This is a genomic window from Paenibacillus sp. MZ03-122A (assembly GCF_024213325.1).
Taxonomy (GTDB): domain Bacteria; phylum Bacillota; class Bacilli; order Paenibacillales; family Paenibacillaceae; genus Paenibacillus; species Paenibacillus polymyxa_B.
This window is the reverse complement of the sequence record NZ_JANAVI010000008.1, coordinates 57,672-115,342: the sequence shown is the minus strand read 5'-3', so window position 1 is coordinate 115,342 and position 57,671 is coordinate 57,672. Positions and strand designations below refer to the sequence as shown.

The following is a 57,671-nucleotide window of genomic DNA, read 5'->3' as shown; positions in this document are numbered from 1 at the left end:
TGTCAATGTGTATAAAACGGATTACTGAACCGCCGGGCCTAAATATTCGTTATATTTTTGCTTGCGCGGGTTCAGAATGAACAACACCCCCTGCTTGTATCCATCTGCGGCATTAAAATTGCGACGCAGCGTTTCTTTGAGCATCAAGTAGGATAAGGTCCATAAAAGGGCTCCATACTGAATCACTCCAGCCTTTTTCAAGGCAAGAAAATAATAGTGGTTAATCGCTGTAGCCTTGGCTACTTTGCCCGCCTTATCGCGCGAGCTTGGGGATTCATGATGAATGATGGTTAAGTCAGGATTGATAACCAATTTGCCGTAACGGCTCGCCAACTGGCACATGTACAAATCGTCAGCCACGGCATAACTGGTCATCCACGGATACGGCTTCATGTCCCGAAGCGCATCCCTCCGAAATGACATATTGCAGCCATGGAAAAATTCTGTATCGAAAACCTCCGTTGCTTCGCCCCAACGCAGCAAAGAACCTGCCAGACTACTAGGCGAGAGCTTGCCGAGGGATGGAGACATCTGAAATGTCAAAACGCCCAGCAGCTTTCCTGCCCGGCTCGAATGTAATCCCTTTGCAATCCCTCCAACACCCACAATCGTTTCATCCTGATCATAGGTATCGAGCAAGCGCCGGATATAGAGTTTATCGTCCAGTTCTGCATCATCGTCAAAATACAGCACAATATCATACCGCACAAGGGACAAGGCCTCATAGCGGGATAACCAAACGCCGGGACGACTTTTTTTATAATATTTCAAAACGCTTTGAGGCAATCCGGATACCATGTGACGGTACTGCTCGATCTGTTGGTCGGAAATATCGCCGTCATCAACAATTAGCAGTTCTACAGCCGTATGCTCCAATTGCTGCTGTACTGCAATAGATTGTATACAGCGTGTCAGGTCTTCGATCCGGTTGCGGGTACAAATGATGATGGAGACATCGGACATGCCATTACCTCCTGTGTGTGTATCCAGATGCTTTGGAAGAGATATTCAAAGTTTTTCCAATTGCTGGATTATATATGTTTATTGTATCTTTGACAGCGTTTTAGTGTATATACCTCTTTTGTATACTTTTTCAGTCTCCAAAAGGGTAGACAATCCTCTAAAAAGAGCAAAAAAAATAGGATTGGCTTCTAGTGCCAATCCTGATTTACCCTTGGAAGTCCAGAAACAACGTCGCATTCACATACCGACGTGCCATGGACAAAAAATAACTATTTTGTACCGCTACTGCTGCCACCAGCAAAGTATTACGCACCGCTTCACACTGGTTAGGGGTCAAATGCTGTAAACGACTGGTGTATTGATCAGCCGCCTGAACCAGCAACTCCTCTGTCGCACTTTCTTGACGCTGCTGTCCTGTAACGGAAATTCCGTTGTCTTTTGCAAAGCCTGCTACTGCCACATCAAGCAGTTGATCTCCGTTCGCATCCAGCTCCTCAAACAAAGTTGAATAGGCGGCGTACAAATCGACCGGCTGAATCAGATCGTCCGTATCATCTTCGGGTTGTTGGAACAGGATATGAAATAGCTGACGGATGGATTCAAAATCAAGACATGATTTTAAATCTTCTACAATGAGCAATATAGCAGCCTGGTTGACCGAGTACTTTTTGCCGATCTTCGGAGCGCCGAGAAATTCCTTGAAGTCACGTTTGACCCAATTTTGCATAGAGGCCAGTGAGACATGGCTGTATTCGACCAGTTGACCCAGAGAAACGATCTCCTGTAGCGAAAAGGCTGCGCTGTGCTTACCCTTGATAATTTTATCTAGCACAGGTGTCACGTCGGTGTATAAAAATGTCGGCATCGTGCTCCCGGAGCGGGCAAGATGGCTATGAGTGCGCCTCCAGGCGTCCTGAAGAACGGCCAAAGGCTGCAATTCGCGGCGACCTTCCATGGCCAGCAGCAAATGGGCCATATCACGACGAGTAAGGGTAAAAGACTCCATCTGCTTTCCTCCCTTTCTTACATTTCAAGTTCATTCGAACTCATCATACGCCCTCAAACTAGGCTTGTAAAGCGAAGCAATGAGCCGTGCGGGTTCTATTAAGCCTTATTTTCCGTGTAAATTGGAGGTAGGTGACCTGCTACGATTCCATATGAACCTTGTATATTTTCTTTTAAGTTCTTAAAATAAGTTCAAGTGAACTTAAAATGGAGTTCCTTAAAAAAATTGAACGAAAAAGGGATGAGTGAAAATTATATGGGTATAGGTGTCAGTCTATTTTTGTTTGCGGTGTTGATTTTATTTAGTGCTTTTTTCGTGGCTACCGAGTTTGCGATTATTAAAATCCGTTCCAGCCGGGTCGATCAGCTGGTTGTGGAGAACCGTAAAAACGCACTGGCGCTACAAAAAGTCGTCAATAATCTGGACGGCTACCTGTCCGCCTGTCAGCTTGGTATTACGATTACAGCGTTGGGACTCGGCTGGCTCGGTGAACCGACCGTAGTCAAATTGCTGGAGCCTCTCTTTCAACAGCTCAACATCAATGGGGATTTTTCACATATCCTGGCCTTTATTATTTCATTCGTCATTGTAACTTACCTGCACGTGGTAATCGGTGAACTGGCTCCCAAAACATTGGCAATCCGCAAGGCGGAAGCTGTCAGTCTGTTAACCTCTCCAGTTATCGTGTGGTTTAACCGGATTATGTATCCGTTTATTTGGCTCCTTAACGGCTCGGCCAATCGTCTGGTTCGTCTGTTTGGTCTTCAGCCGGCTAGTGAGCATGAAGAAGCGCACTCTCAGGAAGAAATTCAGATCATTTTGTCCGAAAGCGTGGAAAGTGGTAAGATCAATAACACCGAATATGGCTACGTAAATCGTATCTTTGCTTTTGACGAGACCGTTGCCAAGGAAATTATGGTGCCACGTACAGATATGGTATGCTTGTTTACGAATCGCTCGCTACAAGAAAACATGCTGACTATTCACGAAGAGCAGTATACCCGTTTTCCGGTGGCGACAGATAGCAAGGATCAGATCATTGGTATGATTAATACCAAACAGCTATTCCTTGAGTATGATCGCAATCCCGAGCTTGTTTTCGACAGCCTGATTCAACCGATCTTGACCGTTCCGGAAGTTATCCCCGTCAACACGCTGCTGAAACGTATGCAGAAGGAGCAGGTTCATATTGCTCTCCTGGTCGATGAATACGGTGGAACCTCCGGCCTCATTACCATTGAGGACATTTTGGAGGAGATTGTTGGCGAAATTCGGGACGAATTCGATAAGGATGAACGGAAGGAAATCGAGAAACTGACGGAGAACAGTTATTTGATGGATGGTAAAGTGATGCTTTCCGATCTGAGTGATCTGACTGGCTTGACATTGGACAATGAAGACGTGGATACTGTCGGAGGGTGGGTGTATAGCCGGGTTCCGGAACCTAGACAGGGCAAGGAATTCATAGAAGATGATGTGAAATTTATCATTCGTGAAATGGGTAAAAATCGTATTCGTCGGGTGGAGATTATTTTACACCACACATCCCCCGCATCTGAATTGGAAGCAGAATCGGACACTTCTTCCCGAGAGTGAAACGTGTGACCTGAGCGTTTATCTTTGCACTTGTGACACTTGCGTTCACTCCTACTGAAATGACATATTTCCAGGGCAGACGACTTAGGTCGTTTGCCCTACACGCGTGTAAGGAGGAGCTAGTAAAGTGGATATTTTATCTTCTATTATTATGGGAATTATTGAAGGACTGACAGAGTTTTTGCCGGTCTCTTCGACGGGTCACATGATCCTCACGGCTAATCTTCTAGGATTAAACACAGAGAATGATACGGTCAAAACGTTTGAGGTTATCGTGCAATTAGGTGCTGTGCTGGCGGTCGTCGTATTATACTGGCGCAGATTCCTGAGTCTGTTTGATTTCAGACGCAAAATCTCAAGTCAGCCACGTCTAAACCTGTTACATATTATTTTAGCCATGATCCCTGCGGGCCTGATTGGCGTACTGTTCCGTGATGTAATCAAGCAATACCTGTTTGGTCCTGAAACGGTTTTATACAGTTTGGTGATCGGGGGCCTGCTCATGATCGCAGCTGAAAAATTCCATCCGCCTATTAGATCACATACGCTGGATGAGATCACGTACAAACAAGCATTTACCATCGGTGTGTTCCAAGTCCTAGCTCTGTGGCCAGGCTTCTCCCGTTCAGGCTCAACCATGTCTGGGGGCCTATTCGCACGTGTAAGTCATACGGCAGCCGCGGAATTTACATTCCTCGTATCGGTTCCGGTCATGCTGGGTGCATCGGGTATTGATATGATCAAAAGTATGGATCATCTGTCTATGAGTGACTTTCCAGTGTTCGCGGCCGGCTTTATTACTGCCTTTATCGTCGGGATGCTGGCGATCAAAACATTCCTTGGTCTGCTCAAACGCTTGAGCCTGACTACGTTCGCCATTTACCGCTTCGTGCTGGCGGCTGTGTTCTTTTTCATTATTTTATAAGCCATTGTTTGGTACCCATAACCAATAACTAAAAAGGGATATCCATAGGGTCTGAATGATCAGCCTTGGATATCCCTTTTACTATTTTGCGGAAAGGATAGATCGTACTGAACTATCCCTATCATGCGTTCTGATTATTGTTTGGATTCCAGCGTAGTCAAATATTCCGAAATTTGAGCTGGCGTTTTAGCGTATTTGCTGTGCAAATGAGCAATTTTTTCGCCATTACGGAACACGAGCAGACTCGGAATGCCGCGCACTTGATTTTCGTCGGCAATCGGCTGAAATTTCTCTGCATCAAGCGCATAGAAATGCTTATCCGCGTTTTCCTCAATAATACCGTCCATAAATTTATCCAGTGTCTTGCAATCCGGACACCAGGTTGTATCAAATTTCACGACGGTCAGACCGTCACCGTTAATTAAATCCTGATATTGCTGCTGAGATTCGATGCGTTCCATTCGTTGGTCCCTCCTAGAGTGTATTTATAACGTCTCCATATTCACATATGAATAATAAACCGAAGCTTATTCTTATATTGTAATGATTCTTTTATAAATTGCAACTGGGATAGGTACATGTTCGAGCGTGTACTTCGGTTATAGACTGAAATGTAGCGTTTATAGCTAGGAGCAACAGATGAACACGCTTTTGTACCATCATTGCCCTTATCAGCGGTATTGCGCATCATAACGATTGGCTCGGCTGATTTGCTGTAGCGTCTGCCGCTCTTGTTGAGTTAGCGGTGCAATATCCGCAGCAGAAATATTATGCTCCAATTGTCCCAAAGAGCTTGCACCCGGGATCACAGCAGCAACAGTAGGATGTGACAAGCTATAACGAATAGCTGTCTGCCCCATACTACGGTCCGACCCTGCAAATGCCTTTAATTGCTTACGCACATCCAGCAGCTCTGCTTCATTGTAGTCCAGATATCCCTTGGCTATCTTCCCTTCCCCTTCGTCAGCCAATACACCACTGGCCACAGGCCCACGTGCAATCACGCTAATTCCCCGCTCCTGAAGCAAAGACAGTACCTCTTCCTCTGCACGCCGATCCAGTAAACTATACTGATTCATAACACTAACGATATTCGAACGTTCAACATATTCACGGATGACATGAGGGCGAATGGAGGAAATACCATAGTAACGAATAACGCCCTCCCGCTGTAGTTGCTCAAAAGCCTCTACGGTTTCGTCCATCGGATCGTCAATCGTCCCTCCGTGCAGCTGATACAGGTCGATGTAGTCCGTTCCAAGGCGCCGCAGGCTCTCTTTAACAGCAGACAGAATATATTTCTTGGATGGGTCCCATCCCCAGCTCTCCTGCCCCGGTAGACGCCGATTGCCGACCTTGGTCGCCAGGATGACATCCTGTCGTCGTCCACGGATCGCTGCACCCACGATTTCTTCATTGCGTCCGTGCTGGTACAAATCTGCCGTATCCAACAGGTTTACGCCCCTGTCTAGCGCTTCATGAATCAAGTAAACACCTTGCTGCTCCTCCGTACCGACCGACATACATCCCAAACCAATCTCACCTACCAGCAAATCCGATGATCCCAGGCGGTTTTTTTTCATTTATGCTCCCCTCACTTCCAACAACGTATAACTTTAAATTTTTAATATTCCTTTATTATACGAAAAAAATATACAAAAAAAACAACCCCAAAGACATAGAGACTCCACGCTCTCCAATCCTTTGAAGTTGTTGTATGAGATTCGTATTCCATTCATGCTATCCGAACAGCCATTGGACGGCCTTAGGAAATTGACGCTGAAAACAATCCACACGATGCACCGCATCCTGATCCAGCTCAAGAAGCACATCTTTTGCGTCCAGTCCCTGTGTCCGCAGCGCCTCGTGTGCCTGAAGAGTCAGCGGAACCATATCTTTTTGTACATTCATCTTCCCTTCACCTTCACGGGTCCCGACAGATATATACAAGCGATGTGTCCCATCCCTCACAGTTGCACATGATGCAGATTGCATATAATCAATCATACCCGGATACCAATACGAGCCTGAGATGGAACCGATGCGTCCAAATACGTCCTTATACTTGAATACGGCATACATGGAAATTAATCCGCCCAATGAGGCGCCGATGATCCCCGTATGCTCCGATCCAGTGCGCACTGGATATCTTGCCTCGACGTACGGCATTACTTTTGTAACCACAAACGCCAAATAGGCATCTCCGCCACCGCCAAAAGCAGGTCTTCCTTCTACTAAAGCCGCTGCCTTCCAAGGCGTATAATCATCCAGTCGATTTACGGGCTGAATCCCTACCAGCACCACACGTGGCAGCTCTCCCGTAGAAAAACCTCTTTCCAGCTCATCCAACCCGCTTAGAAATAAAGAGCTGCCATCCTGCACATACAGCACAGGATACAGCTCATTATGATTCACGGAGACGGGAGGTGTATAGACGTGCACAAGGTACCCATCTAATGGAATTTCATCTATATGACCTTTCATCCTACACAGTCCTCCATGATGTGAATGTTTTCATTACAGTGCAGCATCCATTTCCTTGATCATTTCAGATACGGATTCCAGACCATTACCTGACAGGTACCAGTAGTTAGGATCAAGGTATACAATATGACCGTTTTTAAATGCATTGGTTTTCTTCACCAGTTCATTCTCCATGGTTTGTTTGCCTGTAACCTGTTCCTTGCCTTCTTCGACCACCACAGCTCCACGGTCAACGACAAAAATATAATCTGGATTTTTTTGCTGTACATATTCAAAAGAAACCTTTTGTCCATGCGTGGATACTTTAATGCCAGGATCTACAGGGGTTACACCAAAAGCATCATGAATGATACCGAAGCGAGATTGTGAGCCATATGCGCTCAGGCTTCCTTCATTCGTCAGCACGATCAGTCCTTTAGCTTTGCTCGCTACAGCCTTGTCATGTACGGCTTTGATGGAGCTATCAATCGCAGCCAGTTCCTGCTTGGCAGCATCTTCTTTGTCGAAGATTTGACCTAGTGTTTCAACGTTTTTCTTAAAGGAATTGATATAATCCTTGGTGTCTACAGCCATCGAAATGGTCGGTGCAATTTTACTCAACTCTTTATATGCATCAGCTTGTCTGCCACCGATGATGATCAGTTCAGGAGACAGATCACTGATTTTCTCGTAATCCGGTTCAAACAGTGTACCCGCACTTGCATATTTGGAATCTTTAAATTTGCTCAAATACGTAGGAAGATCCTGCTGCGCTACTGCCGCAACGTCAACGCCCAGCTTATCCAGCGTATCCAATGAACCGAAATCAAAGACAACGACATTTTTGGGATTAACTTTGACTTGTACCGGGTTTTCATCCAGTGCGTGTTTGACCGAGATGGTTTTGGATTCCGTTGTTGCAGTAGAAGAGCCGTTTCCAGTCGCTTCCGGTGTTGCCGGAGCTGCTGTGCCACAGGCCGACACAATCAGTACCAATGCAAGCATTAGCGTTAAAAACATCATATTTTTCTTCATTTAACATTCCCCCTAAGTGAAATAAACGCAAATTTTATGGTCACCGATCTGTTGAATCGGAATATCCATATCGTACAAATTCTTTAATACCTGACTATCAATCATCTCGTCAGCCGTTCCTTGTTTTAGCAACCTGCCATCCTTCATCCCTACAATATAGTCTGAATAGCAGGAGGCAAAATTAATGTCATGCAACACGACCAGAATCGTTTTGCCGAGATCATCCACCAAACCGCGCAGCGTCTTCATAATCTGAACCGAATGCTTCATATCCAGATTGTTCAGCGGCTCATCCAACAGGATGTATTCGGTGTCCTGAGCCAGAATCATGGCAATAAAAGCCCGCTGTCGCTGTCCCCCACTAAGCAAATCAATATGCTTATCTTTCATATCCTCCAGTCCCATGTAGGCCATAGACTGCTCCACCATTTTGCGATCCTCACTGTTCAATCTGCCCTTGGAATACGGAAAACGGCCGAAGCTAACCAGTTCCTTCACGGTTAAGCGAATATTGACATCGTTGGTCTGTTTTAAAATAGATATCTTGCGGGCTAGCTCCTCACTTTTCGTCAGGCTCACGACCTGCCCGTCAATGAGGATTTCTCCCTCATCACTGTCAGTCAGGCGACTGATCATCGACAATAAGGTGCTTTTTCCAGCGCCATTAGGGCCAATAAAGGAGGTAATGGTTCCTTTAGGTACAGTGACGGATACCTGATCCACCACATTTTTATTCCCGTAGCGTTTGGTTACGTTTTTGACTTCTACCATGATTTATTCTCCCTCAGCAAAAGGTACAGGAAGTACACCCCCCCGATAAAGTTAATAATGACGCTGACCGTTGTCGATAAGTCGAATACTCTTTCTGCCAGCAGTTGGCACCCTGCCAATGCAATGACGCTAACACAGATGGAGGCCGGAATAATATAACGGTGCTGATAGGTTTTCATCACCTGATAAGCCACATTGGCCACAATTAATCCGAGAAATGTAATCGGCCCGACAAGCGCTGTAGAAATGGAAATGAGAATCGCTACAATTACCAGCAGCCTTTTAATGATAAAACCATAAGGAAGACCCAGGTTAATCGCATGCTCCCGTCCCAGCGACAGCACGTCCAGATACTTGATGAATCTCCACGCATAAGCGAATACGAGCACAAGAATGAATACAGAAAGCCACAATAGCTCGGTATTTACGTTACTGAAGCTAGCAAAGCTCTTGTCCTGGACTTTCGCAAATTCGTTTGGATCAATCAGTACCTCCATAAAGGTAGATAAACTGTTAAACAGCGTGCCGAACACCAGACCAATCAGCAAAAGTACATAAATCCCGCGTCCATCTTTGCGGAAAATTAATTTGTATAGCAGTCCTGCGAACAGCACCATCAGCCCCACCGATATCAAAAAGTTCAATTCTTTGCTGGTCGAAATGAAAGGGACGGAACCAAATGCAAAAATAATCGTCGTCTGAATCAGCATATACAGTGAATCCAGTCCGATAATACCGGGAGTCAAAATCTTATTATTCGTAACCGTCTGGAAAATAACGGTTGCAAAAGCAATGGAGCCACCTGTCAGAATGAAGGCTGCGATCTTTTTTAATCGTCGTGGCAGCGCGTAATGCCAGGTATGCGGAAGATCTATAAACACGAAAGCAGCAATCAACACAAGCGCGGCAGCGGCTAATATTCCGATTTTTAATTTAGGATTCATAAGCCCTTCTCCTCAGCAGCAAATACAAAAACAACGCGCTCCCGATCACACCAACCGTAAGCCCTACAGAAATTTCATACGGATAAATGATCACCCGTCCCAAAATGTCGCAAAACAGCACAAAAACGGCGCCCAGGATCGCTGTATGGGCCAGACTTTTTTTCAGATTATCCCCCATATACATGCTGACCAGATTGGGTACAACCAGCCCCAAAAAGGGAATCGTCCCGACCGTTAAGATGACAACAGAGGATACCAAAGCCACGATCACCAAACCGACATTGACGGTGCGCTTGTAATGTACACCCAAGTTGGCCGCAAAATCCTCACCCATGCCTGCAATTGTAAAACGATTCGCATATATGTACGCCAATGCAACCAAAGGAACACTAAGATATAGCATCTCGTAGCGACCACTCATGATTAGAGAAAAATCCCCCTGCATCCACGAAGAAATGCCCTGGATCAGATTGTATTTGTAAGCAAAAAAGGTCGTTACCGAATTTAAAATGCCTCCAAACATCAAACCGACAAGCGGGATAAATACCGGGTCCTTGAAACGGATTTTATCCAGTATTTTCATGAAAATCAGTGTTCCCCCTAGAGCAAATCCGAAAGCCGTCAGCATCTTCGTCCAGAACCCTGCCGTTCCAAATACCATAATAGCCATCAGCACACCCAATCGTGCCGCATCCATCGTCCCTGCGGTGGTGGGCGATACGAATCGGTTCCGGGTAAGCTGCTGCATGATCAATCCACAGATACTCATACTCGCCCCTGCGATAATGATACTGATCAAACGTGGGAATCTGCTAATCAGGAGTACCTGCGCCTGATCGTTGGTTAAGTGGAACAAATCAAGTGGAGTTACATCATGAACACCAATAAACACCGAGGCGAAAGCCAGTATCAGAAAAACCAGTATTAAATAACGCAATTTCATCTCTAACTAAGGGAGCCTGTCCAATAACCTGTACCAAGCTTCGGCCCTGTCCTCCCCTCCAATAATGATAATCATTATCAAAAATCAACTAGCATAAATTATAGCAGTGATATTGTATCTGTCAAATTTTTTGCAATGAATAAACCATGTCAAAAAAGTGTTAGCAAAACCTGAATAGTCTAAAGAGCAAATGAGCAAATAAGAGCAATATCCTGTAAAATAGAGGCGGAAGATTTTGGGGCCCTCTTTTTCTATTTTTACTGTAAGCAGTTCTTGGAATTCGGGATTCATTAACTTGATGAATCAAAAAAACAGGAGGAAAATGATGAATCACATACTAATCGTCGAGGACGATATCGCCTTGAGTAACGGTATTGTTCTTGCTCTTAAAGAACCTAACAACGTATTTACACAAACATATGACATAGCTACTGCAAAAGAACAATTGAATGTTACTGCCTTTGACCTAGTGATTCTTGATGTAAATTTGCCGGATGGAAGTGGACTCGACCTTTTAACCCATATACGTAAAACAAAAGCTTTACCAGTCATTGTTCTGACTGCGAATGATATGGAAACAGATGTCGTCACTGGTTTTGAGCTGGGTGCTGACGACTATATCACCAAACCTTTCAGTCTTATGGTACTGAGAGCAAGAGTTGGTGTTCAGCTAAAGAAATCCAGATACTCGCTTGCAGACTCCATTCATCTCGACAATTTTTCCTTTTCATTCGAGAGAATGGAATTTATTAAAAATGGTACGCCCATTGAACTAAGTAAAACGGAGCAAAAATTGTTGCGCATCCTAATCAACAATCGAGGAAATACCGTTTCGCGTGATCATTTGATAGACAGCATCTGGACTGACGGGGCTGAATATGTAGGTGAAAATGCCTTGTCAGTTACGATAAAAAGGCTACGTGACAAGCTCGAGGATTATCCTTCTTCCCCACAATATATTAAAACGGTTTATGGACTGGGCTACACATGGGCGTTGAAATGACAACACTCCTATATATATGTATTGGAATTACCGTTGTTGCTGTATGCACCGCTGTAAGTGCTATTATGCTTTATCGCAAGAGCATCCATAAAACAATGAAAACCATTGAGAACATGCTGGATGCCGCGATAAATGGCAGCTTCTCAGAGGATGTCTTTGATGAATCCGTTCTTTCTTCAATAGAAGCTAATTTTGTGAGATTTATTTCCATTTGTTCCGTTTCCTCCAAAAATCTGCTTGCTGAAAAGAATAAAATAAATGAGCTGATTTCCGATATTTCACACCAAACGAAAACACCATTGGCCAACATCCTGCTTTATTCCCAACTACTTAGCGAATACGAACTATCACAGGATACCTCCACTTGTGTGAAAGCTCTATCAACACAGGCCGAAAAGCTTAACTTCCTAATCCAGGCATTGTTGAAAACATCGCGGCTTGAAACGGGGATTATCACGGTAGCGCCAAGACGAGAATCTGTTCATAAGCTCCTTGATGCTGCACTGGAGCAAATAACGCCAAAAGCAGATGCCAAAGGGATTTCAGTTATTAGGGAGGACACCGTTATTCATGCTTATTTTGACCTAAAGTGGACCAGTGAAGCTGTCTATAACATTATGGATAACGCTATAAAATATACAGAGACAGGCGGAAACATGGATATAAAAGTGATGGCATACGAATTGTTTTGTCGAATTGATATTACCGATAGCGGCATAGGCATTGCAGAAGAAGAACAAGGTAAAATCTTTACCCGCTTTTATCGCTCCCCTACTGTTAACTCGCAGGAGGGTGTAGGTATTGGACTGTTTTTAGCTAGAGAAATCATCGCTGCAGAGGGGGGTTACATCAAGGTACAATCACGCTACGGCCGTGGTTCTACCTTCTCTATTTTTCTTTCTATGGATACTTAATTCTTTCAATACCGTTAGATTTCAGAAAGATTGTAGAAAGATCAGTGTGTTAATGTCTGTACTGTAGATGACTACGATCCAGACATTTTTTTGTGGAGGAGAACGTAATATGGCTCTATTGAAAACTCAGGCATTAAGGAAGCATTACGGGAACGGAGATACTGCTGTTCATGCCTTAGACGGCGTGAATCTGGAGGTGGAAAGTGGAGAATTTGTCGCTATTGTTGGTACGTCCGGGAGCGGCAAATCTACCCTTCTCCATATGCTGGGTGGACTTGATCGTCCAACCAGCGGAAACGTTACGATTGACGGCAAAGATATTTCTTCACTGAAAGACGAAGAATTGACCATTTTTCGCAGACGAAAGATTGGCTTCGTGTTTCAAAATTACAACCTGGTACCTGTCTTGAATGTCTACGAAAATATTGTGCTTCCTATTGAACTGGACGGTAAAGAACCAGACAAAGCCCACATAGATAAAATAGTACATACCTTGGGCCTTGACCACAAAATGAATAATCTGCCAAACAATCTTTCTGGTGGACAACAGCAACGTGTAGCTATTGCCAGAGCACTGGCAGCCAAGCCCGCCATTATCTTGGCAGATGAACCCACCGGAAATCTGGACAGTAAAACGAGTCTGGATGTGATGGGACTGATCAAAGTATCCAGCCAGCAGTTTCGCCAAACGATGGTAATGATTACTCATAACGAGGAAATTGCGCAAATGGCAGACCGCATCATCCGCATTGAGGACGGTAAAATAGTAGGTGGTGCGACCCGATGATCAAAATAAAAAACAGTAAGGCGGTTCGTAATTTATCAGATAAAAGTTTTAAAGCCAATAAAATCCGCAATATTATTGCGATTATCGCTATTTCCTTAACCACTTTGTTATTTACATCTCTATTTACTATGGGGCTTGGCACGATGGATAGCTTCCAACAGGCAACGATGCGACAGGCTGGTGGGGCAGGGCAGGGTTATCTCAAATATATCAACGATGAGGAATTTAATCACATCAAAGACCACCCTCTTATTAAAGAGATAGCGTATAGCCGCGTGTTAAGTGAAAAGGTGACGAACGAGCAATTTTTAAAGCGCCATGCGGAGTTCTGGTATCATGACGATGTAGGGCTGAAGCTAGGATTGATTGAGCTAGAAAAAGGCCACAAGCCAGTGGCGGAAAATGAGGTTATCGCGGACTCGAAGACCCTACAGTTACTGGGTACTCCCCTGAAAGAGGGCGCCACATTGTCCTTGAAGCTTGAGGTTCACGGCAAAATGGTACAGCGTGAATTTATCCTCTCCGGCTGGTGGAAGAGTGACCCCGCCGCCATGATAGACAGAGGTCAAATTTATGCTTCTAAAGCTTATGTGGATGCACATGCCGAAGAATTACGCTACACATATAAGCAGGATCATGATATGACCGGAACCATCAATGCAACTATCATGTTCGGTAACAGCTCGAATATGCGGGAAAATCTTAATAAAGTGATTACAGAAAGCGGTTATTCCCTTGACAAAAATGCACCGAACTACATTGCAAGTTCTGTGAACTGGGCGTATCTTTCCAACACTTTCAGTTCGAACCCTGAAGCCGTCTTCCCCCTAGCCACTGGTCTGTTACTGATCATGCTTACTGGCTACTTGATCATCTATAATATTTTCCAAATCTCGGTGATGCGTGATATTCGTTTCTACGGTCTTCTAAAAACCATTGGCACAACCAGCAGGCAAATCAGCAGAATTATCCGCAGACAGGCATTATTTCTTTCCTTGATCGGGGTTCCTATCGGCTTGCTCGCAGGTTTTTTAGTCGGCAGATCGCTTATCCCTCTGCTGCTTATGAACACTTCTATGCACGCAAATGCTGAGGTAACTATATCCCCCAGCCCATGGATTTTTATCGGCTCCGCTTTGTTTGCAGTCATGACAGTTATGATCAGTGCATATAAGCCTAGTAGAATTGCGGCGACTGTGTCTCCGATCGAGGCAGTAAGATACGTAGACGGAACTACCAAAAAGGATAAGAAAAAACTAAAAAAATCTACTAACGGTGCTAAAATGCCGCTGATGGCTCGAACCAACTTAGGCCGCAATAAGAAGCGGACTATTTTGGTGCTGCTTAGCCTTTCTCTAGGTCTAGTGCTACTGAATACTACTTTTACATTATCCCAAAGTCTGGATATGAATAAGTATGTGTCTAAAAGTCATGACACTGACTTTCTGATTGCACATGCTGATTATTTTCAAGAACATTTCACGGGCCCTGACAATGCAACGACAGAAAGCTATATTCAGGCCGTCCAGGCACAACCCGGTTTTGAAGAAGGTGGACGATTGTACAGTGGCGGCAATTTATTCACTGTCGAGTATAAAGAGAACAAAGAGGGGAAGAAGCTGTACGGGGAAATCGTCACTCCTGACGCTCGCGGCAACTTATCTGCACCAGTGTATGGGCTTGAAGATCTCCCCCTTCACCGACTACAATTAATTGATGGTGAGCTTGATTATGGCAAGCTAGCTTCAGGAAAGTATATTTTGGAAGGAATCAGGTTAGACAATTACGATCATCCTGAAATGGAACTATCCGTATACAAAGTAGGTGAAAAGGTTACTCTTCATAACTATATGGACACAGCAAATGCCCAGGAGTATACTAGCCATGAATTCACAGTGCTTGGTCATGTTGGCGTAAAATCATCCAATTCTGGTGTAGCCGTTGCTAGTTATACTGACTTCTATCTCCCGGCGGATATCTACAAAACGCTTGTGAAGAAGCCTGTGGTGATGAGTTATGCCTTTAATGTATCCGATAGTAAAGAAAAAACGATGGAGAGCTTCTTAAAGAACTATACCGAAATAAAGGAGCCCACGATGCATTATAAATCCAAATTCACCTCAATTGCCGAGCTTTCAGGTATGCAAAAAACAATTTTGATGATCGGCGGTACGCTCAGTATTATTATTGGGGTGATTGGCATTATTAATTTTGCAAACGCGCTTCTAACTAGTATTCTGACCCGCCATCAAGAATTTGCTATACTACAAAGTATCGGCATGACCAACAAACAATTAAAAACAATGCTTGTTTATGAGGGGATGTACTATGTGCTCGGCACCAGCATATGCTCCATCTTATTAGGAAGCCTATTTTCCGTCCTGATTGCGAGACCCTTGAGTACTCAAATATGGTTTATGAGTTATAAATTTATTATCTGGCCGCTGATCCTCGTGCTGCCTGTTCTGCTCGCTCTTGGGATATGTCTTCCTCTCGCTATTTATTCTCTGAGCGACAGGAAAACTATCGTAGAACGACTGCGAACAGAAGAATAAATCCCCCTGTAAAGAAAATGACCTGGTCAAAACTTCTGGCTGGGTCATTTCTTGGTTATTCAACAGTGCATTAATACCTGCTCCCTGAACCATGAGCAAATAAGAGCGATATCCTGTAAAATAGAATTAGAAAATTGGCCGGCTCTCATTTACATTTTTATTGTGAGCCGTTGTTAGAGCTCGGGATTCAATGACTTGGTTAACCAAAATACAAGGAGGAGAATGATGAATTACATACTAATCGTCGAGGACGATATCGCCTTGAGTAACGGTATTGTTCTTGCTCTTAAAGAACCTAACAACCTATTTACGCAAGCATATGACATAGCTACTGCAAAAGAACAATTGAACGTCACTGCCTTTGACCTAATGATTCTTGATGTAAATTTGCCGGATGGAAGTGGACTCGACCTTTTAACCCATATCCGAAAAAAAACAACTATACCCGTCATCGTTCTGACTGCGAATGATATGGAAACAGATGTCGTCACTGGTTTTGAGCTGGGTGCTGACGACTATATCACTAAACCTTTTAGTTTGATGATGCTGAGGGCCAAAGTAGATGTTCAGCTAAAAAGAGCTAGGTATCCGCTTACAGATCCCTTTCAACTTGACAATATTTTTCCTTTTCATTTGAGAGGATGGAATTTATTAAGAATGGCACACCCATTGAACTAAGTAAAACTGAGCAAAAATTGTTGCGCATCCTAATCGATAATCAAGGCAACACTGTATCTCGCGATCGCTTGATTGACAGCACATGGACGACTGATGGAGCTGAGTATGTAGGTAAAAATGCCTTGGCGGTTACAGTAAAAAGGCTGCGGAACAAATTGGAGGATTCCCCCTCCTCTCCCGAATACATTAAAACAGTTTATGGGCGGGGATATACATGGGCGGTGAAGTAATATTACAATACTTAACTATGTGTATATAGGAATTGCTGCTACCTTTGCTGCAGCGGCTGTTGTTCTTCTATATCGTAAAAAACACACATAAAACCATGACAGCCATCGAGATAATGATTGATGATGCAATTAATGGGAAATTTGCGGAGCATGCTTTTGACGAATCCGTGTTATCCTCTGTAGAAACCAGGCTTGCGCAATTTCTTTCTATTTGCTCTGTCTCCTCCACAAATCTGCTGGTAGAGAAGAATAAGATAAACAAGCTCATTTCTGACATCTCCCACCAAACGAAGACACCTGTTGCCACATCCTCCTCTACGCACAACTGCTTAGTGAGCATGATTTACCTGAGGATAGCTCTTCTTGTATAAAAGCTTTGGCTTCACGAGCAGAAAAACTTAATTTCCTGACCAATACGTTGGTGAAAACATCGCGACTAGAAGTGGGTATTATCACGGTATCGCCAAGGCAGGAATCTGTTCAAGAGCTCCTGCACGTTGCACGGGAGCAAATGATGCCGAAGGCAGATACCAAAGGCATCTCTATTGTTATGGAGAATACAACGATTCATACTTGCTTTGATCTGAAATGGACGGCTGAAGCCGTCTACAATATTATGGACAATGCTGTGAAATATACAGAAACCGGCGGGAGCATCACCATAAAAGTGATCGCATATGATTTGTTTTGCCGGATCGATATTACCGACAGTGGTATAGGGATTGCAGAAGACGAACTGAGTAAAATCTTTATGCGTTTCTCTCGCTACCCTACCGTAAGCTCACAGGAGGGTGTCGGGATCGGACTTTTGGCTAGAGAAATCATCGCTGCTCAAGGTGGCTACATCAAGGTACAGTCACGCTGCGGCAGTGGCTCTACCTTCTCCCTTTTTCTTCCCATGGGCAAATAGTTCTTTCCATACTTTCAGATTTCAGAAAGGCTGTAGAAGGATTGATATGGATAGTCTGTATTGCAGGGCGCCACAATACAGACTTAACCGTTCGATAAACGGAGGCATACGATTGATGGCAAGGATAAATTCCACTGTAAGACAAAGATTGACCATCTTCCACAGGCGAAAAATCGGCTTCGTTTTCTAAAATCATAATCTAATACCTGCCTTGAATGTCTGCGAAAAATATTGTGCTCCTATCGAAAAAAAACTACTATAATCTGGAACATAAAAGCTTTAAAATTGGTAAAGCCCATAGCCTCTAACTGCCTTGGCTGAATTATTATTTACAGCACTGTCACTATAGGTCTTACTGCTGTAGAAAATATGCGGAAAACGAACATACGGCGGAACGGTGACGAAAATCATGCCGCACTCAAACAAATCAATGATGAGAATTTTAACCACGTAAAAATCACCCGTTGATCAAATATAGACGAGGAACTTGTGAGGCCTGATTTTATCCTATCTGTTTCGGGAAAGAGATCCAAAACTACATCTAGTATCTTGCATTCCCGCGAAATTATAACGAGGTTTGCCTGAAAAGCCTATAGGTACGCGCTTATCTCAAGATATTATCACCAATATACTCCATTCTGCGTTACCGCAAGCTGTCCGGAAATATTTCGGACATGTCAACGATTCAAAAGCTCATGGCGGACATGGACTTTTTCGCATACAAAAAGATCAAGCTGGTCATGGACCGAGGCTTCTACAGTGAAGCGAACATCAACGCGCTGTACCGGCATCATCTGAAATTTCTGATTGGTATCAACGCCACGCTGTAATACGTGCAACAGGAACTGGAAAGTGCCAGAGCGCACCTTCGCCATTGGGAGAACTTTCAGGCCGACTATCATTTGTACGCCTACACGACTCCGCTCGCCTGGCAGTATATAGCCAGGAGCGACCGGTCCTACAAAGGTGATGTGCTGAAAAGCGAGCGCAGAGCGTACCTGCACCTGTATTTCAACAAAGAAAAAGAAACGGAGGACGCCTACAAATTAAACCGTCTGCTCACCAGGCTGAAAACCGAACTGGAAAGCGGGAAACGCGACCCGGCACATGAGAAAACGTATGCCAAACGTTGGCGTTGTACCGTAACAAGGATGTCATTGAAAAAGCATTTGGCAATTTGAAAGATCGCTTGAATTCCGTCGCATGGAGGTATCCTCTGAGCGGAGTCTAGATGGGAAATTGTTTGTTGAATTTGTTGCCCTGATCTTTCTATCCGATCTCAAGAAAGTCATGCAGGAAAAGAAATTATTTCAGCGTTATACCATGCAGGGGCTGCTGGATGAATTGGACGTGATTGAATGTTACCAGCGCCCCGGACACGACCTACAGTTTGGCGAGATCAAGAAACGTCAGTTGGAACTTTATACTGCCTTGGACGTCCCGCTCCAACCTCGTTATAATTTGGCCGGGAACTTAGTAGTATGTAAAATCAAGAGAAAACATTCACTTCCAGAGCCTATGTAGACGCACTGCAAAGTATTACGGAGAGAACGCTTATCCCCTTGAGGAAGACTCGTCGAATTATCATGTATCACAATGTAAACTGTTCCTATCTTCGGCAGACCTGGTATGGATACGAGAACGATCATAGCGCTAATTTTTTCTTTGCTGATAATCATCCTTATCGACTACTTTACCATCTACAATTGAGTGAAGCTTCACGGATACCAATTAGCTCCATGAATTTCGCTATTGACAATTGTGCAGACTCCAAACGATAGGGAACAAGCCCTCATGACGGCAGCAGCACAGAACATGAAAGAGGGTGTCCTACCGGAATCGCCTAGAAAAATAGAGCACTACTCTACTCTCCCAGATATGATGCAAAAGAAAGTGCCCTCGTCTTAAAAGACGAGGGCACTAGACAAAATCATTCTTTAAGTGCCTTGCAAGGTATTAGAGCTACAATGTCCATTGGGTTCGAGACAATCATAATTGCAATGATTAGGATTACATTGTACTTCCATATCAAAATCTACATTTTCTAAAATCTCGATTTTTTCCATGTTAATTTCACCTCCTTTCACTATTAAAATATCATTAAAAATACCTCTGAATTTTCTATTGTAAAAATCAGTATGCTATTTGGCATAATTAGCGGATTAGACCGAGATCCCCCTTCAAGTTATCCAAATCGCCCGAACAACTTCAGAAACAGAAAACAATCGTCATTTGGCCTCGTGATAACGCTCTACTCCGTCTCCAAAACCGGATTCATCTATTAGATTCGAGATATTACTTGCCGGTTGATGACACCTCAGTGTCGTTCCAGGTAAGAACATCCGTCGAGAATGTTTCGGGATTTTGGAGGTAAAGCAATTAGAGTGATTACTGTTTAATAGCTGATTCAGATCTTATCCAATGTAATTCTTATTTCATTAATTAGGTTACATATTTCTCCTGTATCCAGATTTCCAAACACTTGTTAGCATGTCGCTTGCCCGTTTCAGCTTCTGCACATAGCTCTCCTGATTAATATCCGCTGAACCATTAGCCTGAATTCACCGTGTTGCTGGTGTTTGTGCATCCATCCTTTTAATTGATGTCGACCTGTAAATCGATGAACTCTATCTTAATTTTAATCGTATACTCATTAAATTTTGCTGGAATAAGAAATGTGGAGAGCTGGACTGTCAAAGTTTCAATTTTCTCTGTGATCCTCTCATCTCTTTTTGCTTTTATAATATCAATACCATTAACATCCCTTCATATCCTGCAAATGTAAATATCTTTTGATATAACAAATATTTCAGACAGAGTCTGTCCCTCCTACATTTCCCAACACCCATTACAATCTGATCTTTCTACTCTCACTCAAATAATCTTTCAATTCTGTTAGATTTCAGAAAGATTGTAGAAAGAAAGAGGTATTATAATAAAATTTGTGTTGTAAGCAATTACGATGCAGATATTTTTATTGGGAGGAAAGCAAAAAAATGAAGATATTAGAAACTAGAGGGCTAAGAAAAACTTACGGTAACGGGGATACCGCTGTTCATGCCTTAGATGGTGTGAATCTGGAGGTGGAAAGCGGTGAATTTGTCGCTATCGTTGGTACATCCGGTAGCGGGAAGTCCACCCTTCTGCATATGCTTGGTGGGCTGGATCGGCCTACAAGCGGAAACGTAACCGTTGACGGCAAGGATATCTATTCTCTAAAAAATGAAGAATTGACCATTTTCCGCCGAAGAAAGATTGGCTTCGTGTTTCAAAATTATAATCTAGTTCCAGTATTAAATGTCTATGAGAATATCGTGCTCCCCATTGAACTGGATGGGAAACAACCAGACAAAGCCTATCTGACCCAAATTACAAATACACTGGGGCTTGAGAACAAATTAAATAATCTACCGGGTAATCTTTCGGGAGGACAGCAGCAACGGGTAGCCATTGCGAGAGCACTGGCGGCGAAACCAGCCATTATTTTGGCCGACGAACCTACTGGCAACCTGGACAGTAAGACCAGTCTGGATGTCATAGGGTTGATCAAGGTATCCAGCCAACAGTTCGCCCAAACGATGGTGATGATTACTCATAATGAAGAAATCGCGCAGATGGCAGATCGCATCATCCGCATTGAGGACGGTAAAATAGTAGGTGGTGCGACTAGATGATCAAAGTAAAAAACAGTAAGGCGGTTCGTAATTTATCAGATAAAAGTTTTAAAGCGAATAAAACCCGCAATATTATTGCGATTATCGCTATTGCCTTAACCACTTTGTTATTTACATCTCTGTTTACTATGGGGATTGGCGCGATAGAAAGTCTCCAGCAGGCAACGATGCGGCAGTCCGGGGGAACTGCGCATGCTTCACTTAAATATATCAACGATGAGGAATTTAATCAGGTCAAAGACCACCCTCTTATTAAGGAGATAGCATATAACCGCTTGTTAAGTGGAAAGGTAACAAACGAGCAATTTTTAAAGCGCAAAACGGAGTTCTGGTATTATGACGATGTAGGGCTGAAGCTAGGATTGATTAAGCTAGAAAAAGGCCACAAACCGGTGGCAGAAAATGAGGTTATCGCGGACTCTAGCACCTTACAGTTCCTGGGTATTCCCCTGAAAGAGGGCGCCCCATTGTCCTTGAAGCTTGAGGTTCACGGCAAAATGGTACAGCGTGAATTTATCCTCTCCGGCTGGTGGAAGAGTGACCCCGCCGTCGTGTTAGACAGAGGTCAAATTTATGCTTCTAAAGCTTATGTGGATGCACATGCCGAAGAATTACGCTACACATATAAGCAGGATCATGATATGACCGGAGCCATCAATGCAGGTATCATGTTCGATAACAGCTCGAACATCCAGGGAAAACTTGATCAAGTGATTACAGAAAGTGGTTATTCCCTTGACAAAAATGCACCGAACTTCATTGAAACTTCTATGAACTGGGCGTATCTTTCCAACACTTTCAGTTCGGACCCTGAAACCATCTTTGTCCTAGCTGGTGGTCTGTTACTGATCATGCTTACTGGCTATTTGATCATCTATAATATTTTCCAAATCTCGGTGATGCGTGATATTCGTTTCTACGGTCTTCTAAAAACCATCGGCACAAGCAGTAGTCAACTCCGTAGGCTCATTCATAGACAGGCATTATTTCTTTCCTTGATCGGGGTTCCCATCGGCTTGCTCGGGGGTTTTGGGGTCGGCAAATCGCTTATCCCTCTGCTGCTTATGAACAATTATAGGCACGCAAATGCTGAGGTAACCCTATCCCCCAGCCCATGGATTTTTATCGGCTCAGCTCTGTTTGCAGTCGTGACAGTTATGATCAGCATTTATAAGCCTATTAGGGTTGCAGCGACTGTGTCTCCAATCGAGGCTGTAAGATACGTAGACGGAGATACCAAAAAGGGTAAGAAAAAACTGAAAAAATCAACTAACGGTGCTAAAATGCCGCTGATGGCTCGAGCCAACTTAGAGCGCAATAAGAAGCGGACCACTTTAGTGCTGCTTAGCCTTTCTCTAGGTCTAATGCTACTGAATACTACTTTTACATTATCCCATAGTCTGGATATGGATAACTTTGTGTCAAAAAACAATGATACTGACTTTCTGATTGCACATGCTGATTATTTTCAAGAATATTTCACAGGCCCTGACAATGCAACGACAGAAAGCTATATTCAGACCGTACAGACACAACCCGGTTTTGAAGAAGGTGGACGATTGTACAGTGGCAGCAATTTATTCACTGTCGAGCATAAAGAGAACAAAGAGGGGATGAAGTTGTACGGGGAAATCGTCACTCCTGACGCTCGTGGCAACTTATCTACAGTAGTGTATGGGCTTGAAGATCTCCCCCTTCACCGACTAAAATTAATTGATGGTGAGCTTGATTATGACAAGCTAGCTTCGGGAAAGTATATTTTGGAAGGGATCATATTAGACAATTACGATAATCCTGACATGGAACTATCCGTATACAAAGTAGGTGAAAAGGTTACTCTTCATAACTATATGGGCACAGCAAATGCCCAGGAGTATACTAGCCATGAATTCACAGTGCTTGGTCATGTTGGCGTAAAATCAACCAATTCTGGTGTAGCCGTTCCTACTTATACTAACTTATATCTCCCGGCGGATATCTATAAAACGCTTGTGAAGAAGCCTGTGGTGATGAGTTATACCTTTAATGTATCCGATAGTAAAGAAAAAACGATGGAGAGCTTCTTAAAGAACTATACCGAAATAAAGGAGCCCACGATGCATTATAAATCCAAATTCACCTCAATTGCCGAGCTTTCAGGTATGCAAAAAACAATTTTGATGATCGGCGGTACGCTCAGTATTATTATTGGGGTGATTGGCATTATTAATTTTGCAAACACGCTTCTAACTAGCATTCTGACCCGCCATCAAGAATTTGCTATACTACAAAGCATCGGCATGACCAACAAACAATTAAAAACAATGCTTGTTTATGAGGGGATGTACTATGTGCTCGGCACCAGCTTATGCTCCATCTTATTAGGAAGCCTATTTTCCATCTTGATTGTGAGACCCTTGAGTGCCCAAATATGGTTTATGAGTTATAGATTTATTATCTGGCCGCTGATCCTCGTGCTACTTGTTCTGCTCGTGCTTGGGATCTGTCTTCCTCTCGCTATTTATTCTCTGAGCAACAAGAAAACTATCGTAGAACGACTGCGAACAGCAGAATAAATATCCCTGTAAAGAAATGACCTAGCAAAAACTTCTGGCTAGGTCATTTCTTAGTTACTCACCTCTATAGTTTGTACTCGTTCCTTAACCTCCCTGAAATTAATTATAATAATGAGAAAACAGAGAAAATGCATACGTACCACCTTCAATTTGAACTCTGGTGTGTATATTCTAAACTTTTGTCCTTTGAAGGTCATGACACCCCCCTTTGGAAAATAGTTCGAGATCACATCATACATGTGCTCTTTTAACACTCTCTACCCAAAGGGGATAATATCACCGCTCCCATCTGAGGATGGACTACTTTTTTCGATTCACAGATTCCTTTTATCCAACTCAGAACCCATACTGTGACTAAAAACCAAAGTTTTTGCAGGACTCTCCTTAGAAAATACAATTTCTTTAGAGTCAAATATAGTGACTCTAAACCCAAAATACGATTATGAAGCTACGAATAAATAGCATAATAAATTAGTGATTAGAAAGAAGAAGCTCAAAGTTTTTTAATATATATTCATACTCCTTCACTATTGAATAGTGTATCCTTTGAGTTGCACAAAATACGGGTGATGATTCATAATGATTTCCAGTTTGGATTTTATTAATAATTTTACACATTTTGCTGCGACAATTATTATACATAGCACACTTTGTACAAGCCCCTTGATCTTTTTGGTTGATTACATCTAAATTGGATAAACGCTGTTCAATTATATCGGAAAATACATCCCCCATGGAAAATTCTTCGTGGCCTACTGCAAGAATACAAGGATAAATATTCCCAGCACTAGAAATATGAAAGCTGCTATGACATCCATCACACGTCCCTTTTGGCCGAAAATATGCGTTTTTGAAATTATATAAAAAATACTGTGCTTTGGTGATATCCTTATTCACCATATATGAAAATATTTCGTTAAGATTCTTTTGATAAACTTTCATAAGTTCTTTATTCCAATTCGGATTACTTTCATCTAGCGCAAAGCTGACAGTCGGATACCCTTTTTCAAAAAGGAAAATATAATTGTCAGCAAAATATGAAACATTATTAGGTGTCACAGTCATTCTCACTCGGAAAAAATGTGATTGATGATTAATGTAGTCAAGAGTTTCAATCACTCGATTGAAACTTCCTTTCCCATTTCTGTATACTCTGTTGATATCGTGGCTTTCTTGCTTCCCATCCAAACTAACTGTTAATTGGATATTTTCAGAAACATAATCAAGTATTTCTTGATTATAAATGGTGCCATTCGTTGTCATTCTAAAAGAAATTTCGCCATGAATTTTTTGCTTTAGCTCTTCTACTAGATAACGAATGATCGGATAATTAAGTAATGGTTCTCCCCCATGTAATGCTATGCGTATTTTATCTTTATGACCGGAAGGATTTGCAGCAAGCTTTTTTTGCGTAAAATCAATAGCTTTCGCAGCCGTTTCCCTACTCATCATTTTTGGTACTTTACTAACATAACAATATTTACATTTCAAGTTACAATCTTCAGTTACCCAATATGTGAAGTTCATGGCATTACTCTCCTTATATAAAGATTTAGCCGTTCCAAACTAGTTCTTGAAGTTGTTTCTTTTGTTTTTGACAAATGGTATCGAACAACTCTTGGTTTTGATGCAAATAGTAGATGTTGCTAATGCAGTGATGGCAAAATAAATTAACGTTGCAGTTCTTACAGGGTTCAAATTCCCATGGTCTTACACATCCGATTTTATTGTGATCTGCTTTTTGATTGCCTTTAGCCATTAATTCAATTAAATTATTATCAAATACATTTCCTAAAACAAAATCATCAGAATCCATCAACCCTCCACAAGGGTAAATCTTTCCATTTCCTCCAATAAATATTTCTCTTTTTCCTGGTGAACAAAGTCGACAGGTAACATCTTGAGAGGTCAGATCATCTACAAATGGCTTTTCGGGAAAAATCTCTTCACTATTCTCTCCTGCCCTTCCAGCGGATGTTAGGATTCTTACAATAGGTTTAACACCTAACTTTCCACACAAATCCAGGAATTTATCTTCACCTCCATCAAAAGTATATTTTGTGATAACCATTGATAATGCGATTTTTTTTAGCCCTTTACTTTGCATTAGTTTTATACTTTTTATAACTCTACTAAAAACACCTTTGCCTCTAATTTGATCGCAAGTTTCTTCATCATAACCGTCCAGACTAAGGGAAACATTATCTACATACCTAATCAATTGTTCCACATTTTTTGGGGTTATAAAAAGGCCATTGGTAGAGAGCAAAACGGCTCCGTTGAACGATTGTCTTATGTACGCCAAAAGCTCCATGATATCTAATCGCATCATAGGCTCTCCACCTGTAACATTGATAGCTTGGGGTTTAAGTACGACGATCTGATCAATGATTTCTTTCACTTTTTCAGTTGTTAGTGCATCGGTAAAATGAGCATCCGCTGAAGCGCTGCAATGTTTACAGTGTAAATTACATCTATTTGTTAATCCTAGATAAACAACATCTAAGACCTCCCCATGAATATTTGTTAATTGTTCTTCGGTTAGAATACATTTGATATTTACTAATTCATAAAAGAGACTTGTTAAATTATGAATAACGTCAGCACGTTGAGAACTTTTGGTAGGATCTAACAATGACTCAATTTCCCCTTTATTAACCATATCCTTCAGCACAAGATAATAAGATTTAGAGGTTTTCAAAAAAGCTCCTGATTTTGTATTCGCGATAATGACTTGATGATTATGAAATAGTTCACGTGAGTAAGGATTTAAAACATACACCATGATTTTTTCTCCTCTCATACATCCCAAATTCATTTTCCATTCTATTAAATAGATCATGAATTGTTCTGATATTTACTGTTATGTCATAATCTAATGTTTTAATGCCATAAATTGATAATAATTAGAGTTAAATAACAATGGATTCTTTAGAGTATCTGAGGTTGCGCTAAATCCGTAAAAAACGTATACATAGATGTATTTCACGACATTAAAGAGGTCATTTATACCATAAATATAATTACTAGATATTCAATAGTAGAATGAGAAGTAGCTTCTTTTATATATTTGTATCAGAAGGGTGGAATGGAAATTTATGCTTAGAAAATATAATTGGATTTTTAAAGAAGTTCATAAATTTTATCTTTTTATTGTACTTATTTTAGTTTTTCAAGCTTTAGATACAATACTTAGCATGATAATTCCCCAATACATAAGTAAAATTGTTGACTCTGGGTTAATATCCAAAGACCTCTCCTTAATTGTGAAGTTTATAGGAATAGCAACAGGCTTATTTATTCTATCTCACCTATGCAGTTTACTTTGTGAATTCATTTTTGCCGAATTAGGTAAAAGAATCTCTTATGCTATGAAAAAAAAGTTGTTAGAAAAGTTTTTTGTTTTGCCAGGTGAGACCATTACTTCAAACAGCGATAAGCTATTTTCCCTGTTTATTAACGACATTGGAATCATCGAAAGATTAGTATCCCACGGTATCCCTATGCTAATATCAAACTTACTTTTTCTAATTGTTATTTGTATTGTATTGCTTTTTTTCAACTGCAAATTATTTACACTTGTATTTTTGGTCATGCTTCTAACAATGATTAGTCAAATTTTCTTTAATAAAAGAATTACTCACAAGACAAAAGCAGTCATGAATGCTTATGATGACTCTATTTCTTATATTAGGCATACGCTTGGATCACTTCTATATTCTATTGGAATGGATATAAAAGACTATATTTTGGGAAAGTACATGCCTTTAGAGGAAAAATCACTTGAAGCTTATAGACAGAGAAGCAATACAATTATCGTAGCTTCCACTGTCCCTTCTGTCATTACCTCTATTGGAAGTGTATTGCTTTTGGGGATGGGTACAATTTTAGTAATGAAAGGCCAAACAAGTATGGGAGTACTGACGGTATTTGTTTATTATTCAAATCAGATCATAAGTCCGATCAAAAGTGTTACAAACTATGTGGCCGCTTGGAAGCAGGCAAAAGTATCAATCGAAAGAATTGAGTCGATTATAAGAGCTGAAGAGGTGAAATAAAATGGACATAGAATTTAAAAATGTAAGTTATAGCTATAACGGTTTGGAAAAAGCGCTATCCGATGTCTCGTTCTCTGTTCATGGAAATCATATTTTTTGCCTTTCAGGACGCAACGGGGCAGGAAAAAGCACACTATTAAAATTACTCACCAAGATTAATTGTAATTATACAGGTGATATCTTAGTGAACGAAAAGGAAATGAGAGAATGGAAACGTAAAGATATTATCAACAAAATAGGGATATGCTTCCAGGAACCCGTCATGTATGTAGATACGATCTTTAACAATATAACTTTGGGGCAACCAGGTATCCCTATGAGGCAACTGAATTCATATATTGAATTATTGGATACCAAGAAATTTATCGAAGAAAGTAAAAAAGATCAAATAATCGGTAAAAACTTTTCTTTATCAGGAGGGCAACAGCAATTAATTTCGATACTGCGGAATATCTATACTAATAAAGAAGTATTAATTTTTGATGAACCCACTTCAAATTTAGATGGTGTTGTAAAAAAGAACTTTATTGATCTATTAGATGATCTAAAGTACAACCATACCATTATATTAATTACACATGATAGTGAACTAGGGAGTAAATATGAACAAATATTGTTGTAATGCAGGAGCAGGACGTAGCTGCATAAGCGTCTACGCCCTTTCACGAATTCGGTTCCTATTCTAAGTCCCATAAAATAATATTGACGCAAAACCGGTCTTCCACGGTCCTTATATCCAGGATTCCTGAGTTTTCTTTTACAATCTGCTTGACACTTTTCAATCCAAAACCGTGATTTTTTCTATTCTTTTTATTACTTATAAAATTACTATTTACAAACAGCGGATTAAACGTATTGGAAATCTCTATATAAAGCTGCTTTTCATGATATTTTATTTTTATATCCATTGTTTTCTTACCTTCAGTTACCTTGTCACAACCCTCTATTGCATTATCCAGCAAGTTACCAAATATAACGGCTATAATATTATTATTTAGAGAAAATTTTTCTGGAAGAAAACTATCAATGCTCACTGTAATGTTTTTTTCAGTGGCCAAATTTATTTTCTCGGTGAGTACGTAATTAAGTACATTGTTCGGTGTATATTTCTGAGTTTCAGTACATTTAATATCTAAGAGAATTTCTTCTATAAACCCCTCTGCTGCCTCTATGTTATTTTCTTTCAGCAATCCCTTTAAGGTTAACAATTCATTTCTCATATCATGCCTGATTCTCCGAATTTCTTTTTGCGATTTTTCCATATTATCATAGTGAATATTTTCTGCTTTAAGATTGAAATTTAATAATTCCTGCTCTATCATTTCGCCGTACATTCGGCTTAACTGTTCATAAATAATTAACATGATGATATTGATCGATAAAACACCAATCATAGAAATTACACTTAACCACTCATTTGGATTCTTGCCTGATCTTAAAATCAAATCAAAATGACTGTACAACAAGCAAAGAGTTATGATAGGAACTGCAAACAAACACATGTATAAATAATGCAGAGTAGTTTCTCTTTGATAAACATCTATTTTAAAAAGTAAAGGGACCCATAAAAAAAAGAAAAATTTACTGATTTCTGAGAGGAGAGCACCCGCTTCATAATAATAAGATACATTATCTGATGTAAGGAGTACATTTGGAAAACAAACATTCATGATGGCAAAACATACTCCTTCAGATAAGATTTCAATTGCAAATACAACTGTACCCCAACACAGTTTTGTTGTTATATGATTTTTTGGGTAAAAACAAAGTATAGTGAACACTAGAATAACATTTAGCATAACATCAAATGTTGTTTTCAAAAAGTACATACTGACTACTGTCAGACCTATTAAGGCAATCGTAAACAGCAAGATTTTCTCCGTCGAAAGTCCCTTTTTAGTAAATAAAACTTTATTCAGAAATCTACTTATAATGAAAATATCAAAAGAATTTAGTATAAAATCAAACATGGCTCTTTCCAATTAGAATCTCTTCCTCATATAATTCATCATTTTTTGTTTAAAATCTTTTTTATACTTTCTACTGATCGGTAGTTCCAAATAAGTGTCCTGAATTTCGCCATTTACGATCCGTTTCATCATAATATTTTCGCATTTTATTCCCACAACGTATTTCAGGTTAATGATATACGAAGCATGAATCTGAGTAAAAGCCATCGGATCAAGTTGAGCAATTATTTGTGAAGTTGTCTGATTACACTTATATTCTTTTGTCTCTGTATAAATATGAGCAGCCCTTCCACTTTTCTCAAAGTACATAATTTCATCTTCGTTTATAATGAGCTTATTTCGTTCATAGCTAAACTCAAAATAACAATGTGAACTATGTAAATAGTGATCAGCTCTTTGAAGAACCTCAAAAAGGGTTTCTTTATTCACAGGTTTCAGTATGTAATCAAAGGTTTGTACTTTAAATACATCTGGCATGTATTCGTCATAATTGGTTACAAAGATAATTACAGCTTTATTGTCAAACTCTCTTACTTTTTTGGCTAAACTAATGCCATCCATATCCGCCATCTCAATATCAAGCAGATAAATATTGTATTCCGTTTTATTCTTAGCTACATATTGCAGCAACTTTTGCCCACTTCCAAAAGTGTCTACTTCTACTTTAGTAAAGGGATATTCTAACGTAAACCTCTCCACCCGAGCCAGTTCTACATTTGTATCATCACACAGAGCAATGTTTAACATCCGATCACATCCCTACATACATTAATTATTCTTAATTGTAAAGTATCGTGTATAAGTTAACTTATGAACTTCACATCTATGAATTAATTCTCAGTTGCATGGATGGAACAATATGATTTCCGGTCATGCCCAGCACAATTCCAATCCCCTCTTTGCTAGGTTTATTATGTAGTTTCAAAGTTAACCTTATATATTATAGAGCGCTTATAATTACATATATAGTATACCATTTAAAGTTTTCTATAATCAACTTTTTTTTCTAAATAAATACATTTTTATATTTTTATTTAAATACTAAAAATATAGATTTCAAATAGATTAATTTGATTAAATACCTAGCTTCTCCAAGTAATTCAACAATGCTGCAAGAGAACATACATTTAATATATGTATATTGTGATAATCGTTTAAGGTATAATTCAACTCTTTTTCTAAGCTACTCCAAAAATCATCAAAATTATTAAAGGTTATTCCTGTTAACCTAGAAATAAAAGGCCCTTTACATAAGGAATAGATATCAATTTCAAGGTTAGTGGTTTCATAAATCGCTTTTTCTATTGGCCTGCCAAATTTTTTTACTAAGTTACTATCCATGTCAGCATCAAGGATAGGTTTAAATTCAGGTACTGTCACCTCATATTCCAAAGCACTGCGTTCAAGAATATCATTAACCTCTGAAAACGTGATATCTTCATTATAAATGACAGAGTTCGTCACCTCAGAAGAGATCAGTTGCATACTTCTCCCCACACAAAGAGCATTCGCTTTAGAGGTACCTTTAAAAAAGGCAAATCGTTCGGCAAGTGTATAGACAAAAATTGGAGCTTCATCAAATACGGCTTGGATCTCTTTATTTTTTGAAAACAAAAATGGCTCAATTGAACAAAACATTTGTCCATTTACACCAATGACGGTTGGCAGAGTAGCCGGATAGCTACTCTGACTACCATTTTTTACAGATACAAAAATAAGTTTATTTTGGTCCACTAATTGGTGTGTAATTTCACTAAGTTGCTGATGATATCCTTCTGAAGTGACCGAAATGCTTATGCATATATACTTAATATTCAGATTAAGGCATTTTTCCAACGCCATCTTCAAGAGTCTAGTACTTGTTTTCCCTTCTTCATTTGCTATTTTTATGATGTAAAATTGAGCCTCACTAAAAACTTGCATAATCGTATCTGCCACAGATGTTCCATGCCCATGGTCATCCTGAAAATCATTATCCTCGATAATTTCGTTTCCTGAAAATTGAATTCTCACTCCATCTATAACATGTTTACTTAAACTACGATTCGTCATGTCCATTCCAGTATCAATTATGACTACTTGTTTGTTGTTAAACATAGTCTTCACCTATCCTATCAAATTTGTAGAATGCTATATATAAATTAGCACTTTAGTTTGATATAGAATGTGTAAGTGATAAAATAACCAATTTAATGCTATAAAAAGCAAATTTTCGATAAAAATGTATCAAAAATTCAATGCTGACCATTTATAATTACGAGTTACTAGAGTATTCAGCAAGACGCAAAATGACACAATATGCGCTGATTATTACAGTAATATTTCTAGATAGATCAACTATAGTAACCTTATTCATAGATTAACTACAACTTAAGAATACAGGCTATCTGGAAGTAATTAATCTCAATAGTCTGTTAAGGCTCCGTATAAATATTTTAAGAAGGTGATAATCAAAATAATATTATATGTCCGTAAAATTAGTATCAGGCAAAAAATTAATTTGGAGGTTTCTTATGATAAAAAACCGAAAATTTCTACCGTTCAAAATAGCTTTTATATTCTGTATGTGTTTGACAAGCTTTTTCATTGCCAATGATACTAACTATGCTGCAGAACATAAGAATTTTACGACTATAGAACAAAATAAAAATATTCCGACTGTTGAAGAATACGAGAATGATGTAAAAGATTTACCTAGACTTAATGCGAATGAAACCATGGACAAATTCAACTCGGGAGAAGGTTTTTACTTTTATATTGGTAGACCTAGCTGCTCCGATTGTCGTATATTCTCTCCCATTTTAAAAGAATTTTCTGTCCGTATATCACAACCCATCTATTATTACAATCTGGATGGTGGGGACTGGAAACCAGTCATTCGGCAATTTCTTAGAGATCACATCAATTTACAAGCTACTCCAACATTAGCATATATTAAAGATGGAAAAGTCGTTGCCCAACAAGTTGATACTGGACCAAATGCGGATGAATTGCTAACTATTTTTGCCAATTGTCCTCAGTAACCTTTCGCATTTCAAAATGATCGATCCAAATCATTGAAACTTTGACTCGCAAGATGGAATTCTTTGAAAAAAGCGTCCTTCTTGCGAGTCTTCTATACTTTAAAATTTAATCGCAATTCCCACTCTTCCCGTAAAAGCCCCATTCGGATCGAATCATAATACTCTCCATTATAATATCTGCACTTTCGAAGCCTGGCTTCGAGGGTCATGCCCAGCTTCTCCCCCACCTTCATCATCCGATGGTTTCCTGACCAGGTTGTAAAGCCTACTCTTACTAGAGGCAATGTATTAAACAAATGGGTGATCCATAGTCGAAGTGCCCTCGTACCATAACCACCGCTCCAATACTGCGAATCAAAGATACCTATCCCCATTTCAAGCCATTGAGAAGGCTGATGCTCCCAATAATAGCTCACTGATCCAATGACCTTGCCTTCCACTTCAATGATCCAAAAGTCATCTTGTCCGATTCGTTTTTCCTTCTCTTTTAAATAATCATCCAAAGAAAGTGGCTTATGTTCATAGTAAGGTGCATCCCACTGCTTCCATTCCGGTGCTTCTTCCTTAAAAGTTAACGTCCACAGAGCCGGCAGATCTTCTTCAGTAACAGGCCTAATCGTTAAATCCTTATCCGTATACATCGAGTACACTCCTTTTATAATAAAATTCATTCTATCTACTTTGAGCTATATTGAGCTTCATTGTATCTGCTTTTGCATTATTTCGAATTCAATTTTTGTCCATCATGAAACTGTATTGTGGCAAGATCGCAATTCATGTTGACAAACAATCAAAAATAATATATCTTAATATAAAGATAATAAATATAAAGAAAAATTTACGACGACGGTTTATTTTGTTTAGAAAAAACCTAATCATATAAAAACCAAGGAGGATAATGACATGAAACTATTAGGATTACATCACGTTTCGGCGATTACAGCGGCAGCGGCTAAAAATGTTGATTTTTATACTCAGGTAATGGGACTTCGGTTGATCAAGAAAACGGTGAACCAAGATGATGTTAGTGTGTATCACCTTTTTTACGGAGATGAGCGTGGAACTGCGGGTACAGAAGTCACTTTCTTTGAAATTCCACATGCGGGACAAACTCGTACAGGAAATAACAGCATTTCAGCTCTCTCCCTACGGGTACCAAATGACAAGTCACTGGATTACTGGAAAAACCGCTTCGAGCAGCTGGATGTAAAACATGGCGAAATTACGGATCAAGCAGGACGCTTGGCGCTTTCGTTTGAGGATTTTGAAGGACAACGCTTCTTCCTCGTTTCAGATGAACATGATCACGGAGTGCGCGGCGGCACGCCTTGGGAGAAAAGCCCTGTCCCTGCCGAGTACGGCATTGTAGGACTTGGGCCGGTTCATCTGACCATTCCTAAAGCGGAGAATACCATTCTCATTCTTGAACAGGTTATGGGCTTCCGCAAAAAAGGCTCTTACCCTTCCCCCGTTGCTGGACAACCAGATGTGGTCATCTATGAAACGGGTGAAGGCGGTACAGGAACCGAAGTTCATCTGGAAGAGCGTAACGATCTGCCACAAGAACGACCAGGACGCGGCAGTGTGCATCACGTAGCCTTCCGTGTTGAAACTGAGGAAGAGCTCAAACAGTGGGTAGACCGTATTGGGCAGCTGCAAATTTCCAACTCAGGCTTTGTAGATCGCTTTTACTTCCGTTCATTGTATTTCCGTGAGCCGAACGGCATTCTGTTTGAATTGGCTACCGATGGACCGGGGTTTGACACCGATGAGGAATTGGAGTTTCTGGGTGAATCGCTGGCGTTACCGCCATTTTTGGAATCGCGCCGCGCTTCTATTGAAGCCAATCTCAAACCGCTTAACACCAAACATTAATTGAAGTTTCATTTACACAAAAGGGCATTCCGCTATCTGCAAGCTTTTTAGCTTTGACAGGTAAGCGAAATGCCCTTTTTAGTTATGCTTACAGCTTTTTATCATCCACACTGTTCAGCCATGCTTCGATTTCTCCGATTACAGAGGCGATACAGCCATCTTGGAACGGCGAGATGAGTCCAGCCAACTCAACCAATCCGGTAAAAGATCGACTTCCTCCGGCACGGCATAGCTTCAAATAATCTTCCCACGCAGCTGTCCGGTCGATACTCATGCGTTTCCAGAATTGGAACGCGCACAGTTGCGCGAGTGTATAGTCAATATAGTAGAACGGGGATTGAAAAATATGACCCTGTTTGTGCCAAAATCCGCCCTGCTCCAGATACTCGTTGCCTTCATAATCCAGATGCGGTTTATACTTACGTTCAATGGAGCGCCATGCGGTTTTACGTTCGGCTGGGGTCCAGTCTGGATGTTCGTATACGGCATGCTGGAATTCGTCCACGGCTACGCCGTAAGGCACAAACAGCAACGATGAGGATAGATGTTCAAAGTGATATTTGTCCGTATCTTCCTCGAAGAACAGATTCATCCAAGGCCATGCGAAAAACTCCATGCTCATAGAGTGGATCTCAGCCGCCTCCATAGTTGGCCAATGGTACTCAGGAATTTCAAAATGTCGGCTTTCATAGACCTGGAAGGCATGACCTGCTTCATGCGTCAATACGTCGATATCACCGGATGTACCATTGAAATTGGAGAAAATAAACGGCGTGCCATATTCGCTCAAAAATGTACAATAGCCTCCGCTTTGCTTGCCCTTTTTGCTGATCAAATCCATCAATCCACGTTCGATCATAAAGCTGAAAAATTCATGTGTTTCCGCTGAAAGTTCCTCATACATACGTGCTCCATTACGAATGATCCACTCCGGGTCACCTTTAGGCGTAGGATTGCCTGACAGGAAGTTGAAGCCCTCGTCATAATAGCGAAGCTGATCTACTCCGATCCGTTCGCGCTGGCGCTCCTTCAGCTTGGTTGCCAGAGGAACGATGTGCTTCAGCACCTGCTCGCGGAAATTGGCTACCATTTCGGCATTGTAATCTGTACGTCCCAAGCGGGCATAGCCCAATTCTACGAAGTTGTCATAGCCCAACTTGTGTGCCATGCGCGTACGTACCTTCACCAATTCATCATAAATCCGGTCCAGCTCGTCCTCATGCTCACTCATAAATTGATATTTAGCCTCGGAGGCCTGTTTGCGTGTCTCCCGGTTGGTAGCCATTTCAAAAGGCAGGAGCTGCGACAATGTGCGTTCTTCTCCCTCGAACGGGATCTTCGCTGAAGCAATCAATTGAGCATATTCCGAGGTCAGCTTATTTTCCTGCTGTAAATCCTCAATAATATCCGGATGGAACGACTTGAGTGCTACCTCGGCAATACTGAAAAGCTGGCTGCCCCATTGACTCTCCAACTCGGTTCGGAATGGAGAATCCACCAATGCCCGGTAGTAATCGGTTACATACTCCTGAATAACCGGCATGAAATCATCAGCATATTCTTGCTCCGCTTTGTAAAAGGTATCCTCCGTATTAATGGAGTGCCGAACTTCCACCAATTGCAATTGTGTTTCCACATTACTGCGCAGCTTGTTAATCGCATGAATCACTTCATTTTGACGTTCTACGCTGTCTGCTTCACGAAACTGCTGCAACAGCGTTTTAAACCGCTGTTCAATTTCAGGTTGCTCTGGTCGACTGTAAGCCATTTGGCTGAATAATGTCATTGCTTCGGTTCCTCCTTAAATGTAATAAATCTGATGCCTATTATACAGTACGAGTAGACCAAACTGGAAGCTGCAATTCCAAAAAAATACAACCTCAAAAGCCGCAATACTATGTATTGCGGCTTTTAAGCCTCATCTAACTCTATATATCAAAAAAGTCATGATCTAAAACAATCTAATATATATTCAGCCTGATGGAGATTTATAAGTCTTTCTAAGATCGCAGACCTTCATGCTTTATTGATTTTGCAAACGATGTGCCGCATGCAGGGTCGGACCGACGAATTCATTCAGCTTGAAGCTACCTTCAATGGCCTGTGTAATAAATCTCTTGGCCTGATCCACTGCTTCACGTACAGTCAGCCCTTGAGCCAAACCAGCCGTTACCGCTGCCGAAGTGGTGCAGCCTGCACCGTGGGTAAAGTTTGTTTTTACAACATCGGCTTCAAACCAGTCAAAAGTGATTCCGTCATATAGCAGATCCATCGCTTTACCTGCGCGAATTTTGCCACGGTCCTTGATCAGTACATGCTTAGCTCCACGCTCATGGATAATCGCAGCCGCTTCCTGCATCTGCTCCAGTGTCGTGATCGGTCCATTCTTCGCCAGTTGCGAAGCCTCGAACAAGTTCGGTGTTACCAGGTCAGCGCCAGGAATCAACAATTCCAGCATCGCCTCTGTATTTTCCGGCTGAAGCACTTCATCCGTGCCTTTGCAGACCATAACCGGGTCAATTACGATCCGCTTCAGATCATGCTTTTTCAAATGGCTGGCTACCAGCTCGATAATTTCAACAGAACCAAGCATACCGGTTTTCATCGCATCAAAACCGATACCTTCCAATACAGTACGCAGCTGCGCTTCTACCACATCCAACGCAACAGGATATACAAGATGATCCCAGGTTTTAGGACCCATCGCTACTACGGTTGTCAATACGGTCATGCCATATACGCCAAGCTCCTGAAAGGTTTTCAGGTCTGCCTGAATACCCGCTCCACCGCTTGTGTCGGAGCCCGCTATCGTTAATGTTTTGGGAATCGTCATTTGTACATGCTCTCCTTCACTTTCTGTGCTGCATTTATCCTAATCCCGCTTGCGAAACTTGTCAACGCGCAAAACGGTCCTCTCTATGCTAAAAGTCACAAGCGACAGCAGCAGCTAAAAAACGAGAACATCCCCTTTTGAAACAGGAACATCCTCGCAATAACGTGTTATATGAAGAATTCGAATGAAATTTGGAATTATAAATATCCACCGGTACTGTGATCATAGGCATGATTCTTTTCATTTGCACGTACGCCCAGACACAGACTCTGATAAAGCTGCTGCTGTTCCGGTGTAGCAAAATTTCGATGCTGCTCAAATAAAGCCATACAACCAATGATATGTTCGGTATAGCTATTATCAACAGACAGTTGCAAGCAATGCAGTATTTGTCCCACTCCCTCGGGGTAATCGCCTTTTCGGAAATAATATTCCGCATACACCTTACAAAAGGATGCAAAGCGAAATGCATTAAAGTGCTTGCGATAATGAGTGTCCCATCGTTCCGGTGCAAGCTCCCAGAAGCTCTTGAGTTGCTGACTAAACAGTCCCAGTTCGGCATCCACGAAATAACCGAACCGGTTCGCCGATTCGAGCAAGGTGTTCAAGCCTTCCAGTGTCTCATCCGGATGCTCACGCAGGTAAGTAATATATTCATAGATTGCAGAAGTGTTGCCCATTTTAATTTCAATACAAAGTCGGTTGCCCTGTGCATATACACGATGTAGGTTGACCACTTTCCAGCCTTCTTCGTCTAAACCCTCAAACCAGCTCAAATCTGCATAACCCTCAATCCATTGCTTGGATTCCTCATATCTGCCCTGAAACTCATAGCAGCTGGCCTTGAGCAGATGCCCCTGAGCATAGTAATAAACGAGCGGTTTAAGCAGCTCCAGGTGCTCATCTCCAAAACGGTTCCGATTGCGATACAATGCCTGCGCCAGCTCTCTTAGCTCGTCCGCATACATTTCCATCTCGGACCATTGCATTTTTAAAGCAAACACTTGAGATAGCATATGTAAGCCTTCCAGTGCGTAAATTTCCGGTAGACGACTACGGTACAAATGGAATTGTACAGCAGCCTTCAAGTTCCGTTGGTTATCCTTAATCTGAATCTGGAATATACGGAAATAGCTGATCGCCAACCGTTCAGAGTGGGTATACTTCTCACTCTCGATGACACAATCATACAGAAGCATGGCGGCTTCATGTCTGCCATCCTCAAACATCGCTTCTGCGGTCTCAAAAATAGCAGGAACGTTCGATAAATCGTCCATCAAATAGCCAAGTACACTGCGTATACACTCCAGCTTGTTCAACTCTGAGCAACGTAAGAGAAACGGACGCAACCTCCTCCAGTGTGGTAAGGAATGAATAAAACATTCATCCACATACATCTCGAACAAAGATCCTTCTTCCAATCCCATGGCCTCGGTAATCAGATCAAGCTGATTGACTGAGATAGGCCGTGGCGGGTTCCGATTAAGTATACCGCTAAGTGTACCCGGATTTACCTTGGAAGCATCTGCAAAACATTGCATTGAAATGCCTTCACTTTGAATATACTTTTCTATTTCTGCGCGGATCGTGGTGTTTTTTTCCAAAGGGACACCCCCTCAAACGAATGATGGTGACTTTTTCATTACCTTTTAAACCAAAATTTGTTTAATCAAAGTATATGTCTATTTATACGAGAGGTCAATAACTTTAAACACGACTCAGGACATATAAAATCACGAATTTTGTACGATTTTAAAACTGTTTTATGAAAAAAGACCGTCCTTTGCGGGACAGTCTATTTCTATTATTTTGATGCTGTGGACTTATAGGACAAAAACTAGTTAGCAGTTCTACCGTGAACGTCCGAAATCGATGGCAAACTTAGCGTATCCCTTTACCGTTAACCCTTCATAAAGCAACTCCGAATAGGCATTAGCGGCATCCGTAGCTTGCGGCGAGGTCAGGAACGTCACATGCGGACGACCTGACCATGGGGCGAGGGACCAATGGCCGTCAGCTTTTGGCGTCAACGTCTCCATATGCCGCACGTATTCGGTCAGCACATGACGGTTCTCATCCGGTGAAGCAAGTATAATTCGCTCTCCACCCGGATTGACCAGCGCAGAGGAAAACGCGCGATAGTTATTCGTAACAATCAGATAATTTCGCTGCATATCCATCGGTTCGCCATCAAAAGACATCTGAATGATTCTGTGTGCATCTGGGTCCTTTAGGCCCCCGTCAGCATCATATCTGGCTGGCTGTGTTACATCAATTTGATACCTGATGCCGTCGATGATATCGAAATTAAAGCTTGGAAAGTCAGAATTAATCAGCTCTTGCTCTTGTTCTGCTGAAGGATCAATTTGCCGGAATTGTCCAGCAGACCACTCCAGCCATTCCCGGATTTCCGTTCCACTCAGTCGGACGACATGCAGCGTATTCGGAAAATTGTACAGATCAGCGATATGCTTGATCGCCAACGTCCCCGCCGGAATATCGGTATAGTACGATGGCCCGTATCTGCCGCCTGTTTTAAAAGGAGCTGCTGCCGACAGAACGGGCAATCCTTCGTACTCGCTCCCTTGCATCTGCTGCTTCACATACCACATTTGCGCATCATTCACCAGCTGAACCGAAGCATCATCCATCACCTGAGCAAAAAAGCTGTTCACCGCCATCGTCGTCTGACCTACAGGTGCACGAATATACTCCAATGTTCCGGCGTGCTCTTCTGCTACCGCCAACTGAATGGCAGTATCCGGTTGTACCAGCGCCTCCTTGCGTATCGGATCATACACCGGGCGTACCTCGGCAGCAGGTGCAGCCACTTGCCACTTCCCTCCACTAAAGGCCAGCTCCAGATCAATGATACCCAGATGATCCCCCCAAAAGCCCGGCTCCACTGCTGGGATATCGTGGATGGTACCTCGCTCTACATCAACACCTGTTTTCCCTATAAACGAAGGTCCGGGAAATACTTTATGTGCATGACCAAACACAATGGCATCGATCCCTTCCACCCTGCTCAGATGCAGCACCGCATTTTCCATATCAAGCGTTTCGGGAATATCCTCTAAGCCTGCATGGGGCATGGCAATGATGAGATCGGCTCCCGCTGCCTTCATTTCTGGAATAAACCGTCTTGCCGTTTCCAGCATATCTTTGACAATGATTTTTCCCTCCAGCCACGCCTTGTCCCATTGCATAATTTGCGGAGGGACAAAGCCGATGACCCCCACCTTCAACAAATGCTTACCACCTGCTTCATCCTCTACCGTCTTATCCAGCAATAGATAAGGTGTAAAGTAATTTCGTTCTTGTTCTCCTGCTATATAAATGTTGGCATTCACATAAGGAAATTGCGCTCCTTGAAGGCAAGTCTGCAAGTATTCCAGTCCATAATTAAATTCATGATTCCCGATATTACCTGCCTCATATCCAAGCAGATTCATGGCTTTATAGGCGGGATGCACCGTGCCTGGGTCCTGTTGGATTCGCTGTACAGCATAATCTCCCATTGGATTTCCCTGAATCACATCTCCGTTATCCAGCAGCAGGTGATTGGGTACCTCCGCCCGGGCTATTTGAATCAAGCTGGCTGTTTGCGCCAGACCGTAATGCAGCGTTTCCTGATCCGTATAATAATCGTAATTCCACAAACTGACATGCAAATCGGTTGTAACCATAATGCGGAATTTCACTCTCACAAGGCTTACATTGTCTTGGTCTGCCTTTTCGTTAATATCCAAAATATCCAATCTTGTTCTCTCCCTCAGCTTCGGTCATAGAGCTTGAACAAGTCTAACAGAGCACTGTTAAGAGAATGTTAAAAAAAGCATCTTGCATAAATCCAGAAAACAGTTTTCAGCATATGATAAATTTTACATCATTTTTACCAAAGTCAGGAGTGGTTTTTACCCTAGCTGTGGGACTAGCTGTTAAGATTTGGTTTGTCACAGCATTTACAGGTTTTTAATTTTATTTTCGTTATTATGATGTTTAGGGGGAAATTATTTTGTTCAAAAAAGCACTGACCTTGTGCATGACCTTCACACTGGCAGCGGGTCTAGCCGCTTGTAGCTCCAATGCAAGCAATAACAACAGCGCGTCCACTCCGGGTACAGATGGATCTAAAAACGAAAGCACAGCCTATGTTCCTAAGGAGTTAAAGGTACAGTTCGTTCCTTCTCAAAATGCAGATACGCTCGAAGCCAAAGCCAAACCGCTCGAAAATCTACTGGGTGACAAGCTTGGAATCCCGGTGAAAGTAACGGTATCTCCTGACTACAATACAATTGTGGAAGCCATGTCTTCCAAGCAGGTAGATGTAGGATTCCTTCCGCCAAATGCTTATGTACTGGCCCACGATAACCGTAAAGCAGCCGATTTGCTGTTGCAAGCTCAACGCTACGGCATTGAAGATGCTACAGGCAAGGACACGACTGAAAAAGTAAACTTTTATAAAGCAATGATCGTGGTGAAAAAGGATTCTCCGATTCAAAGTCTAGCTGATCTGAAAGGCAAGAAGGTCGGCTGGCAAAATGTAACCTCCTCCGCAGGCTACGTGTACCCCGCAGCAGAGCTAAAAAAAGCTGGCGTGGACCCGGACACGGATGTGCAGGGTGTGACGATCAAAGGCCACGATGCTGCTATTCTGGCGTTGCTGAATGGTCAAGTTGATGCGGTAGCTGTTTTCCAGGATGCACGTAACACAGTAAAGAAGGAAATCCCGGATGTATTTGAAAAAACTCGCGTCATTCATTACACAGCTAAAATTCCAAATGACACCGTCAGCGTACGTTCTGATATGGATCAAGCGTGGAGAGACAAGATCAGCCAAGCCTTTATTGACATTGCCAAAGACCCTACAGGCGGCGAGATCATTAAAGAAATTTACACCCATGTAGGTTATGAAAAGGGTGACGATAAAAACTTCGACTCCGTGCGTGAATACGCCGAAGCCGTTGGCCAAGCGGTTAAGTAATCGGAGCAAACTAGATAATGTAATGAAGTAACAGCTAGGAAACAGGCTTTACGAATGACAGGGCAGCACCGTCCATGTATTCATGGCGGTGTTGTTTTCATTCCACCCCATCGGGGGAGAAAGTTGGGAGCATATGATCGAATTCCGTAACGTATCGAAAACATACCCGAACGGCACCAAAGGGTTGAACCATATTAATTTGACGATTCAGGAGGGAGAAATGGTCGTCATCGTCGGCTTATCCGGTGCAGGTAAGTCTACCCTGCTGCGTTCCATTAACCGACTGCATGACATTACGTCCGGCGACATTGTCGTGGGTGGCAGGTCCGTCACGTCTGCTGGAAGCAGCGAGTTGCGGCGCATTCGCCGTGATATCGGCATGATCTTTCAAAGCTTCAATCTGGTTAAACGTTCGACAGTGCTCCGCAATGTACTTTCCGGCCGCGTCGGCTATCATTCAACGCTGCGGACCATTCTCGGTCTCTTCCCGAAGGAGGATATCGAACTGGCATTAACAGCGCTGGAGCGCGTGAACATCCGCGAAAAAGCTTACAGCCGGGCAGATGAACTGTCCGGTGGCCAACAGCAGCGCGTATCCATCGCCCGCGCCCTGGCGCAGGAGGCTAAAATCATTCTGGCGGACGAGCCTGTCGCATCACTGGACCCGTTGACCACCCGCCAGGTCATGGATGACCTCCAGCGCATCAACCGTGAAATGCAGATTACGACCATCGTCAATTTGCATTTCATTGATCTTGCGCGCGAATATGCAACGCGGATCATCGGATTGCGCGCCGGGGAAGTGGTCTTTGACGGCACACCAGAGGAAGCTACGGATGAGGTCTTTGCGGAGATCTACGGCCGGGCCATCAAGCATGATGAGCTGCTGGGAGTGGGATCATGAAGCCCGACTCTACTGCCCAGCCGCTCTCTTCGACGCAACCGTCACCGCATGCTGGACCGCCACAGCCAAGCAAGCCGCCCGCAGGGCCACCTTTGCCAGGACGTTACAAGCGTTATGCCACCTGGATGATTTTTATCGTGGTGCTGGTAGCCTGCTCCATTCATACGGATGCCACACCTTACCAGTTGATCGTCGGCTTGCCGGAGATGGGCAAATTGTTGGGCGAAATGTTTCCACCCGACTGGAGCTACCTGCCTACCATCTGGAAACCCATGCTGGAAACGATCCAGATCGCCATTGTCGGCACGACACTGGGAGCCATATTGGCGATCCCTGTCGCGTTGCTGTGTGCCTATAATGTGATGCCGCGCAAACTGATTTCGCTGCCGATGCGCACGATCCTGAACCTAGTACGGACGATTCCTGATTTGCTGTTTGCCTCAATCTTTGTGGCGGTGTTCGGCATCGGGCCGTTTGCAGGGATGCTCGCCCTGCTCTTCTTCTCCTTTGGCATCATAGCCAAGCTGACCTTTGAGGCGATTGAAGCCATTGATCCCGGGCCGCTGGAAGCCATGACCGCTGTTGGCGCGAGCCGAATTCAAGTCATCGCCTTTGGTGTGGTTCCGCAGGCTCTTCCTTATTTTGTGTCGTACTTACTGTATACCTTTGAGGTTAATGTGCGCGCGGCTTCCGTTCTGGGCCTGGTCGGGGCTGGCGGTATCGGTCTGTTGCTTGACCGTTCTCTGGGGCTGTTCCGATATGATCGGGCAAGCATCATTATTCTACTGACCCTCGTCATCGTCCTTGCGATTGATTACGGCAGTAACCTGCTACGGAGGAAATTATTATGAATGATCCTACGCTTCGCAGACCTATTGGCTCCCGCCTACGCCTATGGGCGATAGCTATTCTGCTAATCATCATTTATATTTGGGCTTTTCGCGGGATGCAGTTTGAAGGATTACAGGGAACGGCTAAAAGTGTCTCTGTCGCTATATTGGACGGCTTCCTTCATCCCGACTGGTCGTTCGTCTACATCCCTGAGGGAGAGGATTTACTGCGCGGGTTGCTGGATACGCTGGTCATTTCAGTGCTCGGAACCTTCGTGTCCGCATTTGTCTGCCTTCCGTTCGCCTTTTGGGCGTCCAGCAATATGACCCGTCTACGCCCCTTATCGGGTAGCGGGAAATTTGTGCTTAGTGTCATCCGGGTTTTTCCCGAAATGATCGTCGCCATCCTATTTATCAAAGCCGTTGGCCCCGGTTCGTTTGCGGGTGTGCTTGCCCTCGGCATTCATTCCATCGGCATGCTAGCGAAGCTTTTCTCGGAAACGATCGAAAGTGTCGATCACGGGCCTCAAGAGGCTTTGATCGCGTGCGGTGCCAACCGTTGGCAGGTGATTTTCTTCGCCGTGCTACCGCAGGTCATTCCACAGTTTCTTTCGTATTCGCTTTACCGTTTTGAAATTAATATCCGTTCTGCTACCACGCTCGGTCTGGTCGGTGCAGGTGGTATCGGTACTCCGCTACTGTTTGCACTCCAAATGCGCAACTGGAACCGTGTAGGCGTTATCTTGCTCGGCATTGTGATCCTGATCATTTTGACGGATCTGATTTCCGGCTGGCTGCGCAAACGGATCGTATAATTAGAATTCTAAAAGCCCAAAAAGCCTCTCCTGTGTAAAAAGGGATGTTATACTCCCATTCACTCGAAGAGGCTTTTGCCGTTCGTTCAACATCGCCCTGCCAATTCATCTATGACTCGTCGGACTTCCTCAGCCGTATTGTAAAAATGCGGAGCCACACGGATAACATCCTTTCGTGCTGAAACGATCATATTTTGGCTTCTCAAATTCCTTTCCATAGCCGACACGTCGGCTACTTCAACAGCGAGCAGGCTTGGTAATGTGCCTCCCCTGTAAGGTACACGTATGTGTAACCCTTTGCGCCGTCCATATTCAACGGAAAAATCCAACAACTCACTCATATAGGCCTGAATACTCGTGACTCCAATCTCCAGCAGCAGCTTTAAGGCCGCATTGGCAGCAAAAATGCTAATGAAAGAAGGCAATCCCGTCTCAAAGCGTCGGGCTCCCGCCGCCGGAACCGGGTGAGCAATATCAAACCGGGAAGCGGGCTCCTGCCCAAGCCAGCCTGTAAGACGGGGCTTGAAGCGGTCTATTCGGTCCTTGCTTACATAAAGAAAAGCCACGCCCGGAATTCCAAGCATATATTTGCGTGCTCCCGCGACCAAAATATCTACGCCCATTGCCTTTACATCCACTGGAATGATCCCTGCAGACTGATAAGCATCCACAAACAGCAACGCCTGATTTCGGTGAGCTATATCGGCAATGGATTTTAAATCCTGCTGAAATCCGTTGGTATAGTTCACTTGTGACACCATAACGAGCGCAGTTTTCTCCGTAACATGCTCCTCATACTGCTCTATCGTCACTTCTCCCTCGATGGAGGGGATACAGCAGATGTGATCCCGGAACATCTCCTGTGCCTGCCAGATGTGTCCCACCGTCGGAAAGTCGGTGTCCGCATACACAATGCCTTCTTTTCCCGGTACATAAGGAAGGGCTGTGGCCACCCCGGCAATCGCCTCAGAGGCTGAGGACAGGACCGCAATTTCGTCAGGCTCCGCCCCAATGAGCTTGGCAAAATGCCCTCTAGCCTCCTCCAAACGTGCCATAGACAGATTGCCGTTATGACCGTGTTGCAGCAAACTTCGATGATATTCCTCAATGGCAGCGGAAACCGGCCTTGATACGGCCCCCTGGGAACAGCTCCCTACATGGATATGTGAGGACAGCACTGGAAACAGCTGACGGTAGGACTGAAACGGATGTTTCATTTTTCCCTTCGCTCCTCCTGGGCACACCAACGTGCCTTGATATGATCATTTTATTATCCATATTAGCCACCTTAGAACAAGGGCCTCTCTTCCCATCTTCTCGCCGTTAACAGACGATAGACGCAAAGAGAGGCCCTGAGGGAACATATACAAAATCATAAATTAATGCACGCGTTTGCGTCCAAACCAGCTTTTAAGCACTAAAGTAGCCAGAGCTAGTAACAATAACAACGAGGCCACCGCAAAAGATGCCGAGAACTGATATTCGTTATACAAAATTTCTACATGCAGCGGCAGTGTATTCGTCTCTCCCCGGATATGTCCAGAGACGACGGACACTGCACCGAACTCACCCATGGCTCGCGCATTACACAAAATGATGCCATACAGCAGACCCCACTTGATATTCGGCAGCGTCACTTTCCAGAAAATGCGCCAGCCGCGCGCGCCCAGCGTGACCGCCGCTTCTTCCTCCTGCTGTCCCTGATCTTCCATCATTGGAATGAGTTCTCGCGCCACAAATGGAAAGGTGATGAACAGCGTCGCTAAAATAATACCAGGCAGAGCAAATATAATTTTAATATCATGCTCGTCCAACCACGGTCCAAGCCAGCCCTGTGCGCCGAACACTAATACATACATCAGCCCTCCGACGACAGGAGAGATGGCAAAGGGTAAATCAATCAAGGTGACCAGCAAGCCTTTGCCGCGAAATTGAAATTTCGTGATCAGCCAAGCGGCAGCTACACCAAATACCGTATTCAGCGGTACCGTTATCGCTGCCACCAGCAGCGTTAACCGCAATGCAGACATGGCATCTGGGTCCCGTAACGCTTCGACGTAGACGCCCCATCCTTGCTTGAGCGCTTCGGTAAGCACGACGATTAGCGGCAATACCAGCACCCAGAGCAAAGCTAAAAAAGCAGCACCAATCAGCGTCCACTTCACCCAAGTGGCCTCGGTCGTGACCCTGTTGGGCGGTGCGGATGAAGGCACTGGTGCAGAAGCAAGCTCCTGCCCAGTTATTGCTTGTGACATGGTGTATCCCTCCTTAGAATGCGGGTATCATGCGCAGCCCTACATGTTAACGTTAGATAATTACATTAGACAGTTGCGTTTAGGCAGTTACGTTAAACTGCACGGCGCCGTGACCAGCGCTGAATGCTGTTAATCACGAGTAACAGCACGAATGAAATCACCAACAGCATCAACGCTACCGCCGTAGCTCCTGCATAGTCATTTTGCTCCAGCTTGGACATGATGAGCAGTGGAGCAATTTCCGTTTTCATCGGCATATTGCCAGAGATGAAGACGACAGAACCGTACTCGCCAATACCTCGGGCAAAGGCGAGCGCAAAACCCGTCAACAGCGGTGGCACCAGCTCCGGCACAATAACGTTGCAGAAGATACGCCATCTGCCAGCTCCCAGCGTAGCAGCGACCTCCTCCTCATCCTTATCCAGCTCCTCCAAAACCGGCTGAACTGTCCGTACGACGAACGGAATGCCAATAAACATCAATGCTAGCGTAATTCCCGTCTGTGAGTATGCCAGCCTCCATCCAAGCGGTTCAAACAATGAACCGATCCAGCCGTTCTGCGCATACAGAGCAGTCAAAGCAACCCCCGCTACGGCAGTAGGCAAAGCAAAGGGCAGATCAATCACCGCATCAAAAATTCGTTTCCCCGGAAACTCATAACGCACCAGCACCCAGGCTATCAATAAACCGAGAAACAGGTCGATCAGCGCCGCAGCCGCGGCACACAAAAAGCTTACCTTGTAGGAAGCCAGCACCCTGACATCAGTCGCCACGTCCCAAAATTTTTCCCACGTCAGTCCAGTTGAATTCAGAAGCAGTGCCGATAAAGGCACCAGCACCACCAGACTGAGATACAGCACACTATAACCCATTGTTAACCCGAACCCGGGAAGTACGCGTTTTCGGGTGGCTTGCACTTGACTCATGCTCTGTTCATCCCTCTCTGAATCCATTCACTATGACACTCGCGGCTACCGATCAATCGCCTACACAGTCCACCTATTTTATGAACTGCCGGGTACATAAATCTGGTCAAAAATGCCTTTGTCGCTGAAATGCTTCTGCTGCGTCTCCTTCCATGTCCCGAATACATCCTTCAAGGTTACGAGCTCCAAGTTAGGAAATTGGTCCTTGAACTTTGCCGTCACACTCTCCAGTGTTGGGCGATAATAATTTTCGGCAGCAATGGTCTGTCCTTCTTCACTGTACAAATATTTCAGGTACGCGTCCGCCACCTCGCGTGTACCTTTTTTATCTACCACCTTATCGACTACTGCTACCGGAGGTTCAGCCAATATACTGATCGATGGATATACGATATCGAATTTATCCGCACCCAGCTCCTTCACGGAGAGCAATGCTTCATTTTCCCATGCAATCAGCACATCGCCAATTCCACGCTCTACGAAAGTCGTTGTCGCTCCACGTGCTCCGCTATCCAGTACGGGTACATGCTTATACAGGTCCTGTACAAACTGCTGGGCTTTAGCTTCATCGTTATTGTTCTTCTTGAGCGCATAGGCCCAGGCTGCAAGATAGTTCCAACGTGCCCCGCCCGAAGTTTTAGGATTCGGTGTAATAACTTGCACATCGCCACGGATTAAATCGTCCCAGTCCTTGATCCCTTTCGGGTTCCCTTTGCGCACCAGTAACACGATGGTTGAAGTGTACGGGGCGCTGTTATGCTCATATTTACTTTGCCACCCCTCTTTAACAAGTCCTTTTTCCTGTAGCGCATCAATATCGTAGCCCAGGGCCAGAGTTACCACGTCCGCATCCAGCCCGTCCTGCACAGAACGACTTTGCTTGCCAGATCCTCCATGAGATTGCTTGATCGTAACCTTCTGTCCTTTCTCCTTCTCCCAATGGGCGGCAAACGCTTTATTATATGCCTCATACAGCTCACGGGTCGGATCATAAGAAACATTGAGCAACTCCACTTCCTTGGAACCGGCAGCAGAACTACCATCCGCCTGCGTCCCTCCCTTGCTTGCCCCGCAAGCGCTCAGCATAATCGTTAAAACCAAAGATAGTCCGAGAATAAGTCCACTTTTCCATTGCCTTTTCATCAAGACACCCCGCATTCTATGTAATTTGTATTCATTTACGCCTGTTATTTACAGGCATAATCAAAAAAAGAGCGGAGAATTCCCTGATGCAGCTCTGATAGGTCAAACCTGTCGCGTGGACAGTGTCTGCCTGCTGTTCCTAGAGGTTCTCCGCCAAAATGGCGAGATCATACTTTAATTCTTTAATTCCTACCTGTTTAATGAGTTATATGGATATAATACGAGAGTTTAGGAGTGATGTCAAACCTTTTTTTGGTATGTATCATCTGTACTTTTCTTTCTTTAAAGGGGGGCAGTCAGAAACATGATATATGTTTCCGACCGTTTAGAGGTCATTTACACACGGAGTACGACTTAGTTGGCAACCGTTTCAAGATTAATCGAAAAGACTCCAAAAAGCTTCGGATTGTCCGTAGCTCTTCTCAACCACAGTTCACCCGAACCCACCATGACTCCCTGATAATTAACAAACAAATCATCTGTCTTTTGATTCACCAGCGCCTCGCGAATTGCGTCCGTAAAAATCTGATCATACTTGGCCATAAAATCTTTCTTATTCGGAATCGTTAGCGACTTTTCACTATCATTAACACGCAGAGGGTACAAAATATAATCGGCCACTTTCTCCTTGTCATTGTCGGCAACTGCCTTCTGCAGCGCTTTGAACGTGTTCAAAAACGCTTTAGGATCTTGAATACCTGCTACCTCAAATGGATTTTGCGATGGATTGGAGACTGCCGGAGAAGAAGATGTATCCGATGAAGCAGCTGGAGCCGAAGGAGCTGACTTTTGTGCATCCGTACCGCTGTTTTCTGCACTCTCGCTCTCTTTCGCTGCTTTGTCACTTTGGGCTGAACCGCTACGATTACCACCGGCTCCGTTCTCGATCACGCTTGTACTGCTTCCAGTATCAATGGTTTCAGCATTCTTATCCTGACCACAGCCAGTAAGTGCTACAAAAGTAAGTGTAAGTAAAATGGCTGTGAGTGACAGCCTCCGTGACATCTTTTGATTACCGAATTCATGGTTTTTGGGCACAACGGGTCATCCTTTCTGCTTTCTGCTCTGACCTATTCTGTTCATTAAGTCTTCAACCGTTCTATTGTAACATAAGTAGACTAATGACCGCATGTCGCACCCTTTCTGGAAGGAGATTACAGTGTAATATATGCGAAGGTTTTAACGCTTCCTTGCGATCCATCGTCCGTACTTACTTTCAAAATCATCTCTTTCAAGGAGTCACTTACAGCTTCATCCTGCCCCTCTGGCTTTACAAACAGCAGATCGTGGCGTTCTCCCGGCTGCAACGTTTGGCTGGAAAACCCGCTCGTTGACCCTTGCAAGTCTAATCCATTTGCACTATTGAGCTTGTATTGTACGGGTTGCTTGCCTGTATTCTTAATACTGATGTACAACTTGCGCCCCTCTTCAAATCTAAAGCTCGTTTGTCCTTGTCCTCCAAATTGCATCTCCTGGTCATGTACAATGCGTTTCACTGCACTTCCTTGCTTGCTCTGCTTACTAAGCGGAACAGTCGAATGACTCTGATTTACTTCTGTAATAGTTGATGTAGGAACGCTCATATTAGCAAAAGTGGCATAACCCACAATTGCCCCTGCAACCCCCATCCAAACCCATTTCTCCATCATTTGATTCCCTCCTTTTCTCATCTATCCTTCAGTCGTCACCGTGATTGCACAGATGGAACGGCTTATCTTCTATAAGGAAGCGATCAAGCAAAGTCATTTTATATATAAAGTCGGGTGCCGATTCGATGAATCCGTTCACAATGCCCAAAGAGCGTAGATTGTTCAAGTTTTGTATTTCAGGAGGCACCGTACGGATTCCGCTATACTGGACATCCAGATGCTCCAGTTGTTGCAGCTCTCCAATTTCAGGAGGCAAATGCCGAAATGCCAGCTCCTCTTTGGGTATTACTTTGACATCTGGTGCCGGGCGATCATAGCATCCACAGCTGATCCCCAGGCTTTTGAGCCGGGTTAACTTGGCAATGTCAGCCGGTAGCTCTTCCAAATCCGCTACTTGTATCGTCAGTGACTCCAACGATTCCAATTCGAACAAAGCATGCGGTAGTGTTCGTATATCCTGCTCGAAAATGGTCAGATGCTTCAAGAGAATGCAGTTTTCTAATCCGTTCCGGTATCTCCCTCAAGCCAAACTTCGGGCGTACACTGGTATCGGTAAAATGTTCCTTGTGTGTAGGCAATGGAATGCATGCCCCTAATTTCCTCATATGAGTGTGTGGACAGCATAAAAGGATTCAATTGCTGTAACAATTCCTTGAACATGTCTCCCCCCTCTGTACCCTCGGCCTTACAATAAAAAAAGCCGAACTCATATCTATTATGAGTCCAGCTGTCATATTTTTCAAACTTGATCAAAGACACCCAATACGACTTTTTGAATAGGGCTTACCGCTTACTCTGTCACTGTTCCATAGATCAGCACTGGTGCTTCCGCATGATCCGCAATACGGATGTTCGCGTAGATTTTCTCCAGCACTTGGGCTACATCTTCACGGTTCGCATGGATAGTAACTAGCGAATCGCCTTTTTGAACAGCATCCCCGACCTTTTTGTTCAGCATCAAGCCGACAGCCAGATCAATCTCGGATTCTTTGGTCGCACGTCCTGCTCCAAGCAACATCGCAGCCGTACCGATTTCGTCAGCCACGATTTCAGCTACCACACCATCCTGCTTCGCAGGCACCTCAATAAGATACTGTGCTTGTGGCAAGCGTTCAGGATGATCCACCACAGAAGCGTCGCCGCCCTGATTCGCAATAAACTCTTTGAATTTCTCCAGTGCTTTGCCATTGCGAATGACTTCTTTGAGCTTTTCTTCAGCGTTTTCGAGGGAATCTGCTTTCCCTGCCAAAAATACCATCTGACTGCCCAAAGCCATACACAGCTCTTCCAGATCTTTCGGTCCTTCGCCACGCAGCGTATCAATCGCTTCTTTCACTTCCAGCGAGTTACCGATGGCCAGACCCAGCGGTTGACTCATATCGGAAATGACTGCCATCGTTTTCCGACCCACATTGTTACCGATGCTCACCATGGCATGTGCCAGTGCTTTGGCATCATCTACGGTTTTCATAAATGCGCCTGCACCTGTTTTTACATCGAGCACGATGGCATCGGAGCCGGCAGCGATTTTCTTACTCATAATCGAGCTGGCAATCAGCGGAATCGAGTTGACCGTCGCCGTAACGTCACGCAAGGCATAGAGCTTTTTGTCCGCAGGTGTCAGGTTACCGCTTTGTCCGATGACCGCAATTTTGCTGCGATTCACCAAATCCACAAATTCGTCCTTGCTGATTTCGACGTGGAAGCCTGCAATAGCCTCCAGCTTGTCGATTGTTCCTCCGGTATGTCCGAGGCCGCGGCCTGACATTTTGGCTACCGGAATGTCCAAGGCCGCTACGAGCGGAGCCAGTACCAGCGTTGTTGTATCCCCCACACCGCCAGTGGAATGCTTATCGACCTTTACACCTTCAATCGCGGACAGATCAATGGTATCACCCGAATGAACCATCGCCATCGTCAGATCAGCGCGTTCGCGTTCAGTCATATCTTTGAAGAAAATGGACATCGCCAATGCACTGACTTGATAATCAGGAATTTCACCCTGAGTGTAGCCTTGGATAATAAAATTAATTTCCTCCGTACTCAGTTCTTTTCCGTCACGTTTTTTCTCAATCAAGTCTACCATTCTCATATGTCATTTCTCCTCACTGTGCGTATGATCGTTTACAGAGATACTGCTGTATCCAGTGCAACTTCCATCATTTCTTTAAAGGTCGTTTGCCGTTCTTCCGCCGTCGTTTCTTCACCTGTCAGCAAATGATCGCTTACCGTCAGAATCGTCAGTGCGTTTACGCCAAACTTGGCTGCCAACGTGTATAAAGCCGAAGTTTCCATCTCTACGCCCAGCACGCCGTATTCCATCAGCTTTTGTACCACTGATTTGTCATCACGGTAGAAGCTGTCTGAGCTGAATACATTACCGACATGCATGTTCAGGCCTTTGGCAACACCACGATCATAAGCGCCCTTCAATAGATCGAAGCTGGCAATCGGCGAGTAGTCGTAGCCGCCAAAGATATGGCGGTTCATACCGGAATCCGTACAGGATGCTTGTGCCAAAATGACGTCACGAACGTGCACATGCTCCTTCATTCCGCCGCATGTACCTACGCGGAACAGGTTTTTCACACCGTATTCGCTAATCAGTTCGTTGACATAAATACTGATGGAAGGCAGCCCCATCCCAGTTCCCTGCACAGATAGGCGTTTGCCTTGGTACGTACCCGTGAATCCGAGCATTCCGCGAACCTCGTTGTAACAGGTCACGTCCTCCAGATACGTTTCAGCAATAAATTTTGCCCGTAGCGGGTCTCCTGGCAGCAAAATCGTTTCTGCAATTTCTCCGGGTTTGGCTCCAATGTGTACACTCATGTTTTTTATTCCTCCGTCCCATTTGTCCATGCTTGTATCGTTATTTATATCGTTACTAGTAATCTCGCTTACTCTTGCTGGTCCTTGATTACTGAAGCTCTGCCAAAAAGCTCGTTCCGTGTTCAGGCAGTTTTACACCAAAGTTATCTGCTACAGTCGCTCCAATATCAGCAAAGGTTTTACGAACCGCAAGCTCCTTGCCCCCAGCTGTAAAACGCGGGGAATATGCCAGCAAAGGTACGTATTCGCGGGTGTGATCCGTTCCCCGATACGTCGGGTCATTCCCATGATCTGCAGTAATGATCAGCAGATCGTCATCGGTCATTTTGGCAAAAACTTCTGGCAAACGCGCATCGTAATCGTCCAAAGCTTGACCATATCCCTGCGGATCACGACGGTGACCGTATACAGCGTCAAAGTCCACCAAATTCAGAAAGCTTAATCCGGTGAAATTCTCATCGAGCGTAGCCACCAGCTTATCCATGCCGTCCATATTAGACACCGTACGCACCGCCTTCGTCACACCCTCACCGTCATAAATGTCGGAGATTTTACCTAAGGCGATCACATCCAGGCCTGCATCCTTCAGCTCGTTCATGGTGGTGCGACCAAACGGCTTGAGCGCATAATCATGTCGATTGGAGGTACGGGAGAAGTTCCCTGCCTCGCCTACGAACGGACGTGCAATAATGCGACCCAGCATGTACGGATCTTCCAGCGTGATTTTACGGCAGAACTCGCAAATCTCATAGAGTTCCTTCAAAGGTACAACTTCCTCGTGCGCCGCAATTTGCAGCACAGAGTCCGCCGAGGTATAAATGATGAGCGCTCCAGTTTTCACGTGTTCTTCGCCCAGTTCATCAATGATTTCCGTTCCGCTCGCAGGCTTATTGCCAATAACTTTGCGACCTGTGTGCTCCTCAATGCGTTGAATCAGCTCATCTGGAAACCCATCGGGAAATACACGAAAAGGAACAGCAATATTCAATCCCATGATTTCCCAATGCCCCGTCATTGTATCCTTACCATTGGATGCTTCCTGCATTTTAGTGTAATACGCGAGCGGCTTGTCGGCCGCTGCTACTCCTTCTATGGAACGAATATTGGACAGACCGAGCTTACCCATATTCGGCATCTTCAGGCCACCGCGTTCGCGGGCAATATGACCGAGCGTATCTACATCGTAATCATCAAACTGGGCAGCATCCGGCGCTTCGCCGATACCAACCGAGTCCATAACCACCAAGTGAATCCGTTTGAATTTAGACATCATAAAAATCCTTTCCTGATTCGCTGTTTTTTTTACAAAAACAACCCTGCAATCGTTGCCGACAGCACGCTAACCAGCGTTGCCCCGTACAACAGCTTCAGACCAAAGCGGGCCACCACATTTCCCTGTTTTTCATGCAACCCCTTCACCGCCCCAGAAATGATACCGATGGATGAGAAGTTAGCAAAGGATACGAGGAATACCGATACGATCCCGACCGTGCGCTCCGACAAGCCTGTTTGCTTGGTCAGATCCAGCATGGCCACGAATTCGTTGGATACGAGTTTGGTAGCCATAATGCTGCCCGCCTGAACGGCTTCGTTCCACGGAATACCCATGACAAAAGCGAAAGGCGCAAACACATATCCAAGCAACGCCTGAAAGCTGATTCCAAACAACCAGGAGAAAATCCCGTTAACCATGGCAATCAGCGCCACAAAACCGATCAGCATTGCAGCTACCGTAATAGCAACCTTGAAACCGTCCATAATATATTCCCCGAGCATTTCGAAGAAGGACTGCTTCTCTTCCTCCTGAACCTCCAGTAAATCGTCTTCCTTCTCAATCTTGTACGGATTAATAATGGAAGCGATAATAAAACCGCCGAACAGGTTCAATACCAAAGCTGTGACCACATATTTGGGATTTAACATTTGCATGTAAGCTCCCACAATCGACATGGACACTGTAGACATCGCAGACGCACACAGCGTATACAACCGATGTTTTGGCAGCAGACCAATTTGCTTCTTAACGGAAATAAACACCTCGGATTGACCCAAGATAGCCGAAGCTACAGCGTTGTAGGATTCCAGTTTACCCATTCCGTTTACTTTGCTCAAGACAAGCCCGATATATTTAATAATAAAAGGTAACACTTTTACATATTGCAAGATACCAATCAGCGCGGATATGAACACGATTGGCAGCAGTACACCGATAAAGAACGGTGCTGCTCCTTCATTCGCAATTCCGCCAAAAACGAAGTTAATCCCTTCAGTTGCATATGCCAAAAGACTCTTAAAACCTTCTGCAAAGCCTTTGACCAAAAATTCGCCAATTCCTGTATGCAGCAATACGAAAGCAAGCGCTGCTTGCAAAACAACCATAACTATCAGCGGACGATACCTGATTTTACGCTTGTCACTGCTGGCAACGTAAGTAAGTGCAAATACAACGAGCAGTCCCACCAGAGCGATTACATATTTCATTTAATTTCCCCCTCATTACATTAAGCGCTTACATTCCCTATAAAAAGAATGCGCTCCAAAGAGGCATTCTTTTTTTTATTTGCCCAGATCCGCAGGTCGAAAAGCACCCGGCAGTAATTGATCTACCGTCCACTCTTCCGTGTTGCCATGAAGGTTTGTCAGATAAATTTTGGTATCTTGATGAGCAAATTCTGAAATGACCTGACGGCATGCCCCACATGGAGACACAGGCCCTTCCGTATCAGCTACAACCGCAATCGAATCAATTTTACGGCAGCCTTCGGATACCATTTTAAAAATCGCTGTCCGCTCTGCACAATTGCATAAGCCGTAGGAGGCATTTTCCACATTACATCCGTGATAAATCGTGCCATCGCTTCCGAGAACCGCAGCACCCACCTGAAAATTCGAATACGGAACGTATGCCTGTTTACGCGCCTCAAGCGCTTTCTGAATCAATTGATCCTTCATCGCGAATCCCTCCATGACTTTAAAATAAACTTAGTAGGAAGATGTAGACTGCTCGCCCTCGATGATCTTCACACCGGAACTTGCACCGATCCGACTTGCGCCAGCTTCTACTAATTTTTGCACGTCTTCCAGACTGCGTACACCACCTGAAGCCTTAACACCAATCTCAGGTCCTACCGTTTTGCGCATCAAAGCCACATCTTCCGCAGTAGCACCACCTGTTGAGAAGCCTGTCGAGGTTTTCACAAAATTCGCTCCTGCTTTGACGGACAGTTCACATGCCAGTACCTTCTCTTCGTCTGTCAACAAACAAGTTTCGATAATCACTTTTACCAGTGTACCGGCAGCTGCCTCGACGACCGCACGGATGTCCTGCTCGACGAGCTGTACATCACGTGCCTTCAAAGCGCCTATGTTAATAACCATATCAATTTCAGTCGCGCCGTTAGCAATAGCATCTTTCGTTTCAAATGCTTTCGTTGCCGACGTGCTCGCTCCCAGCGGGAAACCGATAACAGTACAGATGGCTACACCTGTGCCTGCGAGCTGTTCTGCTGCATAAGCTACCCATGCCGGGTTCACACATACAGAAGCAAACTGATATTTTTTGGCCTCGGCAGTCAATTTCGTAATTTCATCCTTCGTCGCATCTGCACGCAACAATGTA

51 protein-coding genes and 2 pseudogenes (1 of these 53 only partly in view) are annotated in these 57,671 nt (G+C 43.6%); 19 read left to right on the top strand and 34 right to left on the bottom strand.

What is annotated here, in order from left to right; all coding sequences use genetic code 11:
- Positions 1–21 precede the first annotated feature (21 nt).
- Entirely contained in the window at positions 22–963 is a 942-nt protein-coding gene (locus tag NLX74_RS17805) for a glycosyltransferase family 2 protein (RefSeq protein ID WP_235309915.1), read from the bottom strand.
- A gap of 205 nt (positions 964–1,168) precedes the next feature.
- Positions 1,169–1,969: a DUF1836 domain-containing protein gene (locus NLX74_RS17800; RefSeq protein WP_254329507.1), complete on the bottom strand. Its 801-nt coding sequence runs from the start codon at positions 1,967–1,969 to the stop codon at positions 1,169–1,171.
- A gap of 225 nt (positions 1,970–2,194) precedes the next feature.
- Here NLX74_RS17800 and NLX74_RS17795 point away from each other — a divergent pair, with 225 nt between their 5' ends.
- Together NLX74_RS17795 and bacA are read left to right on the top strand one after the other, a co-directional pair.
- Positions 2,195–3,565: a hemolysin family protein gene (locus NLX74_RS17795; protein WP_061828973.1), complete on the top strand. Its 1,371-nt coding sequence runs from the start codon at positions 2,195–2,197 to the stop codon at positions 3,563–3,565.
- A gap of 127 nt (positions 3,566–3,692) precedes the next feature.
- Positions 3,693–4,490 (top strand): undecaprenyl-diphosphate phosphatase, encoded by a 798-nt coding sequence (gene bacA / locus NLX74_RS17790; RefSeq protein ID WP_028541808.1) that lies wholly within the window; start codon positions 3,693–3,695, stop codon positions 4,488–4,490.
- 134 nt (positions 4,491–4,624) lie between these two features.
- Here the strand turns inward: bacA and NLX74_RS17785 are convergent, their stop codons facing one another.
- The 7 genes from NLX74_RS17785 to NLX74_RS17755 form a co-directional block, all read right to left on the bottom strand.
- A complete protein-coding gene (locus NLX74_RS17785) occupies positions 4,625–4,951 on the bottom strand; it encodes a thioredoxin family protein (RefSeq protein ID WP_254329506.1) in 327 nt (108 codons plus the stop codon).
- Between the two features lie 210 nt (positions 4,952–5,161).
- Complete coding sequence (locus tag NLX74_RS17780; RefSeq protein WP_254329505.1) at positions 5,162–6,073, bottom strand: aldo/keto reductase; 912 nt, start codon at positions 6,071–6,073, stop codon at positions 5,162–5,164.
- 157 nt (positions 6,074–6,230) lie between these two features.
- The gene (locus tag NLX74_RS17775) at positions 6,231–6,974 is read right to left on the bottom strand and encodes an alpha/beta hydrolase (RefSeq protein WP_254329504.1); all 744 of its coding nucleotides are present in this window, start codon (positions 6,972–6,974) and stop codon (positions 6,231–6,233) included.
- 33 nt (positions 6,975–7,007) lie between these two features.
- On the bottom strand, positions 7,008–7,988 hold the full coding sequence (locus tag NLX74_RS17770; RefSeq protein WP_069290424.1) for a siderophore ABC transporter substrate-binding protein: 981 nt from the start codon (positions 7,986–7,988) through the stop codon (positions 7,008–7,010).
- Between the two features lie 12 nt (positions 7,989–8,000).
- The gene (locus tag NLX74_RS17765) at positions 8,001–8,759 is read right to left on the bottom strand and encodes an iron ABC transporter ATP-binding protein (RefSeq protein WP_254329503.1); all 759 of its coding nucleotides are present in this window, start codon (positions 8,757–8,759) and stop codon (positions 8,001–8,003) included.
- Positions 8,753–9,703 carry an iron chelate uptake ABC transporter family permease subunit gene (locus NLX74_RS17760; protein WP_254329502.1) on the bottom strand — a complete coding sequence of 317 codons (951 nt, stop codon included), beginning with the start codon at positions 9,701–9,703 and terminating at the stop codon, positions 8,753–8,755. The genes NLX74_RS17765 and NLX74_RS17760 overlap by 7 nt, the downstream gene beginning before the upstream one ends.
- Complete coding sequence (locus NLX74_RS17755; RefSeq protein WP_254329501.1) at positions 9,693–10,646, bottom strand: ABC transporter permease; 954 nt, start codon at positions 10,644–10,646, stop codon at positions 9,693–9,695. Before NLX74_RS17755 ends, NLX74_RS17760 begins: the two co-directional genes overlap by 11 nt.
- A 325-nt stretch (positions 10,647–10,971) precedes the next feature.
- Here NLX74_RS17755 and NLX74_RS17750 point away from each other — a divergent pair, with 325 nt between their 5' ends.
- The 7 genes and pseudogenes from NLX74_RS17750 to NLX74_RS26020 all read left to right on the top strand — a co-directional run.
- Positions 10,972–11,649 (top strand): response regulator transcription factor, encoded by a 678-nt coding sequence (locus NLX74_RS17750; protein WP_254329500.1) that lies wholly within the window; start codon positions 10,972–10,974, stop codon positions 11,647–11,649.
- Positions 11,646–12,563 carry a sensor histidine kinase gene (locus NLX74_RS17745; RefSeq protein ID WP_254329499.1) on the top strand — a complete coding sequence of 306 codons (918 nt, stop codon included), beginning with the start codon at positions 11,646–11,648 and terminating at the stop codon, positions 12,561–12,563. The genes NLX74_RS17750 and NLX74_RS17745 overlap by 4 nt, the downstream gene beginning before the upstream one ends.
- Positions 12,564–12,672: 109 nt before the next feature.
- On the top strand, positions 12,673–13,350 hold the full coding sequence (locus tag NLX74_RS17740; protein WP_254329498.1) for an ABC transporter ATP-binding protein: 678 nt from the start codon (positions 12,673–12,675) through the stop codon (positions 13,348–13,350).
- Positions 13,347–15,905 (top strand): ABC transporter permease, encoded by a 2,559-nt coding sequence (locus NLX74_RS17735; RefSeq protein ID WP_254329497.1) that lies wholly within the window; start codon positions 13,347–13,349, stop codon positions 15,903–15,905. Before NLX74_RS17740 ends, NLX74_RS17735 begins: the two co-directional genes overlap by 4 nt.
- Before the next feature lie 225 nt (positions 15,906–16,130).
- Positions 16,131–16,813, top strand: a pseudogene (locus tag NLX74_RS17730) (response regulator transcription factor).
- Positions 16,814–17,327: 514 nt separating this feature from the next.
- Positions 17,328–17,723, top strand: a complete 396-nt coding sequence (locus tag NLX74_RS17725; RefSeq protein ID WP_254329496.1) for a sensor histidine kinase — start codon at positions 17,328–17,330, stop codon at positions 17,721–17,723.
- Between the two features lie 644 nt (positions 17,724–18,367).
- Positions 18,368–19,183, top strand: a pseudogene (locus tag NLX74_RS26020) (transposase); the annotation flags it as partial.
- Between the two features lie 477 nt (positions 19,184–19,660).
- Here NLX74_RS26020 and NLX74_RS25705 read toward each other — a convergent pair.
- Positions 19,661–19,789, bottom strand: coding sequence for a hypothetical protein (locus tag NLX74_RS25705; protein WP_302058647.1), 129 nt, complete (start codon positions 19,787–19,789; stop codon positions 19,661–19,663).
- A gap of 930 nt (positions 19,790–20,719) precedes the next feature.
- Here NLX74_RS25705 and NLX74_RS17705 point away from each other — a divergent pair.
- The gene (locus NLX74_RS17705; RefSeq protein WP_039273802.1) at positions 20,720–21,397 is read left to right on the top strand and encodes an ABC transporter ATP-binding protein; all 678 of its coding nucleotides are present in this window, start codon (positions 20,720–20,722) and stop codon (positions 21,395–21,397) included.
- Positions 21,394–23,952 (top strand): ABC transporter permease, encoded by a 2,559-nt coding sequence (locus tag NLX74_RS17700; RefSeq protein WP_254329492.1) that lies wholly within the window; start codon positions 21,394–21,396, stop codon positions 23,950–23,952. Before NLX74_RS17705 ends, NLX74_RS17700 begins: the two co-directional genes overlap by 4 nt.
- A 471-nt stretch (positions 23,953–24,423) precedes the next feature.
- Here NLX74_RS17700 and NLX74_RS17695 read toward each other — a convergent pair whose 3' ends face one another.
- Together NLX74_RS17695 and NLX74_RS17690 are read right to left on the bottom strand one after the other, a co-directional pair.
- The gene (locus NLX74_RS17695; RefSeq protein ID WP_254329491.1) at positions 24,424–25,479 is read right to left on the bottom strand and encodes a radical SAM/SPASM domain-containing protein; all 1,056 of its coding nucleotides are present in this window, start codon (positions 25,477–25,479) and stop codon (positions 24,424–24,426) included.
- A 25-nt stretch (positions 25,480–25,504) separates the two neighbouring features.
- Entirely contained in the window at positions 25,505–26,737 is a 1,233-nt protein-coding gene (locus NLX74_RS17690) for a radical SAM/SPASM domain-containing protein (protein WP_254329490.1), read from the bottom strand.
- A 313-nt stretch (positions 26,738–27,050) separates the two neighbouring features.
- Between NLX74_RS17690 and NLX74_RS17685 the strand changes: the two genes are divergently transcribed.
- Entirely contained in the window at positions 27,051–28,010 is a 960-nt protein-coding gene (locus tag NLX74_RS17685) for an ABC transporter transmembrane domain-containing protein (RefSeq protein ID WP_254329489.1), read from the top strand.
- A gap of 1 nt (position 28,011) precedes the next feature.
- The gene (locus NLX74_RS17680) at positions 28,012–28,632 is read left to right on the top strand and encodes an ATP-binding cassette domain-containing protein (protein ID WP_254329488.1); all 621 of its coding nucleotides are present in this window, start codon (positions 28,012–28,014) and stop codon (positions 28,630–28,632) included.
- A gap of 55 nt (positions 28,633–28,687) precedes the next feature.
- On the opposite strand, the gene NLX74_RS17675 is transcribed toward NLX74_RS17680, so the two are convergent.
- The 3 genes from NLX74_RS17675 to NLX74_RS17665 form a co-directional block, all read right to left on the bottom strand.
- Positions 28,688–29,992 carry a sensor histidine kinase gene (locus NLX74_RS17675; protein WP_254329487.1) on the bottom strand — a complete coding sequence of 435 codons (1,305 nt, stop codon included), beginning with the start codon at positions 29,990–29,992 and terminating at the stop codon, positions 28,688–28,690.
- Positions 29,993–30,727, bottom strand: coding sequence for a LytR/AlgR family response regulator transcription factor (locus NLX74_RS17670; protein WP_254329486.1), 735 nt, complete (start codon positions 30,725–30,727; stop codon positions 29,993–29,995).
- Between the two features lie 327 nt (positions 30,728–31,054).
- On the bottom strand, positions 31,055–32,077 hold the full coding sequence (locus NLX74_RS17665; RefSeq protein WP_254329485.1) for a S8 family serine peptidase: 1,023 nt from the start codon (positions 32,075–32,077) through the stop codon (positions 31,055–31,057).
- Between the two features lie 416 nt (positions 32,078–32,493).
- Here NLX74_RS17665 and NLX74_RS17660 point away from each other — a divergent pair, with 416 nt between their 5' ends.
- Positions 32,494–33,003 (top strand): DUF6568 family protein, encoded by a 510-nt coding sequence (locus NLX74_RS17660; protein ID WP_254329484.1) that lies wholly within the window; start codon positions 32,494–32,496, stop codon positions 33,001–33,003.
- A gap of 92 nt (positions 33,004–33,095) precedes the next feature.
- Here the strand turns inward: NLX74_RS17660 and NLX74_RS17655 are convergent, their stop codons facing one another.
- Positions 33,096–33,644, bottom strand: a complete 549-nt coding sequence (locus NLX74_RS17655) for a GNAT family N-acetyltransferase (protein WP_254329483.1) — start codon at positions 33,642–33,644, stop codon at positions 33,096–33,098.
- Positions 33,645–33,906: 262 nt separating this feature from the next.
- Between NLX74_RS17655 and NLX74_RS17650 the strand changes: the two genes are divergently transcribed.
- Entirely contained in the window at positions 33,907–34,878 is a 972-nt protein-coding gene (locus tag NLX74_RS17650; RefSeq protein ID WP_254329482.1) for a ring-cleaving dioxygenase, read from the top strand.
- An 88-nt stretch (positions 34,879–34,966) separates the two neighbouring features.
- Here the strand turns inward: NLX74_RS17650 and NLX74_RS17645 are convergent, their stop codons facing one another.
- From NLX74_RS17645 to NLX74_RS17630, 4 genes are all read right to left on the bottom strand, one after another.
- A complete protein-coding gene (locus NLX74_RS17645) occupies positions 34,967–36,664 on the bottom strand; it encodes a M3 family oligoendopeptidase (protein WP_254329481.1) in 1,698 nt (565 codons plus the stop codon).
- Between the two features lie 237 nt (positions 36,665–36,901).
- Positions 36,902–37,711, bottom strand: a complete 810-nt coding sequence (gene thiD / locus NLX74_RS17640) for a bifunctional hydroxymethylpyrimidine kinase/phosphomethylpyrimidine kinase (protein WP_013312022.1) — start codon at positions 37,709–37,711, stop codon at positions 36,902–36,904.
- A 197-nt stretch (positions 37,712–37,908) separates the two neighbouring features.
- Positions 37,909–39,315 (bottom strand): DNA-binding protein, encoded by a 1,407-nt coding sequence (locus NLX74_RS17635; protein ID WP_165179296.1) that lies wholly within the window; start codon positions 39,313–39,315, stop codon positions 37,909–37,911.
- A gap of 246 nt (positions 39,316–39,561) precedes the next feature.
- Complete coding sequence (locus NLX74_RS17630) at positions 39,562–41,472, bottom strand: bifunctional 2',3'-cyclic-nucleotide 2'-phosphodiesterase/3'-nucleotidase (protein WP_254329480.1); 1,911 nt, start codon at positions 41,470–41,472, stop codon at positions 39,562–39,564.
- 257 nt (positions 41,473–41,729) lie between these two features.
- Between NLX74_RS17630 and NLX74_RS17625 the strand changes: the two genes are divergently transcribed.
- The 4 genes from NLX74_RS17625 (at position 41,730) to phnE (NLX74_RS17610) (ending at position 45,247) form a co-directional block, all read left to right on the top strand.
- Entirely contained in the window at positions 41,730–42,698 is a 969-nt protein-coding gene (locus tag NLX74_RS17625; protein WP_254329479.1) for a phosphate/phosphite/phosphonate ABC transporter substrate-binding protein, read from the top strand.
- A gap of 133 nt (positions 42,699–42,831) precedes the next feature.
- A complete protein-coding gene (gene phnC / locus NLX74_RS17620; protein WP_254329478.1) occupies positions 42,832–43,602 on the top strand; it encodes a phosphonate ABC transporter ATP-binding protein in 771 nt (256 codons plus the stop codon).
- The gene (gene phnE, locus NLX74_RS17615) at positions 43,599–44,453 is read left to right on the top strand and encodes a phosphonate ABC transporter, permease protein PhnE (RefSeq protein ID WP_028541790.1); all 855 of its coding nucleotides are present in this window, start codon (positions 43,599–43,601) and stop codon (positions 44,451–44,453) included. Before phnC ends, phnE (NLX74_RS17615) begins: the two co-directional genes overlap by 4 nt.
- Positions 44,450–45,247: a phosphonate ABC transporter, permease protein PhnE gene (phnE, locus tag NLX74_RS17610; protein ID WP_254329477.1), complete on the top strand. Its 798-nt coding sequence runs from the start codon at positions 44,450–44,452 to the stop codon at positions 45,245–45,247. Before phnE (NLX74_RS17615) ends, phnE (NLX74_RS17610) begins: the two co-directional genes overlap by 4 nt.
- A gap of 86 nt (positions 45,248–45,333) precedes the next feature.
- Here the strand turns inward: phnE (NLX74_RS17610) and NLX74_RS17605 are convergent, their stop codons facing one another.
- The 14 genes from NLX74_RS17605 to deoC form a co-directional block, all read right to left on the bottom strand.
- The gene (locus NLX74_RS17605) at positions 45,334–46,464 is read right to left on the bottom strand and encodes an aminotransferase class V-fold PLP-dependent enzyme (RefSeq protein ID WP_254329476.1); all 1,131 of its coding nucleotides are present in this window, start codon (positions 46,462–46,464) and stop codon (positions 45,334–45,336) included.
- Between the two features lie 162 nt (positions 46,465–46,626).
- Positions 46,627–47,502 (bottom strand): sulfate ABC transporter permease subunit CysW, encoded by an 876-nt coding sequence (cysW, locus tag NLX74_RS17600; protein WP_069290433.1) that lies wholly within the window; start codon positions 47,500–47,502, stop codon positions 46,627–46,629.
- 92 nt (positions 47,503–47,594) lie between these two features.
- Positions 47,595–48,428 carry a sulfate ABC transporter permease subunit CysT gene (gene cysT / locus NLX74_RS17595; RefSeq protein ID WP_254329475.1) on the bottom strand — a complete coding sequence of 278 codons (834 nt, stop codon included), beginning with the start codon at positions 48,426–48,428 and terminating at the stop codon, positions 47,595–47,597.
- Between the two features lie 78 nt (positions 48,429–48,506).
- On the bottom strand, positions 48,507–49,571 hold the full coding sequence (locus tag NLX74_RS17590; RefSeq protein ID WP_250260385.1) for a sulfate ABC transporter substrate-binding protein: 1,065 nt from the start codon (positions 49,569–49,571) through the stop codon (positions 48,507–48,509).
- Positions 49,572–49,925: 354 nt separating this feature from the next.
- Positions 49,926–50,609: a hypothetical protein gene (locus NLX74_RS17585; protein ID WP_235306378.1), complete on the bottom strand. Its 684-nt coding sequence runs from the start codon at positions 50,607–50,609 to the stop codon at positions 49,926–49,928.
- Positions 50,610–50,725: 116 nt separating this feature from the next.
- Positions 50,726–51,220 (bottom strand): putative periplasmic lipoprotein, encoded by a 495-nt coding sequence (locus tag NLX74_RS17580; RefSeq protein ID WP_254329474.1) that lies wholly within the window; start codon positions 51,218–51,220, stop codon positions 50,726–50,728.
- A gap of 28 nt (positions 51,221–51,248) precedes the next feature.
- A complete protein-coding gene (locus NLX74_RS17575) occupies positions 51,249–51,704 on the bottom strand; it encodes a leucine-rich repeat domain-containing protein (protein ID WP_254329473.1) in 456 nt (151 codons plus the stop codon).
- 14 nt (positions 51,705–51,718) lie between these two features.
- Entirely contained in the window at positions 51,719–51,880 is a 162-nt protein-coding gene (locus NLX74_RS17570) for a hypothetical protein (protein ID WP_254329472.1), read from the bottom strand.
- Between the two features lie 130 nt (positions 51,881–52,010).
- Complete coding sequence (locus tag NLX74_RS17565; protein WP_076294327.1) at positions 52,011–53,312, bottom strand: pyrimidine-nucleoside phosphorylase; 1,302 nt, start codon at positions 53,310–53,312, stop codon at positions 52,011–52,013.
- 32 nt (positions 53,313–53,344) lie between these two features.
- Entirely contained in the window at positions 53,345–54,052 is a 708-nt protein-coding gene (deoD, locus tag NLX74_RS17560; RefSeq protein ID WP_013312036.1) for a purine-nucleoside phosphorylase, read from the bottom strand.
- Positions 54,053–54,140: 88 nt separating this feature from the next.
- Positions 54,141–55,325, bottom strand: a complete 1,185-nt coding sequence (gene deoB, locus NLX74_RS17555) for a phosphopentomutase (protein ID WP_190298005.1) — start codon at positions 55,323–55,325, stop codon at positions 54,141–54,143.
- Between the two features lie 29 nt (positions 55,326–55,354).
- Positions 55,355–56,533: a NupC/NupG family nucleoside CNT transporter gene (locus NLX74_RS17550; protein WP_254329471.1), complete on the bottom strand. Its 1,179-nt coding sequence runs from the start codon at positions 56,531–56,533 to the stop codon at positions 55,355–55,357.
- A 75-nt stretch (positions 56,534–56,608) separates the two neighbouring features.
- Positions 56,609–57,004 carry a cytidine deaminase gene (locus NLX74_RS17545; protein WP_029519322.1) on the bottom strand — a complete coding sequence of 132 codons (396 nt, stop codon included), beginning with the start codon at positions 57,002–57,004 and terminating at the stop codon, positions 56,609–56,611.
- Positions 57,005–57,034: 30 nt separating this feature from the next.
- Positions 57,035–57,671, bottom strand: partial view of a deoxyribose-phosphate aldolase gene (gene deoC, locus NLX74_RS17540; protein WP_134903747.1) — the 3' portion only. The gene runs 26 nt beyond the window's last position; only the last 637 of its 663 coding nucleotides appear in the window; its start codon lies off the right edge, out of view; the stop codon is at positions 57,035–57,037.

Bases quoted from the DNA above. Each gene is read 5' to 3' on its own strand.
- thiD (WP_013312022.1), bottom strand. From the start codon at position 37,711: ATGACGATTCCCAAAACATTAACGATAGCGGGCTCCGACACAAGCGGT.
- NLX74_RS17655 (WP_254329483.1), bottom strand. From the start codon at position 33,644: ATGTATACGGATAAGGATTTAACGATTAGGCCTGTTACTGAAGAAGAT.
- NLX74_RS17740 (WP_254329498.1), top strand. From the start codon at position 12,673: ATGGCTCTATTGAAAACTCAGGCATTAAGGAAGCATTACGGGAACGGA.
- NLX74_RS17785 (WP_254329506.1), bottom strand. From the start codon at position 4,951: ATGGAACGCATCGAATCTCAGCAGCAATATCAGGATTTAATTAACGGT.
- NLX74_RS17760 (WP_254329502.1), bottom strand. From the start codon at position 9,703: ATGAATCCTAAATTAAAAATCGGAATATTAGCCGCTGCCGCGCTTGTG.
- NLX74_RS17665 (WP_254329485.1), bottom strand. From the start codon at position 32,077: ATGTTTAACAACAAACAAGTAGTCATAATTGATACTGGAATGGACATG.
- NLX74_RS17660 (WP_254329484.1), top strand. From the start codon at position 32,494: ATGATAAAAAACCGAAAATTTCTACCGTTCAAAATAGCTTTTATATTC.
- NLX74_RS25705 (WP_302058647.1), bottom strand. From the start codon at position 19,789: ATGGAAAAAATCGAGATTTTAGAAAATGTAGATTTTGATATGGAAGTA.
- NLX74_RS17735 (WP_254329497.1), top strand. From the start codon at position 13,347: ATGATCAAAATAAAAAACAGTAAGGCGGTTCGTAATTTATCAGATAAA.
- NLX74_RS17550 (WP_254329471.1), bottom strand. From the start codon at position 56,533: ATGAAATATGTAATCGCTCTGGTGGGACTGCTCGTTGTATTTGCACTT.
- NLX74_RS17725 (WP_254329496.1), top strand. From the start codon at position 17,328: ATGCCGAAGGCAGATACCAAAGGCATCTCTATTGTTATGGAGAATACA.
- deoB (WP_190298005.1), bottom strand. From the start codon at position 55,325: ATGATGTCTAAATTCAAACGGATTCACTTGGTGGTTATGGACTCGGTT.
- cysW (WP_069290433.1), bottom strand. From the start codon at position 47,502: ATGTCACAAGCAATAACTGGGCAGGAGCTTGCTTCTGCACCAGTGCCT.
- NLX74_RS17750 (WP_254329500.1), top strand. From the start codon at position 10,972: ATGAATCACATACTAATCGTCGAGGACGATATCGCCTTGAGTAACGGT.
- NLX74_RS17705 (WP_039273802.1), top strand. From the start codon at position 20,720: ATGAAGATATTAGAAACTAGAGGGCTAAGAAAAACTTACGGTAACGGG.
- NLX74_RS17650 (WP_254329482.1), top strand. From the start codon at position 33,907: ATGAAACTATTAGGATTACATCACGTTTCGGCGATTACAGCGGCAGCG.
- NLX74_RS17565 (WP_076294327.1), bottom strand. From the start codon at position 53,312: ATGAGAATGGTAGACTTGATTGAGAAAAAACGTGACGGAAAAGAACTG.
- NLX74_RS17580 (WP_254329474.1), bottom strand. From the start codon at position 51,220: ATGATGGAGAAATGGGTTTGGATGGGGGTTGCAGGGGCAATTGTGGGT.
- cysT (WP_254329475.1), bottom strand. From the start codon at position 48,428: ATGAGTCAAGTGCAAGCCACCCGAAAACGCGTACTTCCCGGGTTCGGG.
- NLX74_RS17765 (WP_254329503.1), bottom strand. From the start codon at position 8,759: ATGGTAGAAGTCAAAAACGTAACCAAACGCTACGGGAATAAAAATGTG.
- NLX74_RS17690 (WP_254329490.1), bottom strand. From the start codon at position 26,737: ATGGTGTATGTTTTAAATCCTTACTCACGTGAACTATTTCATAATCAT.
- NLX74_RS17685 (WP_254329489.1), top strand. From the start codon at position 27,051: ATGCTTAGAAAATATAATTGGATTTTTAAAGAAGTTCATAAATTTTAT.
- NLX74_RS17745 (WP_254329499.1), top strand. From the start codon at position 11,646: ATGACAACACTCCTATATATATGTATTGGAATTACCGTTGTTGCTGTA.
- NLX74_RS17770 (WP_069290424.1), bottom strand. From the start codon at position 7,988: ATGAAGAAAAATATGATGTTTTTAACGCTAATGCTTGCATTGGTACTG.
- NLX74_RS17800 (WP_254329507.1), bottom strand. From the start codon at position 1,969: ATGGAGTCTTTTACCCTTACTCGTCGTGATATGGCCCATTTGCTGCTG.
- NLX74_RS17695 (WP_254329491.1), bottom strand. From the start codon at position 25,479: ATGAACTTCACATATTGGGTAACTGAAGATTGTAACTTGAAATGTAAA.
- NLX74_RS17680 (WP_254329488.1), top strand. From the start codon at position 28,012: ATGGACATAGAATTTAAAAATGTAAGTTATAGCTATAACGGTTTGGAA.
- NLX74_RS17670 (WP_254329486.1), bottom strand. From the start codon at position 30,727: ATGTTAAACATTGCTCTGTGTGATGATACAAATGTAGAACTGGCTCGG.
- NLX74_RS17570 (WP_254329472.1), bottom strand. From the start codon at position 51,880: ATGTTCAAGGAATTGTTACAGCAATTGAATCCTTTTATGCTGTCCACA.
- NLX74_RS17605 (WP_254329476.1), bottom strand. From the start codon at position 46,464: ATGAAACATCCGTTTCAGTCCTACCGTCAGCTGTTTCCAGTGCTGTCC.
- NLX74_RS17545 (WP_029519322.1), bottom strand. From the start codon at position 57,004: ATGAAGGATCAATTGATTCAGAAAGCGCTTGAGGCGCGTAAACAGGCA.
- NLX74_RS17700 (WP_254329492.1), top strand. From the start codon at position 21,394: ATGATCAAAGTAAAAAACAGTAAGGCGGTTCGTAATTTATCAGATAAA.
- NLX74_RS17645 (WP_254329481.1), bottom strand. From the start codon at position 36,664: ATGACATTATTCAGCCAAATGGCTTACAGTCGACCAGAGCAACCTGAA.
- NLX74_RS17755 (WP_254329501.1), bottom strand. From the start codon at position 10,646: ATGAAATTGCGTTATTTAATACTGGTTTTTCTGATACTGGCTTTCGCC.
- phnE (WP_254329477.1), top strand. From the start codon at position 44,450: ATGAATGATCCTACGCTTCGCAGACCTATTGGCTCCCGCCTACGCCTA.
- NLX74_RS17775 (WP_254329504.1), bottom strand. From the start codon at position 6,974: ATGAAAGGTCATATAGATGAAATTCCATTAGATGGGTACCTTGTGCAC.
- phnC (WP_254329478.1), top strand. From the start codon at position 42,832: ATGATCGAATTCCGTAACGTATCGAAAACATACCCGAACGGCACCAAA.
- NLX74_RS17780 (WP_254329505.1), bottom strand. From the start codon at position 6,073: ATGAAAAAAAACCGCCTGGGATCATCGGATTTGCTGGTAGGTGAGATT.
- NLX74_RS17805 (WP_235309915.1), bottom strand. From the start codon at position 963: ATGTCCGATGTCTCCATCATCATTTGTACCCGCAACCGGATCGAAGAC.
- phnE (WP_028541790.1), top strand. From the start codon at position 43,599: ATGAAGCCCGACTCTACTGCCCAGCCGCTCTCTTCGACGCAACCGTCA.
- deoD (WP_013312036.1), bottom strand. From the start codon at position 54,052: ATGAGTGTACACATTGGAGCCAAACCCGGAGAAATTGCAGAAACGATT.
- NLX74_RS17590 (WP_250260385.1), bottom strand. From the start codon at position 49,571: ATGAAAAGGCAATGGAAAAGTGGACTTATTCTCGGACTATCTTTGGTT.